This is a genomic window from Akkermansia muciniphila (genome assembly GCF_002884975.1).
GTDB lineage: Bacteria > Verrucomicrobiota > Verrucomicrobiia > Verrucomicrobiales > Akkermansiaceae > Akkermansia > Akkermansia muciniphila_C.
Window position 1 is genome coordinate 402829 of sequence record NZ_PJKB01000003.1, and the last position, 57671, is coordinate 460499.

At 55.9% G+C, this 57671-nt stretch carries 50 protein-coding genes and 1 tRNA gene (2 of these 51 only partly in view); 17 read left to right on the forward strand and 34 right to left on the reverse strand.

Annotated elements, in window-relative coordinates; all coding sequences use genetic code 11:
- The 4 genes in view from feoB to CXU21_RS12255 are tightly spaced (at most 27 nt apart) and all read right to left on the reverse strand, a layout consistent with a single transcriptional unit that may run on beyond the window.
- A protein-coding gene (gene feoB / locus CXU21_RS11580) for a ferrous iron transport protein B (RefSeq protein WP_219723189.1) crosses the window boundary here: on the reverse strand, positions 1 to 213 show its start. It extends 1911 nt beyond the left edge of the window; 213 of the gene's 2124 nt are visible here — the first part of the coding sequence; it begins with the start codon at positions 211 to 213; its stop codon lies off the left edge, out of view.
- 23 nt (positions 214 to 236) lie between these two features.
- Positions 237 to 461 carry a FeoA family protein gene (locus tag CXU21_RS11585; protein ID WP_102712911.1) on the reverse strand — a complete coding sequence of 75 codons (225 nt, stop codon included), beginning with the start codon at positions 459 to 461 and terminating at the stop codon, positions 237 to 239.
- Between the two features lie 27 nt (positions 462 to 488).
- Entirely contained in the window at positions 489 to 1145 is a 657-nt protein-coding gene (locus CXU21_RS11590) for a metal-dependent transcriptional regulator (protein ID WP_102726126.1), read from the reverse strand.
- On the reverse strand, positions 1129 to 1386 hold the full coding sequence (locus CXU21_RS12255; RefSeq protein ID WP_180972797.1) for a hypothetical protein: 258 nt from the start codon (positions 1384 to 1386) through the stop codon (positions 1129 to 1131). Before CXU21_RS12255 ends, CXU21_RS11590 begins: the two co-directional genes overlap by 17 nt.
- Between CXU21_RS12255 and CXU21_RS11595 the strand changes: the two genes are divergently transcribed.
- Entirely contained in the window at positions 1385 to 2362 is a 978-nt protein-coding gene (locus CXU21_RS11595) for an alginate lyase family protein (RefSeq protein WP_180972798.1), read from the forward strand. The genes CXU21_RS12255 and CXU21_RS11595 overlap by 2 nt on opposite strands.
- Before the next feature lie 76 nt (positions 2363 to 2438).
- On the opposite strand, the gene CXU21_RS11600 is transcribed toward CXU21_RS11595, so the two are convergent.
- Genes CXU21_RS11600 through CXU21_RS11610 form a run of 3 tightly spaced genes read right to left on the reverse strand, consistent with a single transcriptional unit; the run spans position 2439 to position 4458 of the window.
- Positions 2439 to 2633, reverse strand: coding sequence for a hypothetical protein (locus CXU21_RS11600; protein ID WP_102712917.1), 195 nt, complete (start codon positions 2631 to 2633; stop codon positions 2439 to 2441).
- A gap of 17 nt (positions 2634 to 2650) precedes the next feature.
- Positions 2651 to 3166: an IbrB-like domain-containing protein gene (locus CXU21_RS11605; RefSeq protein WP_102726128.1), complete on the reverse strand. Its 516-nt coding sequence runs from the start codon at positions 3164 to 3166 to the stop codon at positions 2651 to 2653.
- Positions 3163 to 4458 carry a phosphoadenosine phosphosulfate reductase gene (locus CXU21_RS11610; protein WP_102726129.1) on the reverse strand — a complete coding sequence of 432 codons (1296 nt, stop codon included), beginning with the start codon at positions 4456 to 4458 and terminating at the stop codon, positions 3163 to 3165. The genes CXU21_RS11605 and CXU21_RS11610 overlap by 4 nt, the downstream gene beginning before the upstream one ends.
- A gap of 567 nt (positions 4459 to 5025) precedes the next feature.
- Here CXU21_RS11610 and CXU21_RS12455 point away from each other — a divergent pair.
- On the forward strand, positions 5026 to 5250 hold the full coding sequence (locus CXU21_RS12455) for a hypothetical protein (protein WP_146016631.1): 225 nt from the start codon (positions 5026 to 5028) through the stop codon (positions 5248 to 5250).
- Between the two features lie 76 nt (positions 5251 to 5326).
- Here CXU21_RS12455 and CXU21_RS11615 read toward each other — a convergent pair.
- Positions 5327 to 5401: transfer RNA gene (locus tag CXU21_RS11615), tRNA-Asn, on the reverse strand.
- A 165-nt stretch (positions 5402 to 5566) separates the two neighbouring features.
- On the opposite strand from CXU21_RS11615, the gene leuB reads away from it, so the two are divergent.
- The 4 genes from leuB to CXU21_RS11635 all read left to right on the forward strand — a co-directional run bounded on the left by leuB (position 5567) and on the right by CXU21_RS11635 (position 10417).
- Positions 5567 to 6676: a 3-isopropylmalate dehydrogenase gene (leuB, locus tag CXU21_RS11620; protein WP_102726130.1), complete on the forward strand. Its 1110-nt coding sequence runs from the start codon at positions 5567 to 5569 to the stop codon at positions 6674 to 6676.
- 128 nt (positions 6677 to 6804) lie between these two features.
- On the forward strand, positions 6805 to 7845 hold the full coding sequence (locus CXU21_RS11625) for an NAD(P)/FAD-dependent oxidoreductase (RefSeq protein WP_102726131.1): 1041 nt from the start codon (positions 6805 to 6807) through the stop codon (positions 7843 to 7845).
- 84 nt (positions 7846 to 7929) lie between these two features.
- Complete coding sequence (locus tag CXU21_RS11630; protein ID WP_180972799.1) at positions 7930 to 8808, forward strand: rhomboid family intramembrane serine protease; 879 nt, start codon at positions 7930 to 7932, stop codon at positions 8806 to 8808.
- 73 nt (positions 8809 to 8881) lie between these two features.
- Positions 8882 to 10417: a YifB family Mg chelatase-like AAA ATPase gene (locus CXU21_RS11635; protein WP_102726133.1), complete on the forward strand. Its 1536-nt coding sequence runs from the start codon at positions 8882 to 8884 to the stop codon at positions 10415 to 10417.
- Positions 10418 to 10546: 129 nt separating this feature from the next.
- Here the strand turns inward: CXU21_RS11635 and CXU21_RS11640 are convergent, their stop codons facing one another.
- The 9 genes from CXU21_RS11640 to CXU21_RS11685 form a co-directional block, all read right to left on the reverse strand.
- Positions 10547 to 11245, reverse strand: a complete 699-nt coding sequence (locus CXU21_RS11640) for a PEP-CTERM sorting domain-containing protein (RefSeq protein WP_102726134.1) — start codon at positions 11243 to 11245, stop codon at positions 10547 to 10549.
- A 455-nt stretch (positions 11246 to 11700) separates the two neighbouring features.
- The gene (locus CXU21_RS11650; protein ID WP_102726136.1) at positions 11701 to 12990 is read right to left on the reverse strand and encodes an O-acetylhomoserine aminocarboxypropyltransferase/cysteine synthase family protein; all 1290 of its coding nucleotides are present in this window, start codon (positions 12988 to 12990) and stop codon (positions 11701 to 11703) included.
- 85 nt (positions 12991 to 13075) lie between these two features.
- Positions 13076 to 14110 (reverse strand): nucleoid-associated protein, encoded by a 1035-nt coding sequence (locus tag CXU21_RS11655; protein WP_102726137.1) that lies wholly within the window; start codon positions 14108 to 14110, stop codon positions 13076 to 13078.
- A gap of 3 nt (positions 14111 to 14113) precedes the next feature.
- Positions 14114 to 15067 carry a GTP pyrophosphokinase gene (locus tag CXU21_RS11660; RefSeq protein ID WP_102726138.1) on the reverse strand — a complete coding sequence of 318 codons (954 nt, stop codon included), beginning with the start codon at positions 15065 to 15067 and terminating at the stop codon, positions 14114 to 14116.
- Entirely contained in the window at positions 15067 to 16116 is a 1050-nt protein-coding gene (locus CXU21_RS11665; protein WP_180972800.1) for a nucleoid-associated protein, read from the reverse strand. The genes CXU21_RS11660 and CXU21_RS11665 overlap by 1 nt, the downstream gene beginning before the upstream one ends.
- 114 nt (positions 16117 to 16230) lie before the next feature.
- Positions 16231 to 16449, reverse strand: a complete 219-nt coding sequence (locus CXU21_RS12685) for a transposase (protein WP_102726140.1) — start codon at positions 16447 to 16449, stop codon at positions 16231 to 16233.
- A 165-nt stretch (positions 16450 to 16614) separates the two neighbouring features.
- Complete coding sequence (locus CXU21_RS11675) at positions 16615 to 17862, reverse strand: radical SAM protein (protein ID WP_102726141.1); 1248 nt, start codon at positions 17860 to 17862, stop codon at positions 16615 to 16617.
- Complete coding sequence (locus CXU21_RS11680) at positions 17855 to 18916, reverse strand: radical SAM protein (protein WP_102726142.1); 1062 nt, start codon at positions 18914 to 18916, stop codon at positions 17855 to 17857. The genes CXU21_RS11675 and CXU21_RS11680 overlap by 8 nt, the downstream gene beginning before the upstream one ends.
- A 72-nt stretch (positions 18917 to 18988) precedes the next feature.
- Positions 18989 to 19807: a hypothetical protein gene (locus tag CXU21_RS11685; RefSeq protein ID WP_102726143.1), complete on the reverse strand. Its 819-nt coding sequence runs from the start codon at positions 19805 to 19807 to the stop codon at positions 18989 to 18991.
- Between the two features lie 167 nt (positions 19808 to 19974).
- Here CXU21_RS11685 and CXU21_RS11690 point away from each other — a divergent pair, with 167 nt between their 5' ends.
- Positions 19975 to 20508: a hypothetical protein gene (locus tag CXU21_RS11690; protein WP_102726144.1), complete on the forward strand. Its 534-nt coding sequence runs from the start codon at positions 19975 to 19977 to the stop codon at positions 20506 to 20508.
- 84 nt (positions 20509 to 20592) lie between these two features.
- On the opposite strand, the gene CXU21_RS11695 is transcribed toward CXU21_RS11690, so the two are convergent.
- From CXU21_RS11695 to lysS, 5 genes are all read right to left on the reverse strand, one after another.
- Positions 20593 to 21027, reverse strand: coding sequence for an exosortase system-associated protein, TIGR04073 family (locus CXU21_RS11695; protein ID WP_102712942.1), 435 nt, complete (start codon positions 21025 to 21027; stop codon positions 20593 to 20595).
- Between the two features lie 57 nt (positions 21028 to 21084).
- Positions 21085 to 22095, reverse strand: coding sequence for an NAD(P)H-dependent glycerol-3-phosphate dehydrogenase (locus CXU21_RS11700; RefSeq protein ID WP_102712944.1), 1011 nt, complete (start codon positions 22093 to 22095; stop codon positions 21085 to 21087).
- A gap of 1 nt (position 22096) precedes the next feature.
- Entirely contained in the window at positions 22097 to 22753 is a 657-nt protein-coding gene (gene plsY / locus CXU21_RS11705; RefSeq protein WP_102726197.1) for a glycerol-3-phosphate 1-O-acyltransferase PlsY, read from the reverse strand.
- Positions 22754 to 22856: 103 nt separating this feature from the next.
- Positions 22857 to 23642 carry a PP2C family protein-serine/threonine phosphatase gene (locus CXU21_RS11710; protein WP_102726145.1) on the reverse strand — a complete coding sequence of 262 codons (786 nt, stop codon included), beginning with the start codon at positions 23640 to 23642 and terminating at the stop codon, positions 22857 to 22859.
- An 18-nt stretch (positions 23643 to 23660) separates the two neighbouring features.
- Positions 23661 to 25142, reverse strand: a complete 1482-nt coding sequence (gene lysS / locus CXU21_RS11715) for a lysine--tRNA ligase (RefSeq protein WP_102712948.1) — start codon at positions 25140 to 25142, stop codon at positions 23661 to 23663.
- Positions 25143 to 25477: 335 nt separating this feature from the next.
- Here lysS and nifJ point away from each other — a divergent pair, with 335 nt between their 5' ends.
- Complete coding sequence (gene nifJ, locus CXU21_RS11720; protein ID WP_102726146.1) at positions 25478 to 29056, forward strand: pyruvate:ferredoxin (flavodoxin) oxidoreductase; 3579 nt, start codon at positions 25478 to 25480, stop codon at positions 29054 to 29056.
- Between the two features lie 60 nt (positions 29057 to 29116).
- Here the strand turns inward: nifJ and CXU21_RS11725 are convergent, their stop codons facing one another.
- The 6 genes from CXU21_RS11725 to hisF all read right to left on the reverse strand — a co-directional run bounded on the left by CXU21_RS11725 (position 29117) and on the right by hisF (position 36529).
- Complete coding sequence (locus tag CXU21_RS11725) at positions 29117 to 29503, reverse strand: hypothetical protein (protein ID WP_146017077.1); 387 nt, start codon at positions 29501 to 29503, stop codon at positions 29117 to 29119.
- A 360-nt stretch (positions 29504 to 29863) separates the two neighbouring features.
- Positions 29864 to 30079 (reverse strand): hypothetical protein, encoded by a 216-nt coding sequence (locus CXU21_RS11730; RefSeq protein ID WP_146017078.1) that lies wholly within the window; start codon positions 30077 to 30079, stop codon positions 29864 to 29866.
- A 179-nt stretch (positions 30080 to 30258) separates the two neighbouring features.
- Positions 30259 to 31326, reverse strand: coding sequence for a hypothetical protein (locus CXU21_RS12260; RefSeq protein ID WP_146017079.1), 1068 nt, complete (start codon positions 31324 to 31326; stop codon positions 30259 to 30261).
- Between the two features lies 1 nt (position 31327).
- Complete coding sequence (locus tag CXU21_RS11740; protein ID WP_102726150.1) at positions 31328 to 33283, reverse strand: hypothetical protein; 1956 nt, start codon at positions 33281 to 33283, stop codon at positions 31328 to 31330.
- Between the two features lie 291 nt (positions 33284 to 33574).
- A complete protein-coding gene (locus CXU21_RS11745) occupies positions 33575 to 35707 on the reverse strand; it encodes a glycoside hydrolase domain-containing protein (protein WP_102726151.1) in 2133 nt (710 codons plus the stop codon).
- Positions 35708 to 35761: 54 nt separating this feature from the next.
- Positions 35762 to 36529 (reverse strand): imidazole glycerol phosphate synthase subunit HisF, encoded by a 768-nt coding sequence (hisF, locus tag CXU21_RS11750; RefSeq protein WP_102712960.1) that lies wholly within the window; start codon positions 36527 to 36529, stop codon positions 35762 to 35764.
- On the opposite strand from hisF, the gene CXU21_RS12460 reads away from it, so the two are divergent.
- From CXU21_RS12460 to CXU21_RS11770, 5 genes are all read left to right on the forward strand, one after another.
- Positions 36510 to 36707 (forward strand): hypothetical protein, encoded by a 198-nt coding sequence (locus CXU21_RS12460; protein ID WP_180972811.1) that lies wholly within the window; start codon positions 36510 to 36512, stop codon positions 36705 to 36707. The two genes, hisF and CXU21_RS12460, sit on opposite strands and share 20 nt — an antisense overlap.
- A 277-nt stretch (positions 36708 to 36984) precedes the next feature.
- Positions 36985 to 37758, forward strand: coding sequence for a PEP-CTERM sorting domain-containing protein (locus CXU21_RS11755; RefSeq protein ID WP_102726152.1), 774 nt, complete (start codon positions 36985 to 36987; stop codon positions 37756 to 37758).
- Positions 37759 to 37835: 77 nt separating this feature from the next.
- On the forward strand, positions 37836 to 40286 hold the full coding sequence (locus CXU21_RS11760) for a sialate O-acetylesterase (RefSeq protein WP_102726153.1): 2451 nt from the start codon (positions 37836 to 37838) through the stop codon (positions 40284 to 40286).
- Positions 40287 to 40518: 232 nt separating this feature from the next.
- Positions 40519 to 42267: a TrkH family potassium uptake protein gene (locus CXU21_RS11765; RefSeq protein WP_102712965.1), complete on the forward strand. Its 1749-nt coding sequence runs from the start codon at positions 40519 to 40521 to the stop codon at positions 42265 to 42267.
- Between the two features lie 10 nt (positions 42268 to 42277).
- A complete protein-coding gene (locus tag CXU21_RS11770; protein WP_022396118.1) occupies positions 42278 to 42982 on the forward strand; it encodes a potassium channel family protein in 705 nt (234 codons plus the stop codon).
- Between the two features lie 33 nt (positions 42983 to 43015).
- On the opposite strand, the gene hrpA is transcribed toward CXU21_RS11770, so the two are convergent.
- From hrpA to CXU21_RS11785, 3 genes are all read right to left on the reverse strand, one after another.
- Positions 43016 to 46705, reverse strand: coding sequence for an ATP-dependent RNA helicase HrpA (hrpA, locus tag CXU21_RS11775; RefSeq protein WP_146017080.1), 3690 nt, complete (start codon positions 46703 to 46705; stop codon positions 43016 to 43018).
- Positions 46706 to 46775: 70 nt separating this feature from the next.
- Positions 46776 to 47258: an acetolactate synthase small subunit gene (ilvN, locus tag CXU21_RS11780; RefSeq protein WP_102712969.1), complete on the reverse strand. Its 483-nt coding sequence runs from the start codon at positions 47256 to 47258 to the stop codon at positions 46776 to 46778.
- Positions 47259 to 47381: 123 nt separating this feature from the next.
- The gene (locus CXU21_RS11785; protein WP_180972801.1) at positions 47382 to 48845 is read right to left on the reverse strand and encodes a trypsin-like peptidase domain-containing protein; all 1464 of its coding nucleotides are present in this window, start codon (positions 48843 to 48845) and stop codon (positions 47382 to 47384) included.
- 248 nt (positions 48846 to 49093) lie between these two features.
- Here CXU21_RS11785 and holA point away from each other — a divergent pair, with 248 nt between their 5' ends.
- Positions 49094 to 50200: a DNA polymerase III subunit delta gene (gene holA / locus CXU21_RS11790; RefSeq protein WP_180972802.1), complete on the forward strand. Its 1107-nt coding sequence runs from the start codon at positions 49094 to 49096 to the stop codon at positions 50198 to 50200.
- Positions 50200 to 52077: a tRNA uridine-5-carboxymethylaminomethyl(34) synthesis enzyme MnmG gene (gene mnmG, locus CXU21_RS11795; protein ID WP_102726157.1), complete on the forward strand. Its 1878-nt coding sequence runs from the start codon at positions 50200 to 50202 to the stop codon at positions 52075 to 52077. The genes holA and mnmG overlap by 1 nt, the downstream gene beginning before the upstream one ends.
- A gap of 543 nt (positions 52078 to 52620) precedes the next feature.
- Here the strand turns inward: mnmG and ribD are convergent.
- Entirely contained in the window at positions 52621 to 53676 is a 1056-nt protein-coding gene (gene ribD / locus CXU21_RS11800; RefSeq protein ID WP_146017081.1) for a bifunctional diaminohydroxyphosphoribosylaminopyrimidine deaminase/5-amino-6-(5-phosphoribosylamino)uracil reductase RibD, read from the reverse strand.
- 418 nt (positions 53677 to 54094) lie between these two features.
- On the opposite strand from ribD, the gene CXU21_RS11805 reads away from it, so the two are divergent.
- On the forward strand, positions 54095 to 54904 hold the full coding sequence (locus CXU21_RS11805; protein ID WP_180972803.1) for a hypothetical protein: 810 nt from the start codon (positions 54095 to 54097) through the stop codon (positions 54902 to 54904).
- 106 nt (positions 54905 to 55010) lie between these two features.
- Here CXU21_RS11805 and CXU21_RS11810 read toward each other — a convergent pair whose 3' ends face one another.
- On the reverse strand, positions 55011 to 55742 hold the full coding sequence (locus tag CXU21_RS11810; RefSeq protein ID WP_146017082.1) for a LamG domain-containing protein: 732 nt from the start codon (positions 55740 to 55742) through the stop codon (positions 55011 to 55013).
- Between the two features lie 471 nt (positions 55743 to 56213).
- Here CXU21_RS11810 and dnaN point away from each other — a divergent pair, with 471 nt between their 5' ends.
- Positions 56214 to 57314, forward strand: coding sequence for a DNA polymerase III subunit beta (gene dnaN / locus CXU21_RS11815; protein ID WP_022396127.1), 1101 nt, complete (start codon positions 56214 to 56216; stop codon positions 57312 to 57314).
- 218 nt (positions 57315 to 57532) lie between these two features.
- On the opposite strand, the gene CXU21_RS11820 is transcribed toward dnaN, so the two are convergent.
- Positions 57533 to 57671, reverse strand: partial view of a hypothetical protein gene (locus CXU21_RS11820; RefSeq protein ID WP_102726161.1) — the final stretch only. 302 nt of this gene lie beyond the right edge of the window; only the last 139 of its 441 coding nucleotides appear in the window; its start codon lies off the right edge, out of view; its stop codon occupies positions 57533 to 57535.

Consider the following 57671-nt stretch of genomic DNA (forward strand, 5'->3'; position numbering starts at 1 on the left):
CAGCAGGTACTCTTGCGAACCGCGCCCCACGATACCCTCCGCACGGACCACCGTCTTGCCGGGCCAGTTCCCGGTATGCTGGCGCAGTCCCGTCAGCGCATTAAACACCGTGCTCTTTCCCACGTTGGGAGCGCCCGCCAGGGCCACAACGGGCATGCGCTTTTCCTCCGGGCCGTAAGAACCGTCCCGTTCCTCTTCACTATTCGGATTCACCGGATTTCCTTCCGTTGCTGGTTTCAGGCGGACTTGACGGTAATCAGTTCCAGATCGGAAGACCTGAACGCCATCACTGTTCCACGCACAAGAAAGGCAACGGGATCCCCGAACGGCCCGCGTTCCAGGCATTCTACCCGGGTTCCGGGAATCATGCCTATATCCATCAACCGCCTTTTCAGGCGGCTTTCCACTCCCAGGGATTCAATCCTGGCGGCTTTCCCCTCAGGCAACTGGTTTAATGTCATGGTCAGTTTATCCTTTCTATTAATTGTTCATGCAGAAATTTCCACAAGGATGGCATCAGCGGCGGCGGCCGGCAATTCAAACCGTCGCCCTTCACGGGCTTCCACCAGAAACGCGCCGCAGTGCGCGCCTTCCTCCAGGAGGGCCACCTTTTCATGAAGGCGAATGCCGCAGGAGGCGAGAAGCTCCAGCAGTTCCTTTGACTCCGGCACACGCCTGACCACCGCCGGAATCCCCGCCGGGAGGTCGGACAGCCGGGAAAGCGGCCCTTCCCGCGGTTCCTGGCTCCTCCTGCCCGGTATCTTTCTCCCGTGGGGGCACATCTCCGGGTAACCCAGAAAACGGTCCAGCTTTTCCATCAACTGCGGAGAGGCCGCATGTTCCAGCTTTTCCGCTTCCTCATGCACGTCTTCCCACGCATATCCGAGGTGGTCTACCAGGAAAACCTCCCACAGCCGGTGAATGCGCACCAGCCGCACGGCGGCTTCCTCCCCTTTCCGCGTCAGGCGGATGGAACGTTTTTCCACGCTCTCCACCAGGCCTTCCTTTTCCATCTTCCGGATAATTTCACTGACGGAAGCGGCGGAAACGCCCAGATCATCCGCAATATGCCTGTTGCTGACACGCTCCGCGTTCTGCTGGAGCCTGGCAATCGCTTTCAAATAATCTTCACGGCTGCTGGTCATGGCGCTGATGCTCTCCTTTGTTATAAGGTATACCTAACAAAATGCCATTTCGCTCAAATAAAAAAGCTTCTCCCGTGTCAGCAAGGCCAATTTCCATGCGGAAAATGACTGTGGACAGCCGGCGAACAGGAATAAGGCGGCACGCGCCATTTCCAGATTGTTCCTGAAGGGTATTCCTGCTTGAATATGGCATGGTATCCGGCAGAACCATTCTGGCTTCATTTCTTTTTTTAACGGTCATGGTTCTTTCCACGGCTCATGGAGGTCCGCTGAAAACGCCCGTCATCACCCTGGGCGAGAAAAAAAGCCTGTTTGGAGAACAGGCGCAGGCCAATGAATATGTCAGCTACGCCCTCTATTACTGGCCGGACCCCGCCAACCCGAATGGCCCTTACAAGCCCATTGACGGCAAAAAGAACGAGAAGCTCCGCAGCATGGACGACAGCGGCAAAATGGCCGCTTTCATCAACACCGTCTGCCAACTGGGACGCCAGTATGAATTAAACGGGGACGAGAAGGCCGCCTCCCGCGCCGGAGAATGGCTGAGAGCCTGGTTCATTGCGCCGGCCACCCGCATGCAGCCTCATTTGAAATACGCCCAGATCCGCCCCGGACGCCAGACGGAAAGCGACGGCGGCGGCATCATCGACCTCTACCGCATGCCCGACTTTCTGGACGCGCTGGCCGTACTGAAACGCTCCAGGGCGCTGGCGAAAGAGGAATGGAAGCAGGTTGACGCGTGGCTCAGGCAATACTATGCATGGCTGGCCACCAGCAGGCAGGGCAGGCATGCACATACGAGCACCAACAACCATTACCTGTTCTATGTGGCGCAGTGCGCCAGCCTGGCCCACTTCCTGGGGTGTGACAGGGAAGCGCGGCAATGGCTGGCTGAGGCCTTTGCCAACATGGACCGCCACATTGCCCCGGACGGCTCCCAGCCGGAAGAACTCAACCGGGCGGAATCCTGGCAATACAGCGTTTACACCCTTCAGGCCTGGGCCTACCTCGTACGCGCCGCGGAACGCACAGGGGACAAAAACTACCGTTACAGAAAAACTCCTGCCGGAGCCTCCATCCAGAAAGCGGCGGATTACCTCACTCCGTTCCTCACCAACCCCGGGGCGTGGCCCTGGAAAGGCTCCAGGCCAGGCACCTCATTACCCGGCATCTTTGAACCGTCCCGGCCGGAGAAAGAAAAACAGGACCGTTCCTAAACAGCGGCACCGTTAAAAAGCCATCCCCGGTTTATAGAAAATCCCGCCGCCAGCAGCATAAAAACAAGGGCTCCTGTTACCTTTTCAATTTCTCAGCAATTCTGCCGAGGTTTTTTTCCGTTGCCGTCCTTAATTTCTCCTGCTGTTTCCAGTACCACGCCGTTCTTTCGGATACTCCGGCCTGCTCCGCCAGCCAGCGCACGGCGTCGCTCGTGTCACAGCCCGTTTTCTTCCGGACGGCTTCCAGCAGTTGAGTGACATATTTGTTCATGAGTTCCTGGGGTGACGTTATTTTGACTCCCATGCCCGGCTGAATTCGCTGTCATGAAACAGGGCGGCAATGCCACTGAGCTGCTTGAGGCGCAGCAGTTCCGTCGCGTCCATGCCCAGGTTTTTAAGTATCCACGCATCCGACATGCCTGCTTCCGTCAGTTCCCGGATAATGTTGGTCATGAGTTCGATACTATGAGACCCACGGGCACGGTTGTGCCTGATGGTGGAGGCCATGCGGTTTCCAAGAGGCTTGTCAATGACGGCCACCGGCACCATGCCTTCCTCCCGTTCGTAAATATCGCGGTGGGTTTTCATGATCTGGCAGCGGTGGAACCCGTCAACGATTTCATAGGTGCCGTCCTCCAGTTTATAACAGACAATCGGCATCGTATAGCCGTCTTCCTTGATGCTCTGGTAAAGCAGCTTCATTTCGGGGGGAGCCACACTATTCGGGTTGTAGGCATTGGAGCGGATTTTGTCCAGCGGAACACGCCGGATCTTGTAGACGGGGGATGGAGAGGAGGTTTTCATGAAATGCTGCGGTATTTATTGACGGCGGCACGGCGCCGGGCAATCGCTCCCTTGGTTGGACTGAATCCGGCATATCTGCAAAAATAGTCATTTTTCATGATACAGATGCACATGCGCTTGTAGGAAGGGACCTGCCGGAAATTGCTGACGGGCATGTCGTCAGGGTAGCCCATGAATTGAACGACGTCGCGCCCGCCGTAGCGTCTCGATTTACCCGTTACGGTAGCCAGCGGGTAGGCGGCCAGCACTTCATCAGCGGTTCCGGGATCGACAGTCCCCCCTTTTGTCCAGTATTTCTTGGATTTTTCAAGGATGCTGTTGTAGTGGGCCGCCGTCTTCGCATCCATCGTGGAAAGCAGGAATTCATAGTAGGATTTCCAGGTATGGCCGGACGGCAGCTTGATGGTTTTCCAGCCCATGGCCGTCGTGCCTCCGTACAGGCCCGTAAAGTTGACGCCGTTAACCCTTCCGATCATGCGCGCCCAGTTGGCGGGATCAATGACTTTGTAGAGTTTCAGGCTTTCCTGGGCACAGTCGTTGAATGGGCTTGCCACCCGCATTTGCCCGGCAGTGAGGCCCGCCTGGTACAAGAGGTCATAGAGACGGTTGTAGTCAAAACCCAAGCGGGCGTTGGCCGTCCAAATATCGCTGACACGCCAGTCGTAGAGAGGGTAGGCATTGACGGTTACGGCATCAGTCTGCGTAATCCATTTTCTGCCTTTATAGGATCTCCTTTTATTGCCGCGCGCCACGGCGGCGTACCTGTTGAGGCTTTCATCCGCACGCAGCCCCACCATGACGGCGGTGGTTCCATGCCTCTTGGCAAAGTAGCGTGAGAGCTTGTCCTGGAATTCGTAATCCACCATGCCGTGCCGGAACGGAACGTCCAGATTTCCTTCATGAACCACATAGGGGTTTTCCGGCATGGGCCGCACCCACAGTTTTTCCTGGGCGGCGTCCCACGGCGTCCAGTAGGGTTCCCCCAGGGCACATGCGGACTGGGCCTTGACCGGCACGCAGTACCACATTTTACGTATGCCGGGGAATTGTTCCAGAAACGTCCGGGTCACATACTCGGTCGTCATCTGGTACTGGGCCTCATAGTCCAGATGGTACATGGTCAGCTTGTCCAGCAGGCCTTGTTCATCCGCATAATTGTAGCAGAGATTGAGCATGACGCCGCTGTCCTTACCGCCTGAGAAGGAAACCAGAACATGGTCAAACTCCTGGAAACAGTAGGCGATGCGTTCCAGGGCCGCTTCATAGACGTTTTTGTCCAGGTAGGTTTTCACAATTTTTCCAGAATCTTTCTTGCATCACGCCTGAAGCAGTCCGCCATCAGGCAACCTGCCGGAGCCTCCTTTGCCAAACAGGACTGCCGCGTCTTTAATGCCTGCGTAATGGTAAATAACATCGTGTTTTGCCATGTTTTGAAATGCGTAACAGGTTACGAACCGTTGTTTTCCTGCAACAATACCAACCTACTGAATTATTGGAGCAGGTCAATGTTTTTACTGCAATTATTTCAGTAATTTTACTATGATTCCCCTCCTTCTCAAAATACCAATGCTTTTCCACGAGTAACGCCATTCATGGAACGCCGCTTCCATTGCGGCATGGTTTCCCTCTCCTTGCCGGGGATGCCATATCATTTTCAGGATCAGTGCAGCGGCACAGGAATCAAAACAGAAAGGAACCGGGTGAGGCTTCCGCTGTTTTAATTCTTTCAGCGGAAAATACACGGCATACTTTTTACTAATGCCCGGTTAAGGATAGTGGATTGTGCAGGATGGCGCCGCCTTCCGGTCTCCCGCCACTAATGTTTCTCCCAAGCGCGCTCCTGCGGCTTCATTTTTCAAATGGCGATACAGCCATTGCTTCCTTCCTTGAAGAAAAAATACCCGGCTTTTTCTTTTGAGAAGCCGGACAGCTTGACAAAATACAGCCCCGTCAGCACCCGCCCGGAGCCTATTTTGCCGGATTTACTTTCAAGCGCTTCATGGTTTTCTCCGGTAAGCCCGGTTTACGCCGGAATGGAACCAAAACATGATATTCGTTCATCCTTCAGGAACGCTTTTCCATGATTTTCACATTTCCAGCTCCAAAACGGCAAAAAACAACCCTCACAAGTGATTAAACTTGTGAGGGCTAGAAAATGAATGGCTCCCCCGGTTGGGCTCGAACCAACGACCTAGTGATTAACAGTCACCCGCTCTACCGCTGAGCTACAGGGGAGTTTGCGTTCCATGGAGCGCGGGTGGATTTTTACTGGAGGCACAGGCGTTTGGCAAGTACTTTTTTGTTCCTGCATGTTTTTTGACGCAAAAAAGCCTCCGGGGAATGGACATGCCAACGGTGTTTCTTGACCTTTGAGGGGAGAATGCCCAGACTTTCAGCGACATGAGTGAACATCACCATCATATTGCTGTTCTGGCTGGCGACGGCATCGGGCCCGAGGTCATGAAGGAGGCCCTGAAGGTTCTGGACGCCGTAAGCGCCAGGTTCGGTTTTACCGTAAGCCGCAAGGAGGCTTTTGTGGGAGGCGCGGGCATCGACCATTGCGGCAAGGCCCTTCCGGAAGAAACCATCCGCGCCTGTGAAGAGGCGGACGCCGTCCTGTTCGGCTCCGTGGGCGGGCCCAAGTGGGAACACCTTCCCGCCAATGAACAGCCGGAGCGCGGCGCCCTGCTCCCGCTGAGAAAGCACTTCGGCCTGTATGCCAACCTGCGGCCCGGCGTATGCCTGCCCGCGCTCACGCATGCCTCCCCCATCAAGAATGAGCTGATTGAAGGCGGCTTTGATATTCTGTGCGTCCGGGAACTGACGGGCGGCCTGTACTTCGGCCAGCCGCGTTTCCGCGAACAGGAGGGGGACGACGTGGTGGTGGTGGATACCATGCGCTATCACAAGAGTGAGATGGAGCGCATTGCCAGGGTGGCCTTTGAAGCCGCACGCGGACGCCGTAAGCGCGTCACCAGCGTGGACAAGGCGAACGTGCTGACCAATTCCCTGCTGTGGCGCGAGACGATGATTGAGGTTTCCAAGGATTATCCGGACGTGGAGCTGCTCCACATGTACGTGGACAATGCCGCCATGCAGCTGGTGCGCAATCCCCGCCAGTTTGACGTGCTGGTGACGGAGAACCTGTTCGGGGACATTCTTTCCGACGAAATGGCCATGATCTGCGGTTCCCTGGGCATGCTGCCCAGCGCCAGCCTGTGCCAGGGCAGTGAGGGCAACGGCCTGTTTTTCGGCCTTTACGAGCCTTCCGGCGGCTCCGCCCCGGACATCGCCGGCAAGGGCATTGCCAACCCGATCGCCCAGATTCTTTCCCTCTCCATGCTGCTGCGCTATTCCCTCGGGGAAAAGGACGCGGCAGACGCCATTGACGCCGCCGTGCGCCGCGTGATTGAACAGGGCTACCGCACGGGAGACCTGGCTACGGGCGCCCCCGGAGAAATCCGCGTGAATACCGCGGAGATGGGGAATGCCATTATTGCGGCCCTTTAAAAGGCGTTTTTCCAGCTCCGCAGGCGCATTCCACCGTCTGCGGGGCTTTCACCTCCGGAAACGGGGGGAGGCATTTTCTCCGTTCTTCCATTTATTCCCGGGTTTTTCCGGTTCTTCATTCAACGATCATGAACGTTCTTATCATCGGCCAGGGAATCGCCGGAAGTTGCCTGGCATGGGAATTGAAACGCCGCGGCACGGATTTCACCATTACAGACCGCCCCATTGCGGAAACGGCTTCCCGTGTGGCAGCCGGGCTGGTGAATCCGCTGACAGGCCGCGCCTTCCGCCCCGGCTGGCGGCAGGAGGAGTGCCTGTCCGCCGCAGCAGATTTTTATCCGGAGACGGAACGGGAACTGGGCGGCTCCTGGTGGCAGAAGACCCCGATTTTCCGGGAACTAGAAACGGAGGACCAGCTTGAAATCTGGCAGGAGCGCCAGATGGCCCCGGAATCCAGTGCCTATGCCGGCCCCCTTTTTCCGTGGCCCGAACGGTGGGGAGGACAGGGAAAAGCCGCCTATACGCGCGGTTCCGCCGTCCTTCACGTGGAGGGCATGGTCAATGCCATGCGGCAGTTTTTCACGGAACAGGGCCGTTTTATGGAAGCGGACGTGTCCCCCGCAGACATCCAGCCGGATGAAGACGGCCTGTTCCACTGGAACGGCCGGGTTTTCTCCCATGTGGTCTGGTGCACCGGCTGGGAGGCCGGCTGCCATCCGGACATGGCCCCGCTGAAGGGGCGCCCTTCCAAGGGCACTATTCTGGATCTGGACCTGAAGGAGCTGGACTGGCACGCGGGCATCCTGCACTTTGGCCGCTGGCTGGTCTACAACGGCTCTTTCTGGCGCTTCGGCGCCACGTACGCGTGGGCGTGGGAAGCTCCCGGCATTCCGGAGGCGCCAGCCGTCCAGGAATTGATGCTGGACCTGGTGAGACGCTATTCCGGAGAGATGAATGTCATCCGCGCACGCGCCGCCGTACGCCCCATCATCCGGCGCAGCCAGCCCGTCGCCGGGCCCATTCCGGGCCTGAACGGCCAGTTCGTCTTTTCCGGGCTGGGGAGCAAGGGCGTGACCACTTCCCCGTGGTCGGCGGCCCAACTGGCGGAACATCTTGTGCACGGCGCGGAACTGCCGCCGGACCTGCTGCCTGCCGCGCTATGGAAATAATGCGGCGCGGTCCCTCCCCTTCCTTGAACGGGACGGGTATTTTCCTTGTCAAAACGCCCTGAACACGATTACATGCGGCCTTATATGCGAGCGGAGAACGAGAACTGGGGAAATACGGTACGGGAGCGTTTATTTGACCAGCGCAGCGCCGTCATGGTGCACTGGCTGATCCTGATTAATGTGGTCGTCTTCATGCTCGGGTTCTTCTTCCAGGTGGAGATTCCGCGGAATATTTACCCGCCCGGACGTCTGGACCTGATTCAGCTTTACGGGGCCTACAGCGAATATACATGCTTTCATGAAGGGGAGCTGTGGCGCCTGTTTACCTATCAGTTCCTGCATGCCAACCTGGGGCACATCCTGTTCAACATGATTGCCCTGTGGTTTTTCGGCCCGGTGGTGGAGGAACGCTTCGGCCACCTGCGCTTCCTGCTGTATTACCTGTTCTGCGGGGTGGCTGCCGCCCTGTTCTCCTCCCTACTGGGGTACATGGGATTTTTTGATCCGGAGTGGCGCTTCATTCCCATGGTAGGGGCTTCCGGTTCCATTTACGGCATTATGGCTGCGTGCGCGGTGCTTTTCCCGCATGCGCGGGTCCAGCTTCTGTTCCCTCCGGTCAATCTGAGCGTACGCCAGTTCGCGCTGGCCGTGCTGGGCGTTGCCTGCGCCGTCATTATTTTCCAGTGGAACAATGCAGGCGGTGAAGCGGGCCACCTGGGCGGCATGTTTGCCGGATTTATCCTGACCCTGCTGATCCTGTGGAAGGAAAAACTGTCCGCCTCCAGGCCGCGGGTTGTTTCCACCTCCCACCGGTCTCCGGCACACTCCGCGCGCCATTCCGCCAACAACCGCTTCCCTTCCGAGGAAGAGGTGAATGACATTATGGAAAAAATATCCCGGTCCGGCGTGTCCAGCCTGACGGAAGAGGAACGGGAAATCCTCCGGCGGGCCTCCCGGCGCTGAATGATCTGTCAGACAATTTCCTTATTTCTGTTATTTTTCTTTATTTTTTGTCATTCCCTTTTAACATGGGGAAATGATGACGCGGCTGTATTCTTCCACCGTCCTGGGCGTGGACGGCACAGAGGTGGAGGTGGAAGTGGATTTCCGCCCCATGGCGGAAAAACGCATTTTTATCGTGGGCCTGCCGGATACGGCCGTGAAGGAGAGCGGCCAGCGCGTGGATACGGCCATCCAGAACAGCGGGCTGCCTTTCCAGCAGGGCATTTTCGTCGTCAACCTGGCCCCGGCGGATTTAAGGAAGCAGGGGCCGGGCTTTGATCTTCCCATTGCTCTGGGGATGATTGCCGGAGCGGCGGATACGGAGATTGACGCTTCTTCCTGGTGCATCATGGGAGAACTGGCCCTGGACGGCGCCGTACGCCCCGTACAAGGCACCCTGCCACAGATTATGGAGGCGAGGCGCATGGGGCGGAAGCGCATCATGCTGCCCTGCGCCAATGCCCATGAGGGGGCTCCGGTGCAGGACGTGGATATTTATCCCGTCTCCTCCCTGCGGGAAGCCTGGCAGCTTCTAACCGCCGCCGCCCTGCCCGCTCCTTTCACGAGTTCCGGAGAAAAAGAACAAAGCGACGGAGAAAAGGAAATTGCCGTGGATTTTGACGAAATCAAGGGGCAATCCTACGCACGCCGCGCCATGGAGATTGCCGCGGCGGGAGGCCATAACATCCTGCTCAGCGGTTCTCCGGGATCCGGCAAATCCATGCTGGCTCAGCGGCTTCCGACCATTCTGCCCCCGCTGAGCAGGGAAGAAGCCATGGAGACCAGCAAAGTTCATTCCGTATGCGGGCTTTTGAAACGGGGGAACGGGCTGGTGGCCCGGCGCCCGTTCCGGGCTCCGCACCACACCATATCGGATGCGGGACTGATGGGTGGAGGGACAAATATCACCCCGGGGGAAGTGTCCCTGGCGCATAACGGTGTCCTGTTTCTGGATGAATTGCCGGAGTTCCGCCGCGCCGCGCTGGAAACCCTGCGGCAGCCGCTGGAATCCGGCCAGGTGGTGATTTCCCGCGCCTCCGGCACCATGACGTTTCCCTGCCGCTTTATGCTGGCGGCAGCCATGAATCCATGCCCCTGCGGGTATCTGGGTGACAGAAGGAGAACCTGCACGTGTCCCCCGGCGCAGATTGCCCGCTACCGCCGCAAGATTTCAGGGCCTCTTCTGGACCGGTTTGACCTCCTGATGGAAGTTCCCGCTGTGGATCCCTCCATCCTGGCTTCCGCGCCAGCCGGAGAATGCTCCGCCAGCATCCGGGAACGCGTGATGGCGGCACGGCGGCTCCAGGGCAGCAGATATGCCGGCACTCCATTCCGCAGCAATGCGACGCTTTCCGGAAAAGCCCTGCAAAGATACTGCCGCCTGCGGCCGGAAGGCCGGGCCATTCTGCTCCGCGCCGTGGAGGAACTGTCCCTTTCCGCCAGGGCGTATGACCGCATCCTGAAAGTGGCACGCACCATAGCGGACCTGGAGGGTAACCCGGAAATCCAGGATTCCCATTTGTATGAGGCCGTGCAATACCGGGCTTTTGAACACTCCCTCCGGGAATGAACCATTCCGGGAACGGGCAATTTCCGGAATGCCGCGTTTATGCCATGCCAAAGTGTGCCTTTTCCGAACGGGAAAAAAGAAAAGGAGACGGCTTTCAGACCGCCTCCTTCCCGATTGAAAGTTTGCCGATCACCGGTTCCGGGAACGCCGGAAGACCAGGGCTCCCAGGCCAAGCATTCCCAGAGAGGCGGTAGCCGGTTCCGGGACGATTTCATAGGATACCTGGATGTTGGAAAGCGTATAGGGAGAGGTGGCGCCGCCCGCACCGCCGCGCACCCCGGCAACCAGCTTGTATCCCTCCCCCCACGCCAGGGGGGAATCTGCCATGTCCAGGGAAACAGTCGTTGTTCTTGAAGTGGAATTAAAGGTGAAGCTCTCCACGGTGGAAAGGTCCTGGACAAGCGTTCCGGCGGAGTCGTAAACCGCCAGAACCATGACGTAGCTGGTGATAACGGAGGTGGGCGTGTCACAGGAAAAAACGATGGAGGAGACAAGATCCCCCTGCTCCGGGCCTCTCAGCACCATGGCAAAGGAGTCCCCGGCCACGCCGCTTCTGCCGCACAGGATGATGGAGCCGACGTTATCGGTGTTGCTCCAGGTTCCTTCCCCGTTCTGGGGCCAGTTGGCCAGGCTATTGTTATTGCCTCCCGCATAGACGCCAAATCCACGGCCTTTTACTTTATCCAGTAGCTGGTTTCCCGTTTGCGGCGCCATAGTCGCGGTTTGCGGCAGATTGGCTGATTCCGGCAGTTCGGCAATGACGGTAGCGGCATTGGCAGCCAGCACGCTGGCGCAACTTATTAATACAGCACAATATCTACTTTTCATAAGTTACACACCATAATAAATTTATTATGCTATGTCAATTTACAATTAAGAAGAAAAGTCTTTGAATTTTCCGCTTTTTCTGAAATCCGGCGCATCTTCTTGAGCGTGAAAGGCCGAAGCGTTTCCCGGAATGCGCCGTTGCTGGATTTTTCTTTATAACCCTATTAAAATACCTATTTTGCGTGGAATTAAGCTTTGGAATAAGGGGAAAATGAAATGAAGTTATTTTTCTGGGGAGTTTACAAAGGTTTTTACAGGAGACCGGGAGGCCCCTGCTCCAGAAAACGGTTTTTCCGCACCGGGAACATAGGCCTTCTCTTCCCGCCTGCCGGCGCTCTTTTCCGGAGGCGTTCAATACTCCATGCCATCCCGGCTTTTTCACCCGTCACCTACGCAGAACAGCCGTTCCGCGGATATTCCCGGAACGGCTGTTCGTACGAGAAGGAAAAACCGGTTTAACGGATGGCTGCCAGAGCCTGCTTGAGGTCCGCAATAATGTCTTCCGCGGCTTCCGTTCCTACGGAAAAGCGGATGAGGTCAGGCCGGACACCCGCTTCCATGAGCTGTTCATCCGTCAACTGGCGGTGCGTATGGCTGGCGGGATGGAGAACGCAGGTGCGTGAATCCGCCACATGGGTAACGATGGCGGCCAGTTTCAGGCTGTCCATGAATTTGATGGCGCGGTCACGGCCGCCTTTGATGCCGAAGGTGACTACCCCGCAGGATTGACCGTCACGGAATTGCTTCTGTGCCAGGTCATGGTACTTGTTGGACGACAGGCCCGGATAGTTGATCCAGGCCACGTCCTCCTGCCCTTGCAGGAATTCCGCCACCTTTTGCGCGTTTTCACAGTGCCGGGGAACGCGCAGGTGCAGGGTTTCCAGGCCCAGATTGAGCAGGAAGGCGTTCTGCGGGGACTGGATGGAACCCAGGTCGCGCATGAGCTGGACGGTCGCCTTGGTGATGTAGGCGCCCTTACCGAAGCTCTTGCTGTAGGAAAGCCCGTGATAGGAGGGGTCCGGCTCCGTCAGGCCCGGGAATTTGTCCCTGTGGGCTTCCCAGTCAAAGTTGCCGCTGTCCACAATGGCGCCGCCCACCGCCGTGGCATGGCCGTCCATGTACTTGGTGGTGGAGTGGGTGATGATGTCCGCGCCCCATTCAAAGGGACGGCAGTTGATGGGCGTGGCGAAGGTGTTGTCTACAATCAGGGGAACACCGTGCGCATGGGCGATGTCCGCCATTTTGCGGATGTCCAGCACGCAGAGCGTGGGGTTGGAGATGGTTTCCGCAAAGAGCACCTTTGTATTGGGACGGAAGGCTTTGGCGATTTCCTCCGCCGGGGCGTCCTGGTCCACAAAGGTGACTTCAATGCCCATCTTGCGGAAGGTAACGGCAAAAAGGTTGTACGTTCCCCCGTAAATGGAAGCGGTGCTGACGATATGGTCTCCGGCCTCGCAGATGTTGAAGACGGCAAAGAAGGAAGCAGCCTGTCCGGAAGAGGTCAGAATGGCGGCTACGCCGCCTTCCAGCTCTGCGATTTTTCTGGCAACCGCTTCATTGGTGGGGTTCTGGAGGCGCGTGTAGAAGAATCCGGCTTCTTCCAGGTCGAACAGTTTGGCCATTTGTTCGCTGGTTTCATACTTGAACGTGGTGCTCTGGTAAATGGGCAATACGCGGGGTTCTCCCTTTTTGGGGGTCCAGCCCGCCTGCACGCACAGGGTTTCCGGTCTCAGTTCCTGACTCATGATGCAGGGATGCTATGCCATGCCGCGCGCCTTGTAAAGCAGGGAAAAACGATGTATCAACCCAAAATAAATATTTGCAGTATCATTATTTTTCTTCTCTAAAAAACAATTGGTAATAATACATTCCGCGTTTTTCGTCGTATCCACGCTCAACGAACTCTTTTCCACCATGAATATTAATATCAAAATTTTTATCAAGCTTAATAACGGATAATTGTCTAACAGATTTATTTTTAATAGCTTTAATAGATGATTCGAAAAAATTATCAACTTCTATTTCCATCCTCTGCTGATAAATTTTCTTAAATTCGATGAATTGGGATACCAATTCAGGATGTTCAAAAACTTGCTTTGCAAATTTATCTATATATACAGAGTTACTTTTTAAGGCTTCAACACTTTTATTAATTAGAACAGCTTTATTTACTTTACCTTTGTCTTTTGGGAGTTGTGAAATAAAACTCTTACAGAGGAGTAACATATTCTGAGTTTGATTGTAACTATCCTTTCGCGGTCTTACATGCAAGAAATTTTCTGTCCAATATTTTGCTTCTAAATTTTTATTAGTGTTATCGACTACTGCAACTAAATATCCATTTTCTTTTTCCGTATTAAATATTATACACCCTTTATCCAGTTTATTAACATTTATTCCATTGTCACTTTCTATTTCAAATCTTTCATCTCTAGAATACACTTTTAAAAAAGTATCCTTATTCTCAGACTTAAATAATCCAATCGCATCCACTGACTCATCATTGATGATAAAATTTTTAAAATAAACTACATAAAATTCACCAGCTTTTATTTTAGGATGGATACTTTGTTGATACAGATGTTTAGCAAGATTGATCGATTGTTCATACAGAGAAGCTGGATCATCAAAGATAGCTGTAGCATAGGAATATACCTCATTTAATTCAAGCTGAGTTATATGATGGAGATTATAATACTCCTCTATCTTAAAAGAAGAAGTAAAATATTTTAACAAAAGCATTCTTACAATAGAATTTCCCAATATCAGTTCTGATTTAGATATCTTCAGTTTCTCATTATTCATTTTATTTCCAACTTCATGAACAATGATGCCGTGTATATTACATTGTATTGTGTCTATCATAACTTAACACCATAAGGTTTTTATTATATCCAATTCTTCTTCATCAGAAAGATTATACCAATTATCTCGAATGGAAAAAGGGAATTTTTCTATTCCATACCATATAACAAATATTTCAGGTTGTGTCAATAGTGGTATTTCAGAATATCTTTCCCTATTATCATCATATATATGCTGTATTTTTAATTCATGTGAATCAATAAAAATATCTATATTGCAATCAATGTCTGTTTTTTCATTTTCTGTTAAGAAAGATAAAATAATATTAATATTTTTTATAGCCCACTCTCTATCATAATCAGATTGAGCGAACTTATAAAGTTTTCCTTCCAAGCGACGAAGAAGGGCATAATTTAAATTATAATTTTGAGATTTTAGATATTCATTGACTTTATCAAATTCTTCATCAGCAAGTTCATAAAGAGAAAGCAATCGATAAATTCGATGCTTCATTTCATCTGAGAGTGTAATATCTTGTTTATAGTATAAAATATGTGCTGAATTGGCCCACGCATGTTGATTCATTGTGCGAACTTGAATTTCAAATACGAAATTCTCATCATAACTAAATAGCCGTTTTTTGATTGATACATCATAATGGTTTGATTGATAATCTAAACGATTAAAATCTATGGAATCTTTTTTCTTTTCTTCTTTTCTAATAATAAAGAAATCTTTTAAAAAAGAATCTATGATTTCCAAGTCGCATAAAAATGGACATATAATTCTAATGCCCAATCTATCTTTCACATCATCATATTCATAACATTTTTCTCTCTGTTTTTTCTGAATTTTCTTTATCAGGCTATGAATTTCCTTAGTCCGATACGTTATCTCAGGATGTAATTCTTTTTTAAATATTTCCTGTTTCAAATATACAACGACATCCTGCCCTAATTTTTCCAATTGAGGTTTCTCCTCTCTCCATCGTTGCACTATTTGACTGGTATCCACCATTATTTAACTTTCCTTATTTTAGATTTAATTTCAGCCTTACATTCTCCGGTTTTTTCATCATTTGTAAATAATACTTTATCCTCAAATGTTCCATTTCCCCCCAATAGAGATACGCCATTTTCAAATTCTATTAAAATTTTATTAATATAAGTTTTTATTAAAGCATCGTCTTTAGCATACGCAGTAAGCTCGAACTTCTTTGTTTGCAAAAATTCCCGATAGCCGTTTTTATGCTCTGTATCTATCATGTAATCATTAGCAAACTCTATCGGATTAATAATCGACTGATTCTTTTGTAAATAAGAATTTAAATCTTGAGTATATTTTGAACGTAGCAAGGAATCTGGAATTGTATTTATATATTCTTTTGTTAAATCATAAAAATTTTTTGTTGCTATTTTTGGATCCATATACGGAACACATCCCATGAAGTTCAAGAAAAAAGTATCTGTTCCATTTTTATTTTTAATATTGATTTGATAATCCATTAAATGACCGTCATAATCGATTTCAAAATTAGAACGAACCGTAAATAGCGCTACCTTAAAAACTTTTGTTTTTCTTGTCAGCATCAAATCTTTTACTTCCTCTACGTTAAATGTTTTGCTATTTGAATCCAATATTAACTGAGCACCGTTGTCTCTTTCGAGTTTTAATATTACACATACAGGAAAATCAGAAATATTTCCTTTCAATATAAGAAGTATTCCAGCAGCATTATTTCCCTGTTGTATATCATAAAGATTCCTTGCAATTTCTTTAGACTTTTCTATAAAGTCTACATCGGAATTCAGGATGGAAATTACACAAGCTGGCACAGATGGAATGAGCGTATTTTTAAAACAAACTTTAAATGCCTGATCACTTATCAAAGCTGCTTTTATTTTATCTTGAAAAAAAGTTCTCAATCCATCTGTTATAGTACTTTCATTTTCACTATAATAAGGACTTCCTATTTCATTCTTCCGGTGCTTTGGAATATCATGGATAATCAATTTATCAATGACCAACAACGAATAATCAATTCTTCTCATATTATTATCTGTCACAATTAAAATAATTTAGATTAATCCAAGATGATAGATTAATATTTTCGTATACTGGTATAAATAGTTGAAAATGTCAATAAGAAAGCGGATTTTATCAGATCTTGGAGCTCTGCATCAAATTTGCTGGTAAAAGGCTTGTCGAAGTTTTAGGAAGAGATAAGGGATATTGAATAACCCGCAGGTTTTACTCTGAATCCTTGAAATGGAAGCATTCGCTGCCTCAATTCTCCCACTGGTAATCCTGTATTTGAGAAAATTGACCACTTCATTGAAGTTTTTGGAAAGACTCTTCGCAAAACGTTTGAGAGGATTGCTCGCGCTTTCTGCCGTCATCTAAGCCAATCAATCAGACGCCATGTTCCCCTCATTAACATCCCTGGCCTTGCAGACCTCGCGAAATTGCTCCCTGAGCACATAGGCATCCCCAATCTTCCCGTTGGCAGACAAGAATTTTCAAGACATTGCCGGGATGCATTCTCTCTTTCTCGCAACAACAGTTTATCTGACTTCCGTGAGGGGAGTGGAAATTTCCTCTTCCGTCAGGTAGCAGCCGGGATCAGACCCGTACCAGTGCCCGTTGGCAAACGCGGCACGCGTGCGGAAGCCGCCGCCGCACAGGGAAAAGTGCACGCAGCGGCCGCAGCGGCCTTCAATTTTTTTCTGCCGTTCCAGGGGATCGTCGGACCCGCGCAGTTCAGGCAGCATCTCCGCCGCGGCGCCCGCCTTGGCGTCCCACAGATCGGAAAACAGGTTGGCCTTCACATTGCCCAGCGTGACGGACTGCCAGAACTGGTCCGGATGCACCACTCCCTGTGTATCAATGTTGGCAATGCCGCGGCCGGAGCTGTTCGCCCCGCCGCCGTTCCACTGGAGCAGGTTCAGCGTATCCTTGGCCAGCGGAGAACCTTCCCGGAGCTGGCGCAGCAGCAGGTAAATGCCGTCCGCGGGCTGGGTGACGGTCAGCACTTCACGGTTCTTCCCTTCCGCCTTCCATTGCTCCACGCGGGCAATCAGGGTATCCATGGCATGGCGCGCCTCTTCCTGCGTCAGGGTCTGCACCTCCACGCCGCGGCCCGTGGGGACCAGATGATAGAAACAGACGCGCTGGATGTCATTGGCGTCAATGAAGTCCAGAATCTGTTCCATGCACTGCACGTTGTTGCGGGTCAGCGTCAGGCGCAGGCCCGTCTTCTGCCCCACTTCACTGCAGAGCTTGAAACCGCGTACCGCCTGTTCAAAGGAGCCTTCCACTCCGCGGAACTTGTCATGAACGGCGCCGATGCCGTCCAGGGAAATGCCCACGTACGCCACGCCCAGTTCCTTGAACCGCGCGGCGGCTTCCGGCGTAATGCGGGTGCCGTTCGTGGAGATGGTCACTTTCAGCCCCTTCCCGGTGGCGCGTTCCAGCAGCTCCATGAAGCGCGGATGCACCAGCGGCTCCCCGCCGGAGAACAGCAGGGCGTTCACCTTGTAGTCCGCCAGATCGTCAATGACCGCGCAGCACTGGTCCCAATCCAGCTCCCCTTCAAATTTCCGGGCGGAGGCGTCCGCATAGCAATGCACGCACTTGAGGTTGCAGGTGCGCGTGATGTTCCAGACCACAATGGGCTTGCGGACGCGGGACGAAGCCGGGGCGCAGGATTCCACGGCGCCTCCCGCAGAGCGGCCGTGCCCGTGGCCCTGCCCGTATCTTAAATGGTCCGCGGGCTGTTCCGCCCCTGTCCAAAGTCTGGTAATATTAATCATGGTGTTGTGAAAGCCTGGGCTGGTAGAGGCAGAGGTTGTCTTCCGCCATCATATCTCCGTAAACGGCATAGGCGCGGGAACGGGAGCCGCCGCAAACGGTGCGGTACTCGCACCGGCCGCATTTGCCTTCCAGTGCATTGTCATCCCGGAGTTTGAGGAAAAGGGGGTGCCTGCGGTAAATTTCCCCCGGATCATCCGTCCGCACGTTTCCCGCCGTGATTGGCAGGAATCCGGAAGGCTGGATTTCCCCGGTATGGGAGATGAACATGATGCCCTTGCCGTCCCGGGTGGGAATGGCGCGGCGCGCGGGCTTGCTCCCCTGCGCGCGGGCTTCCTGAAGCGCCACGCGGCGGTAATGGTGCCCTTCCGTGGTCTTGACGCCGAAGGGGACTTCACGGCTTACCTTGCTGAGTTTTTCCCAGACGGCCTCCACTTCTTCCGCCGTGGGCATTTCATCCATGGCGGCCCGGCCCGTAGGCACCAGCAGGAACACGCTCCACATGCCCGGCTCCATCTTCTTCATCAGCTCCACAAAGTCATCAAACTCGCCCAGGGTGCTCTTGGTGATGGTGGTGTTGATTTGCAGGTGCATGCCCGCTTCCTTCGCCATTTCCGCCGCGCGCAGGGTCCGCTCATACGTGTGGGGGACGCCGCGGAAGGCGTCATGGGTGGCCTCATGCGCACCGTCCAGGCTCAGGGACATGCTTTGAACCCCGGCCTCTTTCAAGGCATGGAAGTCCGTATGCAGCAGCCGGGCTGTAGCGGCGGGGCTCAACGCTACGTGCAGCCCCTTGCCGGCGGCCGCGCGGATCAATTCCAGAATATCCGGCCTCATGACGGGGTCCCCGCCCGTCAGCACCAGCATGGGAGGGCGCAGCTCCGCCAATTGGTCAATCAGGCGCAGGGCTTCCTCATGGGTCAGTTCATCAGGGTGGGGCCGCGGCTGGGCCACGGCGCGGCAATGCTTGCACGCCAGCGCGCAAGCACGCGTCACTTCCCAGAAAACCAGAAAGGGGCGTTCATTGAGATCTGTTTCACTAAAAATCGGTCGCATTCCTCAGGACAGTCACTTTAGAACAATTATAATTTTTGACCAGTCCAAAAGAGGGGCATTCCCCCAAAAAGTTCACTTGGCCGCCTCTTCACGGATTTTCTGAACTTCCTTGGGCAGGTCGGAAAGGGAATTCAGGGCCTCCTTCAAATTCTTGGAGGCATCCGGAGAAAGCATGATGGCCGTCACATGCTTGACGATGGGCTGCATCATTTCCACAAGCTGCTGCTGCACTCCCGTCAGCTTGGCCTGCTGGTTGCGGGTGAGGGGCGGCAGGGCGGCCTGTTTCTTGGCGATGTCCAGCAGGGCGGTCCGGTAATGCCCTATCTGGTCTACGGCGGCCTTGCTGGTTTCCTCATCCTTCACCCTGGAAAGGGAATCATCCAGCTTTTTGACTTCATCCACGGTTTTTGCCAGCAGGGTTTCATGCGTGTTGCCCTCCGCATCCTTCGGGAACGGCTCCGCCTGCGCGGCCTTGTCCTGGGAAGCCTGCGCCAGTTCCGTCTGCACGGACTGCAAATCCATCAGGGCCTTCTGCAAGTCGGGCGTGAGCAGCCCTTCCTTTTTCAAGCGCGCAAGGGATTTCACCAATTCCCCGGAAATTTTCTGCACTTCCGTCATCTGGGCGGAAATCTGCGCCTGCTCCTGGGGCGTGGCGCCGGGCAGTTCCAACTGCCTTTTTCCGAGGTCCACCAGTTTTTCACGCACCTTTTTAACCGTTTTCACGGCATCCGCCGCTCCGGGGTCGTCCGTCACCTTGTCCAGCGCCGCCGTGATTTCATGCATGCTGGCAACGCTCTCCTTGGTCAGGGAAAGATGGGTGTCCTGGGCAAATGCGGGGGCCGTCATGCAGACGGCAGCGCCCAGGCCGATGAAAGCAACTGTTTTATTCATGATGGGAAAGCCTTTCCGTGCTGAGAAGATACTTCTTCTCCATTTTTCCGTCAATCTTGACGGCCGTCACAACAAGACAAACCTTCCTGACCCCTCTTCCACAAGCCGTCGGCGCCTCCGGAAAAAGCATTTTACCAGATTGCAAAGCCCCGCTTCAAGTTCGGAGCATGAGCGCTATCATCCCATTTCAATCACCGATTAGTATTAATATGGATTATTTAACCATCAGCGATCTCGTGGGTTTTAGCACAAGTACCAGCCATTTGGGACAATTTTGCGACCGCATGGCTACTTTATTACAGAACCCTGTCAGGAAAAATGTTTACCCCTGGAATTTAAACGGGGGCTGGGAAGGGTGGTTCCAAGTGGAATTCGCCTCCTATCTGAGCAGTTTTAACATTGCTTATCACCGGGAAACCGAGGTAGCTCCAAATGCCGAAGCAAGTTCTTATTTCATCCCTGATTTCTTTTTAGAGAACCGGGGTTATCAGAGCTGCATTGAAATCAAATGCTGGAGACCTGCTTCCGATGCAGACTCCTTTTTCCAGGAACTGGAGGAAGATCTTAGTAAGCTCAAGGGAAATAACGTCCATAATTGGCTCATCATAGCCGTTGCCCCGGCGCCAGTGATTGCTCGATGGGATCCGATAGGTTCATTTCCTCTCCCGGGAAATATGAGACTTTGTTATTGGTGGGATTAACAGAAATTGCCTGGGACATGAAAAAGGGCTGTCTGCTTCATTGCGGACAGCCCTTTTGAAATTTATCAGTCAGCAGATTCCGATTTAGTCGCGCTGCTGACGGGAGTACTTGTAATAGCTCTGGAAGCTGAGTTCCGCAGGGAATTCGCTCAGGCCGCCATTGGGATTGTATTCTTTAAGGCCGCTCATGCCGCAACGTCCCTGATAGGGGGGCTTGTACGTGCACTTGTAAGTGGGGGCCCAAAACGTGACCAGCTCATAAATGCCATAGCCCATACGTTCAAGCATGGTGGCGGTGCCATCAACAATGCCCACGGAAAAACCGGCATAGTCGCCTTCGCGGCTCGTCCAGTTGATCACTCCAAGAGGAATTTCCTCAACGGAATAAATGAGGTTGGCGATGGCGCGGCCCAGCTTGCGGGTGGGGGTGTATTCGGAAGCGGGAGGAGCCTGAATGTCCGCACTGGCGACACCGATGGCGCCGGCGGCAAAAAGAGCTGAGATGATGGCACGTTTCATACTGATTGTTTATATAGTACAATTTGTCGAGGAAAAGCAACTCAAAAAAACAAAAAATCAATCTAATTCCGGTCGCGGGTCCCGCGTCATGAGCTCCACAAGCGCTTCCATGGGCGGCTTGGATTCATAAAGAACGGAATACACGGCGTCTATCAGGGGCGTCCTCACCCCCAGCTTCCGCGCAATTTCATAGACGGAAAGCGTATTGGGCACCCCTTCCGCCACCATGCCCAGGGTATCCAGGATTTCCTGGAGGCTTTTCCCTTCCGCCAGCCTCCGCCCCACCGTCTGGTTGCGGGAGTGGCGGGAATAGCAGGTGACAATGAGATCGCCCACGCCGGAGAGGCCCATGAAGGTTTCCCTGCGGCCTCCGCTGGCTACGCCGATGCGCGTCATTTCCGCCAGGCCGCGGGTCAGCAGGGCGGCCTGGGCGTTATCCCCCAGCTTCAGCCCCTCGCACAGTCCGGCGCCGATGGCGAAGACGTTCTTGATGGTTCCCCCCAGCTGCATCCCGATGATGTCCGTGGCGGAGTATACGCGGAAGGTTTTGGAAACGAAAATTTGCTGCACCCAGTCCGCATACTTGGGGTTCTCAAAACCGATCAGGGAGGCGGACGGAAGACCCAGGCAGATGTCTTCCGCATGGTTGGGGCCGGAAAGCACGCCTATGGGATTGGAGGGCAGATATTCCTGAAGGATTTCCGTCATTCTTTTATGGGTGCCCTGTTCAATGCCCTTGGTGCAGGAGACGATGACGGCGTCCGGCCGCACCGGCAGGCCGCGCAGCCGCTGCGCCACGGAACGCATGGCTACGGAAGGCACCACCACTACGATGAGTTCCGCATCCTTCACCTGGTCCAGATCGCATGTGGGGTGGATGTTGGGAGCCAGGGGCGCGGCCGTCTCGGACAGGACCGGGCTGCGCCTCGTTTCCGCAAGCTGCCGGGCCTGCGCTTCTTCCGGCGTCCACAGGACGACTTCACATTCCCGGGTGGCCAGAACCATGGACAGGGCCGTACCCCAGGAACCGGCGCCAATGACTGCTATTTTATGTAACCGATTCATCATGTTACTTGGACTTTTTGGAATAGAAGGAGTGCTCCGTTCCGTTGAGAAGCCTCACGATATTGGAACGGTGCTTGAGAATGACCAGCGCCCCCACCACCGTGAAAAAGGCAACGTAAAGTATCTGGGGAGAAACGGCCCCATCCCGGCAAAGCGGATAGAACCACCATCCGGCGGCGATCATCGCCACGGCGGCCACCAGGCTGGCCAGCGACACGATGCCGGAGATTACCATGAATACCAGCCACGCGCCCAGGGCCACGCAGGCCACCACCGGATTAAGGGCAAATAAGACGCCCGCCGTTGTCGCCACGCCCTTTCCTCCCTTGAACCCAAGAAAACAGGTATAGGTATGGCCGAGCACCACGGCGAAACAGACGAGGACGACCACGGCGTTGAAGTCCCACCCGCCCGCATCCCCCGTCAGGAACGGCAGCCAGTTCAGGGCGCCGAACACGGGCACGAATCCCTTCAAAAAGTCCAGGATGAAAACGGAGAGGCCCCACTTCCAGCCCAGCACGCGCCATGCATTGGTAGCGCCTATGTTGCAGGACCCCTGCTGCCTCAGGTCAAGACCCCTGACCCTGCCGGCAAGGTAGCCGAACGGAACCGCTCCAACCAGGTAGGAGGCTGCAATATAGAGAACTATCCAGGCAATCATGTCGTGCGGAGGGTATTCTACCCCCCAGCCAGTCAAATGACAATGGGGAAATCATCTCCCGCACAGTTCTTCCCGGCTCCGGCATGCTCCGGAAGTGCCGTCTTTATTTACCTTCAGTCCCCGGCTTCCGCATTACGGCGGCCCAGACGGAGGCATTGTCCTGCTGGGGCTCCAGCATGTCCTTCACCTGCTCCATGATGGTTGCCGCCAGCTCCCGGCTGGAACAGTCACGGGCTTTCTGAAGGGCCAGGAAGGAAGGCTCCCTCAGCAGCTCGCACCAGACCTGCAGGCCGTCCGAACAGGCCAGCACCGCATCCCCGGGGTGCAGGAGCAGGGGAACGGCGCTGATGTCCACCAGTTCCATGGGGCCGCCCATGACGGCGGAACGGAGCACGCAGCGCTGGCGCAGGGCGCCCTGGAGGGACATTTCCCCCTTCCGGTAAAGGCAATCCGCAATCGGCCTCATGGAGTGGTCTTCATTCAGGCGGTCCATGCGGAAGCTGTCCGCTCCGCTCCACAGGTAGAGGGGGGAGTCCCCCACGCTGATCCACCACAGGGAATGGCCGCGGATGAAGACGGCCAGCAGGGTGGTTCCGGATTCCTCCGGTTCCTTCTGGATGGAGGCCAGCGCACGGTTGGCGGCATGCAGGGCGTCCGTCAGCCGTTCCGGAATATCCTCCACCATGCTTTCTGCAAAAGCCCGGGCAAATTCCTCCGCCACCACGCAGGAAGCGCAGTCCCCGCGGAGATGGCCCCCCATGCCGTCGCACACAATCCCCAGCATCCCGCCGGCGGCGGGAAGGCTTTTAACCACGTCTTCCTGCTCACGGCGTTTGCCGATCCATTGGGCGGAAGCGCAGTCCAGGGTATCCGGGGTGCGGGGAGCCATGCGGCCAGGGGAGGGTAATTAACTGTCTTTGCGCTTCAGTTGCGGGAACAGCAGGACGTCTCGGATGGAGGAGGCGCCCGTCAGCATCATGATGACGCGGTCAATGCCGATGCCGATGCCGCCTGCGGAAGGCATGCCGTATTCCAGCGTTTCAATGAAGTCGTAATCCACGCGCTGGGTTTCTCCGGCGGCCTGGTGTTCCAGGCGTTCCTTCTGCACGTCCGGATCGTTCAGTTCCGAGTAACCGGGGGAAATTTCCTGCCCGTTGATCACCAGTTCATAAACGTCCACCACGTCCGGGTTTTCCCGGTTCAGCTTGGCGAGGGGAACCAAGTCCTTGGCCACGTGAGTGACAAAGCAGGGGTTCATGGTCTTTTCCTCCACCAGCTTTTCATAAACCTGCTGGGAGACGTCCACATCCTTCATATCCGGGCTGATTTCCACGTCCAGCTCTTCACAGCGGGCGCGGCGTTCTTCCGGAGAAATGTCAAACCAGTCCTGCCCGGCCACGCCGCGGATCAGGTCCTGATAGTCGGCGCGCTTCCAGGGGCGGGTGAGGTCGATCGTGTAGAGCACGTTGCCTTCCGCGTCCTTGTGGTCAATCTGGAGGCCACCGCAGAATTTTTCCGCCAGATGGCAGATGAGTTCTTCCACCATGTTCGCCATGGTTTCAAAATCCCCGCAGGCGCAGTAGGCCTCCAGCATCGTGAATTCCGGGTTGTGGCGGCGGTCGATGCCTTCATTGCGGAAGCTGCGGTTGAGTTCAAAAATCTTGGTGAAGCCGCCCACCATCAGGCGCTTGAGGAAGAGTTCCGGAGCAATGCGGAGCGTCAGCGGCATGTCCAGCGCGTTATGGTAGGTTTCAAACGGCTTGGCGGCCGCGCCCCCGGCCACGTCCTGAAGCATGGGGGTTTCCACTTCCAGATAGCCGCGGTCCTGGAGAAAGCGGCGCATCTCCGCAATCATGAGGGAGCGCGTGACGAACAGGGCCGCGCTTTCCTCATTGGCAATGAGGTCCAGATGACGCTTGCGGTACGTAACTTCCTTGTCCGCCAGGCCATGCCACTTGTCCGGCAGCGGGCGCAGGCTCTTGGAAAGAATGGTCAGGCCGGAAACCTTCACGGTGGGTTCCCCGGTGCGGGTCAGGAACGTAGTTCCCTTAATGCCGATCCAGTCCCCGCGGTCCAGAAGCTTCCACAGCTTCCAGGTGGTTTCATCCACTTCATTCTTGTGCAGGAACCCCTGGATTTTGCCGCGCACGTCCCCGATGACGAAAAACTGGGATTTGCCCATGTCTCGAATGGCCAGCAGGCGGCCGGCCACAGCCTCCTGTTTGTCTTCCTTGAAATCGGCTTTCAATCCGGCGGGGGTGTTGGTCACGTCAAATCTTGCGCCGTAGGGGTCGATTCCCAGCTCACGGATCTTGGCGAGCTTGTCGCGGCGCACGGCAATGAGTTCGGATTCCGTCGTATTCGGATGTGCCTGCTGTTGTTCGGACATAGTGCGGGGATTTTAAAGGCTTGCCTCCGTTTTGGCTAGTGCATTGTCAGGCAGGGGAACATTTTTGGCCGGAAGCTTTGAAGCGGGATGCATTCGCCTCCCCTTTCCGGGGCATCGGGGCGGATGCCCGCCAACACCCCCTCCGGACGGCGCCGGGAGAACCACGCAAGGGACGATATTCAAGGGATTTGGAGGGAAACTGGTCTTATTATTAAAAAACAGTCAACAAAACCCCGCATACGCATAATTGCTTTTACCTTTGGCGCCAGACATGTTATAACTACCTCCGTTAAGGCGCACCTTATTTATCAATTATATACTATCCGTGCAGACTTATGAGTGATCAGACAACCGTAACTTACAGCACGATTGACGCTAACGAAGCCGTAGCCTCCGTAGCCTATCGTTTTTCTGAAGTCATTGCCATTTACCCCATTACACCGTCCTCTCCCATGGGTGAATCAGCTGAAAGCTGGTCCGCTGTGAACCGGAAGAACCTGTGGGGCACCGTTCCTTCCGTGGTGGAAATGCAGAGTGAAGGCGGCGCCGCAGGCGCAGTCCACGGCGCTCTCCAGACCGGAGCCATGGCAACCACCTTCACCGCATCCCAGGGCCTCCTGCTGATGATCCCGAACATGTTCAAGATCGCAGGGGAACTGACTCCGGCCGTGTTCCATGTGGCCGCCCGCTCCCTGGCCTACCAGGGCCTCTCCATTTTCGGCGACCACAGCGACGTGATGAGCGCCCGCTCCTGCGGCTGGGCCATGCTGTGCGGCTCCTCCACGCAGGAGGCCGCGGACTTTGCCGCCATTTCCCATGCCGCTACGCTGGAATCCCGCGTTCCGTTCATGAACTTCTTTGACGGCTTCCGCACGTCCCATGAAATCGGCAAGATTGCAGACATCACGGACGATACGCTGAACGGCATGATCAAGCAGGAATGGGTGGACTCCTTCCGCGAACGCGCCCTGACGCCTGACGCTCCCGTGCTGCGCGGCACCGCCCAGAACCCGGACGTTTACTTCCAGGGCCGTGAAACGGTCAACCAGTTCTATGAAGCCACCCCCGCCATCGTGCAGAAGGCCATGGACAGGTTTGCGGACCTCACGGGCCGTTCCTACCATCTGGTGGACTACTCCGGCGCCCCGGACGCTGAACGCGTGATCATCCTGATGGGTTCCGGCGCTGAAGCCGTGGAAGAAACGGTGGAAGCCATGATTGCCCGTGAAAACGCCAAGGTGGGCGTGCTCAAGGTGCGCCTGTTCCGCCCCTTCCCCGCCGCGGAACTGATCAAGGCCCTTCCCTCCACGGTCAGGAAGATCGCCGTGCTGGACCGCACCAAGGAACCCGGCTCCCAGGGTGAACCGCTCCATCAGGACGTCATCCAGGCCCTCTTTGACGCCCAGGGCTCCGGCACGCTTTCCTTCACCAACGGCATGCCCAAGGTGGTAGGCGGCCGCTACGGCCTCTCCTCCAAGGAATTCACTCCCGCCATGGTCAAGGGCATCTATGACAGCCTGGAACAGGACGCTCCCAAGAATCACTTCACCATCGGCATCAACGACGACGTGCTGGGCACCAGCATCCCGTACGATGAAGATTATTCCACGGAAGCGGACGACGTGACGCGCGCCATGTTCTTCGGCCTCGGTTCCGACGGCACCGTGGGCGCCAACAAGGACGCCATCAAGATCATCGGCCAGCACACGGACCTGTATGTGCAGGGCTACTTCGTGTACGACTCCAAGAAGGCCGGTTCCTCCACCATCTCCCACCTGCGCTTCGGCCCGCGCCCGATCAAGTCCACGTACCTGATCACCAAGGCCAACTTCCTGGCGCTGCACCAGCCCACGCTGCTGAACCTGTTTGACTTCCTGAAGAACGCCGCCAACGGCGCCACCTTCCTGATGAACAGCCCGCACCCCGCGGACAAGCTGTGGGACACGCTGCCCGCACGCATGCAGCAGCAGATTCTGGACAAGAACCTCAAGCTTTATACGATTGACGCCTTCTCCGTGGCCCGCAAGACGGGCATGGGCGGCCGCATCAACATGATCATGCAGACCTGCTTCTTCAAGCTGGCCGGCGTGATTCCCGCTGACGAAGCCATCGGCTACATCAAGAAGGCCATTGCCAAGACCTACGCCAAGAAGGGCCAGGAAGTGGTGGACAAGAACATCGCCGCCGTGGACGCCACGCTGGAAAACCTCCACCAGGTGGACACCACCGGCAAGACCATCACCGGCCATGCCATTCCGCCCGTCATGTCCGCTGACGCTCCGGATTACGTCCAGAACGTCCTCGGCAAGATGATGTGCGGTGAAGGGGACAGCATCCCCGTCAGCCAGATGCCTGTGGACGGCACGTTCCCGAACGGCACTTCCCAGTATGAAAAGCGCAACCTGGCGCTGGACCTGCCGGAATGGGATCCCGCCATCTGCATCCAGTGCGGCAAGTGCACGGCCGTTTGCCCGCACGCCGCCATCCGCAGCAAATTCTTTGCCCCGGACGCCCTCTCCAGCGCGCCCGCAAGCTTTGAGTCCCTGGATGCCAAGCATCCGGACTGGAAGGGTGAAAAATTCGTTATCCAGGTCTCCCCGAACGACTGCACGGGCTGCACGCTCTGCTCCGACGTCTGCCCGGCCAAGAGCAAGACGGACCCGACCCACAAGGCCCTGACCATGGTTCCCGCCGAGAAGATTCATGACAAGGAGGAAGCCAACTGGGACTTCTTTATGAGCCTTCCGGACGTGGACCGCACCAAGGTGAAGACGGACAACATCCGTTCCATGCAGGTGCTGCGCCCGCTGTTCGAATTCTCCGGCGCCTGCGCCGGCTGCGGTGAAACCCCGTACGTGAAGATGCTCTCCCAGCTCTTCGGCAACCGCCTGGTGGTCGCCAACGCCACGGGCTGCTCCTCCATCTACGGCGGCAACCTGCCCACCACCCCGTGGTCCCATGATGCGGAAGGACGCGGACCGGCCTGGTCCAACTCCCTCTTTGAAGACAACGCCGAATTCGGCCTTGGCTTCCGCGTCTCCCTGGACAAGCAGATGGAACACGCCATCGAACTTCTCCGCGATGCCGCCGGAATCGTGGGCCAGGAGCTGGTTGACCAGATCCTGACCAACCCGCAGAAGGATGAAGCGGACATTGAGCAGCAGCGTGAAAACGTTGCCGAACTCAAGAAGAGAATCACCGGCAAGCCGGAGTGCGCACGCCTCCTGACCATGGCGGACAAGCTCGTCCGCAAGAGCGTCTGGATTCTTGGCGGCGACGGCTGGGCCTACGACATCGGCTACGGCGGCCTGGACCACATCCTTGCCAGCGGCAAGAACGTGAAGGTGCTGGTCATGGATACGGAAGTGTACTCCAACACCGGCGGCCAGTGCTCCAAGTCCACCCCGCGCGCTGCCGTGGCCAAGTTCGCCACAACCGGCAAGCCCGGCGTGAAGAAGGACCTGGGCCTCATGGCTATGACCTACGGCAATGTGTACGTGGCCTCCGTCGCCCTCGGCGCGAAGGACGAGCACACGCTGAAGGCCTTCGTGGAAGCGGAAGCTTATGACGGTCCCGCCATTATCATCGCCTACTCCCACTGCATTTCCCACGGCATCAACATGGCCAAGGGTCTGCAGCAGCAGAAGGCATGGGTGGATACCGGCCGCATCCTGCTCTACCGCTACAATCCGGATCTGGCCCTCCAGGGCAAGAGCCCGCTGATCGTGGAAGGCAAGGGACCGAAGGGCGACCTGCGCGACGTGCTGCTCAGCGAAAACCGCTTCAAGCTTCTGGCCAAGACCAACAAGGAAGGCTTTGAAAAACTCCTTGAAGAAGCCCAGAAGGACGTCTGGCACCGCTGGAACCTGTACCAGAGCATTGCCAACATGGGCGCCGACAAGCCCGCGGAATAAGGCGTACAGCCGCTGAATTTCAACGCCCCTGCACGGTTCGTCCGGCAGGGGCGTTTTTATTCATTCAACAGGGATGGAAGGCCGCCCTGCACGCACCGGATACGAGCGCCTTCCACGCAGGTTCACGGAACCCTTTTCTTCCACAGCTTCAATCCCCGCGGCATGCCCGGCTACAAGGCCCGCGCAGGCCGCCAGGCACCCCAGCGCGTCCATCCACAGCCACCCGTCCCTCCACTCCCGGAACAGCAGCAGGTGCACCGCCTGCCCCACGGTAACAGCCGCGAGAACCCATACCCAAAAGTACCCGAAGCTCCATGACCCGCGGAACAGCAGAAACCTTTTCAGGGAAGGTTTTTCGCATCTGCTGCCTTTCCACGGATTCCCGCACTGGAGGAAAATCATCACCAGCTGGAAACAGAAGCACCCCGCAAACAGCAGGGAATCCATGATCAAATACCCCTTCGCGGAAAAGCAATGAGCCGTGTCCGGCTCCATCCCGGGAACGATGGACGACAACAAAAACAACGCAAGCAAAACAATATTTCCGTACATGGGATTTGTCTGAATATATCAAGTATAGGTACGGATTTTCCTCCCGACAAGGAATAAACCAACCCCCTCATGCTATCCGCCGGGAAGAAAAACGGTCTCAGGCATCCCCTTCCGCTGGCACGGCATGCAGGCAGGCCGCAACAGGAAAAAAACCGGGAGCAGCCCCCCGGAACAGGGATGCTGCCCAGGATTCCCGGAAATGGTACACACCGGAGGAAGAACATACCATTCTGGATACCGTATCCGGGAAGTTCATCACATCGGCATGAAGCGGGTACCGACATCCAGATAGACCAGCTTATCCGCAGCGGATAACGTGCGCTCTCTCCGGACTATCGTATCCCCTTCTTTCAGATTCTTTTCACCCTCCGGAGTACGCACGGCGGCATGGCCCCTGATGATGTAAAATACTTCTTCATTTACTTCATGATAACGGTGGCCGCAGGCAAACTGCACCGGTTGCACTGCCACGAACCCGGGCGCGCATTTGCGCTTCATGGAAGAAAATGGCCTGCTTACGTGGAAAGTGCATGCGGAAGTACCTCTTAACTCTGTGCGCGGAATGTACCCATTCTGGCCCCATGTCCCCGCTGGGGAAAGCCTATCAGCAAATAAACACGCCAAGCCCGCAGATCAAGGACATTCCTATTTTACGGTTCTCCCCCGCCCATGGGACTGCCTGGCGGCGTTTTATCATCTTTCAATGCGGTTTCAGCCGGAGATTGGAATAAGGGACAATTTTTTACCCCTTGGGGATTCTTCACGTTAAGAAGCGCATCCATAGCCTGCACGGCTTCTTTCTGATTCCATTTCCGGGATTGCTCAAGGGCAGGACCGGAAATTTTCCTCCATTCTTTTTCCGCCTCTTTTAAAGAAACCGCCTTAAAACATTTCCACTGGGGAGCATCCCGTGTAAGAAGTTCAAAGAGGGACACAACCCAAACCGTTTCAGAGGGCATGTCCTCTGCCAATTTTTCCTGTTCAGGTGATGCAGGCGATTTTGCCTTTTCTTTTACTATTGTTTCAAACGGGTCTTCACCCTCGGTTTCCTGGGAAAGAGGCACCCGGCGGCTGCCTGGGGAAAGGGAGCATGTTTCCTTAATGACGCCCGTATTTACATAAACGCTTTCCGTCTGCTCCATGCCGCTTTTCCAGCGGGTTCCGTCCTTGGGATCGGCCTCTTCACAACCGCTCCATTCCACTACCCTGCCATACTGTTCCGTCAGTTCCCATTGCTTCCATCCATAGGTAAAGCGATACCTGTTAACATACCTGTCAGGACAAAAATAATAAGCTTCTTCACCACGAAAAACACTACCGATTTTCTTCCCGTGCAGGCAAAAGGAAGGAACCGTATAAAGATAAGAGTTATCCGCATTGCAGATAAACCTTACATGTTCATCCTGCGGGGGAGGAGTTCCAGCTATTTCAGGGTTCCGGTACAGGAAAATTCTTTCTTTTCCATGGTCTCCCACAAGATCAATTTCCTGCATAAAAACAAGGCCGCCGTTGGGGCCGTCTGAATTCTTTAATGCAGGATTCCAGCCCGTCCATGATTCAATAAGATCGCCCTGTCCGGAAACCTGTTTGCGAATATTCCACTGGAGAAAAGAAGGAAGCTGGGAAAAATGAAGGGAAAAAACAGGCGGCTGCTCTGCCGCCTTTAACAAGGCGGCAGAGCAGCATAAAAAGCATAATCCTGTGATTAAAGCATTCATTCTAAATTTGATTTACCCTGGACAGAACCCTGTCCACATAATCAAAATTATTGCTATTATATCTGGAAATGCACCATTGTCTAGAAGTATTCATCCAGGCGCAGTAGTGGCCGCTTTTTCCGGGATCATAAAGAAAACCGGGGGAGCGCACCTTGGTGCCGGGTTCGTTAATCTGCCGGGAACATTTGGAAGCTCCGTTATATGCCTTAAGCGTGCAAAGCTGGGCGATGGTACAGTCCGTTCCTTCCGCAAATGAATAATCATACGGAACCCCCTGGCCTGGATTGGTATCGGCCGCACGATAAACCGGGAGAGCACTTTCAGGCGCTTCCGCCTGCTGCTGCCGGAGTTGACGGAGCATCCACCTGTGCGCCTCATTGTATTTGACAAGGATGATTTGAAGGGCTGCCTGAATGTTTTTCTGCCAGTTCCATATTTGCTCCCTTGGGATGGCGGTATATATGCCGTCTCCCCCTGCCGTTCCCGTCACTTGAAAAATGCCGTAACCGCCGGCGCCGGCGGTATCTTGGCTATGAAGCGGAATTCCTTCCGCCCCGGGTTCCCTCCGGTAATTGCCGCCTCCGGCTAAAAATTGATTGTACAAGGATGACGGGGCATTACTCCAGGAGAAGGGGTAATAAACCGCCTCGCCGCCATATCCAAATGATTCGCTTTTGCCTACGGCGGGAAGACACCATTCCATGGAGGCCAAAGTATCCGGATACATTTGCAGCACGTAGGACTGAATATACCGGGTGCACATTTGATCGTCCGGATTCTGCCCTCCGATGCGGAAACGATAGATATCCGCGCCTGTATAGGAGGAGTGGCCGTTTTTGGATTTAATTTCAAATTCCAGACTGGCATTTCCTCCAAAAAAGCCTTCATTCACCTCTTCAAGCCAAACCGCATCCTCCGCAATATTCCATAAGGACACTGGCTGTTCTTTCCAATTTTCCGGAATGGAAGGGATATGTACTGTATCTTTATCCAAAACGGCCCGGTTGCGATCCCGGGTTCCGGCAGGAGCATCTGCATATTGGATCGCCGGGCGGCTGTAGCTTACCGTCAGCCTAGTTTTCCAGGAAAAACGCCCGGCATCCAATCCTTTTATTTCAAAATGCAAACAGGGCATTCTAGGACTGCTTTCCTGGCCGGAACCTGTCTCTGCATAATCAATCCATGCAATCGTGTCAGTATTCCTGCCGTCCACATATCCCAGCGTATCGGAATGATCATCTTCCTGCGGTACGACCAATCTTTCCGATACTCCAAACAGCGGAGCCGGAAAAGCCTTCAAGGTGACGGGATGAATATCCACTTCCGTAATGAGAGTTCCAAAAGTTCCGCCCTCCTCACATTCCATGGAGAGCCATATGTCCTCCCTTCCCGTATTGAATTCCTGGGAACGCTTGAGGCGCATCAGCAAGCATCTGTCTCTCCATTCCCCCGGGATAATTTCACCCTCCTTGACATTCAATGAGGCGATTACTTCTCCGGTATTCTGCGACGGGTCCCCCAGCGTGACTTTAACATGGTAACTATTGTTAACCTTGTTGCCATCATCACCGCGCCTGCCCCGGTCCTTCCACGAAATTACATAAAATCCCGCGGCGTAATCCGGAGTGTCAAACGAATCCCTGTCTTCAAAGAACATGATCCTTTGTTTGATGCCTCCGGAAGTTTTGTCAGAATCCAGCTCTGCACATGTAATATGATCACTTTCTACGGACCAGTATTCTATTTTTGTTCCGCGGAGGGCATACCATTTCCGGATTCTGGAAGCACGGTCGGAAGTTCCTTCCGTGGAAGAAATGAATCCATATTTAAATTCGACGCCTTCCGCATATCCCTGATCGTGTTTCTGATTTAATGCTCCCGTTGAGCCCATCTTCCCGTTTTCAATCTTTATTTCATGCCGGGAATCACCGTTATTTACTGAAATTGCGTTATTCATTGCATTTAGTATTTTTATGGAATGCCATCGTAAATATTGGTTTTTTGAGATTCAACCATTACTTGACGAATTAAACGCGGATGATACGTGCCTCTACTCCATTCTGTTGAAAATAAGCAAATTCCATAAATGCTGCCACTACGGGCGGAAAGTCCAAAGGACTACCCAAACTGCTCGCTCCCAGAGACGGAAGAACAATAAACAAAGCTTGCCCGTTGTCCCCCAGCAACCTGAAAGACAAGGACAAGCTTTTTATAAAAATAAAGAATCGAAAACGCGGAAGCTATAAAATCATCTAGTGGCTTCCGTCGTTTTACGGATGATTTCACGGGCCTTGCGCACGTCGTCCTCATGGGAATCGCCGCGGCTTCTTTCCACGGTGAAGAGTTTGGAAAGTTCTTCATCCATGCGGCCCACGGCGGCTTTCGCCTTCGGATTCTTCGCGGCGCGGGCGCGCAGGATATTGACCTTTTCAAACTCTTCCAGCCCATCGCGGAGTTTTTCAAACCGCAGGGAACTAAGGTTGCCGGGATAAACCAGATAGCAGTCTCCCGCGGGCCAATTGCCGAAGTCCGTCTTTTCAAACGGATTACGGTTCCAGGAGTTGTAGGCCCACCTCAGAAAGCCGTCCAGGTGGTTGGCGGCGGCAAAGAGGGGCAGCCATTCCGCCTCCGCCAGCGGGGAGACGGTGAAGGTGTTAGGCTTTTTGGGATGGACGCAAACGTAAAACGTCGTCTTCTTCCCCTCCTTCTTGCGCTGCGCCAGCAAATCGCCTGTGACCGTATCCGCATGGTCGATCACGGGAGAGACGTCATACACATCCCGGGTCAAGGCGGTAGGCCGGTTGACGGCGGAGACGATCTTGAATTCCGGAGCGTACTTGTCCAGCACGTTCTTGGCCGCCTTTACCATGGCATCCGGCCGTTCATCCAGCCCGATGCAGGTCTTGTCCAGCCATCCCTTGCTCTTGACGTGCTTGCGGAAATCCGCCAGGAAAGGCCCCCAGATGGCTTCGTAGGAAGGGTCGTTCGGCTTGAGGTCCAGGAACTTGTATTTCCCGGTAGCTTCATCCAGATAACGGACTTTCATGTTCCACGGAATCATGGTGTAGCAGGATATCTGGCCCTTGACGCCCACCTCATTAATCATGAAGGAAACCCATTTGTCAAAGTTGGCGTAGTTCCAGCGCATGGTTCCGTTTTTGCCCTTGATCCATTCGATCATGGGGGGGAACCAGTCGTAGGTCTGGGCGTTCCAGGCTTCATCAATCAGGGAGCAGGTAATGGCCTTTTGCCCGGCATCCGCCAGCCTCTTCATCACCGGCTTCATCAGCGCGAAATGTTCCGGGGACCACGGTTCCACATCATGCCAGCGCGCCACAGCCTGCGGATGCTGCCAAAGGTCCAGGTGAACCTGCCAATTGGCGGGCGCAGGCAGAGATTCCGGAGCCACTTCCAGAACTACGGGAACGCTCACGGGAGAGCCGCTTTCAGCGGAAACCACTATTTTCCCCTTGTACACGCCGGGTTTGGCGGACGGGGGAATGTTGACTTCCACCCAGACGGGGCGCACGCCCCCCGCCTGCAGGTCGCAGCTGTTTTCACTGCCGATGATATCTGAAATGAGCCTGTTGCCCCCCTTGGTGTAGCGTATCATGGAGGTCCGGACGGGAATAACCTGTCCGGCAGCGTTTTTTACCCCGGCGCAGGTAGCGGACAACTGGGGCTGCGCCTGGGAAGACCAGACGGCAATCTGTCCGGCGGCGCGTTCACCCCTCCAGCCGGACAGGCGCACGGAATCCTGAAGCATTTCCTGCCGGGGAGCGCCGCTGTAAGGGATGCGGTCATAATCCTTCACCGCTGCGGCTTGCAGGTTCAGGGCGGCATCGGGCCCGTAGCCCTTGATCTCCACCAGGTGCCCTCCCTTGTCATTGCCGGCGTTGTTGCCCAGGAAGGTGATCTTGACGTACCGGACCGTCCGGGGATTGAATTTGAAGGGAACGCCTTCCGAGGTGGCGGCAATGCTGTTGGAAGACTGGTCCGCCAGCATTTTCCAATTTTTGCCGTCTTCCGAGCCTTCTATTTTATACTTGTAAATGCGTCCCCCCTCCCAATACGGCCAGACATGCAGGGCGGAAAGCGCTCGGGGCTTTCCCATGTCTATTTGAAGCCAGACGGGAATGCCCTCACAGCCCCAGTATTTGCCTGCGTTGTTCGCCTGGCCGTCCACGGCCAGTTCCGGACGGTCGTTGCCGTAGTGCCCGGAAGCGGTTACTTTGGCCCCGGCAAACAGGTTGCCCGCATCACCCGGCGCTCCGGCGGAAACCAGGGCGGGTTCGTACAGAGGGTGCCTGTCCGGCGACTGGGCCTGGACAAAAGATGTTAAAGCGATAACAGAGCACAGAGGAAAAAAGAGACGGCGCATGTACACATTACGTACCGGAATTCCATTTTCTCTCAAGAAAAAAGAGTGTTTCCGCTATTCCGCCAACGGACGCACCGGAATGCCCCTGGAGGCAAAGTAGGTTTTGGCTTCCGGCACCGTATATTCGCCAAAGTGGAAGATGGAAGCCGCCAGCACGGCATCCGCCTTTCCCTCCACCAGCACGTCCACCATGTGGTCCAGGTTGCCCGCCCCTCCGCTGGCGATCACGGGAATGCGCACCGCCTCGCTGACGGCGCGGGTCAGTTCAATATCGTACCCGGTTTTGGCCCCGTCCGCATCCATGCTGGTCAACAGGATTTCCCCGGCACCGCGGCGTTCCGCCTCTACGGCCCATTCCACGGCATCCAGCCCCACGAATTTACGGCCGCCATGGGTGGAAACGCCCCATTTGCCGGGAGCCTGCCTTTTGGCGTCAATGGCCACGACAATGCACTGGCTGCCGAAGGCCGCCGCGCCTTCATTGATCAGTTCCGGGCGGTTGATGGCCGCCGTATTCAGGGACACCTTGTCCGCGCCCGCCAGAAGCATTTCACGCATGTCCTTTACGGAGCGGATGCCTCCGCCCACAGTCAGCGGCATGAAGCAGCATGCCGCCGTGCGGCGCACCACGTCCACCATGGTGGCGCGGCCGTCGGAAGAAGCGGTAATGTCCAGAAAAACAAGCTCGTCCGCCTGCTGGGCATCATATGCCCTGGCGCATTCCACCGGGTCACCGGCATCCCTCAGATTGACGAAATTGGTCCCCTTGACGACTCTGCCGTCCGTCACGTCCAGACACGGAATGATTCTTTTTGCCAGCACGGCCTTATCAAGCCATCACCGCCAGCAAAGGGAAAGCCTAAAATACGGCTTGCCTCAGGATGCCTATGATGGGAAAAAACGTCTCTTTCCTATAAATATCCCGTTCCAGGCTTTCTTTGTCATCTCCATCAAATTTGAAGACAATTCCTTGAATTTAAATAAATGGATAAATGCATAGAAAGCATTTTACCCGCTTTCCTCCTCCTGTGTAATAAATGTCTGCGGATTAAGAATCCGCAAGCAATAAAAAATATTAACCATTAACTTATTATACATTCTAATACATTGTAAATAAGAATATTATAATATATCTGGTCTTTTTATAATTCATCCTTTCCATACTTGCTCCGCAAGTTATGTTGAGTGTGCGTTTCTCATGAAAAAGCCGGATTCTTAATCCGGTAAACGGATGCAAATACTGCCTCCCAGTATTCTTGACTCAAAAGTTTAATAAAATGAAGAAAACACTTTCTCTTCTGGCCGTCACGCTTCTCGGCATTTCCGGCGTCCAGGCCGCCGTCACCCTGGTTTCCGGATTCTCCCGGTTTGACCAGACTTCACCAGACAGCGGCACCGCTGTTTCCGATCTGGGAACGAAGTCCCTCAGCTGGACGCTTAACGACGCTCTCTGGAATAATGACGGAACATGGACGTCCAATGCGACCAATTCAAAGAAAAACGGGCTTGACGTTTCCTCCCTCCAGCTTTCCGGAGCTGCCGGCTATACGGTGAACATTAACTTCTCCAGCGCCGCCAGCCTGGACAACACTGATTCCCTCTTCTGCGCTTCCATTGGCGGAACTGGTCTTAATTCCATTGTAGGACGCTATGAAAGCGGCAAGATAGGCATTGCCAACAATGGCAGCAGCTCGGGACGTCCCGCAAGCGGCTTAAGCAGCACCGCCATTGACTTCAACAGCCCGTTTTCACTGACTCTCTCCGTTCAGGCAGGGGGAGCCTACAGCGTGTTCATTACGCAGAACGGCACCACTCAGACCGTGTCCTGGCCCACCATGGCCCAAGCCGGAAATCTGGACCAGCTCTATATCGGCTGCTGGGCAACCTTGAACGGGAACCAGAGTTCCCCGACGGTATCCGGCCTCAGCTTCTGGGAAGGCGCGGCAACGCAGGACGACCTGGCAGCCATCATCAACGTTCCGGAACCGGCCACTGCCTCCCTGAGCCTTCTGGGGCTGGGCGCACTGCTCCTGCGCCGCCGGAGAAAGTAAAATTTCCTCCTGTCGGGCCGCTGGCGGTTTCATGCAGCCAGCGGCTTTTATTTTTTATCCCTCTGAATCCAACGGCCATGAAATTTTCATCACTTTACCGCAGCCTGCTGTTCATCCCCATAACGGCGGCCTTCATCGGCGCGGCAGAAGCCAAGACGCTTCAATTATACATCCTGACAGGACAATCCAATTCCCTGGGAGCCGTCAAGGGGTCCCCGGCGTCCGCGGAGCTGCTGGAACAGTACAGGTCCGACGGAAGCACCAAATTCTGGCACAATAATTTCAACAAGATCACTGGCAGTTCCGTAGACTGCAATCCGCCAGCTTCCTCTTCCTGGGGTTCTGTCGTACCCCAGGTGTGCGGAACGGAGTCAAGCAATTACAACTGCATGGGGCCGGAGTACGGCTTTGCCGCCATGATGGAGCGCAAGGGATGGTCCCTGGGCGGCCCTGGCTCCGGACATGCGGACACGGGAATCGTCAAGGCCGCTCTGGACGGAGGAGGCAATTCCTATTGGAACAAAGGCACGAACGCCTATAATGCCATAGTGGAGACCGTCAGGAAGGCCTGTGAAAACGCCCTGGCCAACGGTTACGACAAGGTGGAGATCATGGGCGTAATGTACCTTCAGGGGGAGTCCAATACAGCTGCCGACAGCAGCAACGCAGCCAATTCATTTTTAACGTTTCTGGACAACTTGCAGGGGGACCTTGCCCGGGATGGAGTGGACACCGGCCCTCTGGCGGCACATCAGGCCATTCTGGGAGAACAGGCCAAGTGGGGCACAACCAACGTCACGAATGCTGAAACGGGAGACGTCACCGGAGGATTCAACGGCAATGAAGGTTCTTCCGGAACAACCCGCGACCAGCAGGAAGCCCTGGCCCGGGCAAACGAGAACATGGGCTGGGTTCCGACACGGGACCTCGCCAAAATCACCTCCGGCGACAGCATGGGCGTCCATTACGACGGAAAGTCCCAGATCACCATCGGAGCGCGGTATGCCTATGAGGCGGCCAGGCTGGCCGGGTACGATACGGGTACGGTCCGCAGCGGAAATTACGACGCCGCTCTCTCTTCCACGGAAGCCTGGATGAACGGCAAGCTCCCCGTGGACAGCACGGCCGTCTGGGACGCAGCCTCCTCCGCCATGGACAACATGGTGAGTTCCGCCGCCGGAACCAACGCCGTGCTTTACGGCATCAGGATTGAAGATACATACCTGAACACCATCACCATCCGGGGCGTGGCCGTTGACGGCAGTTCCGCTCCCTCCATGCAGGACGGCCATTTGATCCTGGGGAGCGGCGGCATCGACATCGCAACCGGAAAAAACCTGAACATCGCTTCCGTGCTGGAGCTTCAGGGCGACCAGCAATGGAACATTGCGGGAGGAAGCACCCTGTCCATCCGGGGGAGCAGTTCTTCCGGCAACCATCAGCTCACGTTCATCACGGGAACGGGAGACGTCGCCATCCGCAATTCCACCCTTGCGGCTGATCCCTCCGGAATCGCCAAAGTGGAGGTCAGCGCCTACGTCAATACGGATGCCGCCGCTTTTACGGGAAACTGGACCGTCGGTCCCGGCGTGGAAGTAACAATGAACGGCACGGATACCAAGACCGCCGGCTCCGGCTGGGGAACGGGCTCCGTCACGCTCCAGGGGGCAACCGTCCTTGCCGGCTGGGAACACGTGACATCCAATACGTGGAGCAACCGTTTCATTCTGGAGGAAGGCACCGTTTCCTCCTTCGGGAGCTCCACCAACGCCACCGGAAAAGTCCTGACCCTGTCCGGCGGGATTTCCGGAAATGGGGCCTTGTCCAAGACCACCGGCAATACGCTGGTTCTGGCCCATGCCAATACCTATGCGGGAGGCACCCAAATCCGGGGAGGCACTTTGCGGCTCGGAGACAGAAACGCCCTGGGCACGGGAACGGCGGCCGTTCACACGGGAGGAGCGCTGGATTTGAACCATTATGACGTTTCCAACACCATCCGCCTGGCCGGAGGGGAAGCACTGAACTGGGGAACGGCGGCACGGGTGGAAATCGGCCATCAGGTGGTCTGGGCGGACCAGCACCTGGAGGGAACGCTCACCTTGTCCGACGGCTCCCGCATCCTGGCCGGCAATTCCATGACGCTGGGAACGGGCGACAACCTGGCGGCGGGGAATTTTACCGTGGAGCTTTCATCCATGAACCTGGTGGAAGGAGGCGAAGGGCTGGCCGCCATCATCATGACGGGAGGCGCCTTGAACTTGCTGGACGGCCTGACTCTGGACGTCAGCGGCATCCTTGCTCGCTCCGGCACCATGTCCTTCAGGATTACGGACATTTCAGGGGGTACCCTGGAAGGGCTTTCCTCCGCGGAAGATTTTTCCCTGGTAGAGGCCGCCCATGGCTGGAATGTGCTGGATTACGACGCTTCCACGGGAATCGTGACGCTTTCCGTGCCCGAACCGTCCTGTGCCCTGCTGGGGCTCCTGGGCATGGCGGCTCTGCTGGCAACGCGCCGCAGGGCCTGACTTTTTCCCCTGTTCCCGAAGCCGGCAGGAGCGCCGCCAGCCTTTGCGGCGCTCCGTGACCGGGCCGGAACAGCCCGGGGATTTAACTGGAAGTTATGCCTTCCTCCCCCAGCCGCATTTCCTCTGCGCGCGTTGGAAATAACCGGAGTAAACAGGGCGAAATGGGGCAAACGGCTTAATAGCTTTTCTTTCCATATCCAGGTGGTAGACTCCGCGCAAGGCATCTCCACCCATGACAACCACACGCTCGGGATTCACCAAACTTGCAGCCATCTGCATTGCCATCCTTCTGGGGGCGGTCATCTGGGAGCTGGGGTGGCCCCTGACGCATGCGGAGCATGAATGGTCGCGCCTGATTGCGGCCGTCGCCACGCTGGGGCACCTGGCGGGCGTGCTGGGCTCCTACTTCCGGAAGGAGATCAACCGCCCTTCCCTGAGGCTTCTGATTTTCCAGATTATCTGCTGCCTGCTGATCTTCCTGCTGATCGCCAGGGAGCAGCAGGAGGACAGCTACATGAGGTTTACGGAGCTTTCCCGCCTGGTGATTACGGCCGGGCTGATCGCCATCCCCACGCTGATGTCCCTGACCAGGATTTTTGAATGGCTGCTGGGCAAGCAGAAAAAAGGGCGTCCGCTGATGGCCCCCGCCATGCAGTTCGTGACCTCCCTGGGAGTGGTCATCCTGGCGGGAACCGGGCTTCTTCTGCTCCCCAATTCCACGTATCCCGGCATCACGCTGAGCTTTACGGACGCCCTGTTCACCAGCACCAGCGCCGTATGCGTCACCGGCCTGAACGCCGTGGACTTCGCCAACACCTTCACCCCGCTGGGGGAAATGTTCACGCTTGCCCTCATCCAGATCGGCGGGTTCGGCATCATGACGTTCGCCTACTTCGTGGCCATGGTGGCGGGCCAGGGCTTTTCCCTGCGGGACCGCGTGCTGCTGACGGACCTGCTGGACGAAGGCAACCTGGGGTCCGTGGTCTCCTTCATCACCACCATCGTAGTCAGCACATTGTTCATTGAACTGTGCGGGGCCGTGCTCCTGTACTTTTCCTGGGAAGGGAAGGATATTAACCTGATGGGGGAACCCCTGTGGTGGCACTCCCTCTTCCACTCCGTTTCCGCCTTCTGCAACGCGGGCTTTTCCACGTTCCCGATGAATCTGATGGAGCCGGGTATCCGCCTGTGCTACAGCGGGCAGGCCGTCATCATGGCGCTGATTGTATGCGGCGGCCTGGGATTCGGCATTTACAAGGAAATCAACTCCCGCCTGGTCAACCGCTTTCTGGCCAAGCACCGCCGCCTGCGCATGCAGTGGACCCCGTATTTCAAGCTGGTGATGATCGCCACGGGCATTCTGCTGGCTGGGGGCGCCCTGTCCATTTTCGCCGTTTCCGCCCCCCACACTTCCGAACCGCTGGGGCAGCATCTCTGGAGCTGCCTTTTTGACAGCGTCACGGCCCGTACGGCGGGATTCAATATCAGTGACTACAGCCGCTACCTGCCCGCTGCCAGCCTCATCATGTGCGGGCTGATGGTAGTGGGCGGCAGCCCCGGCGGCACGGCGGGCGGCATGAGAACCACCACCTGCGCCATTGCGGGCGCGGAAATCCTGCGCATCCTCCGCGGCCGGGACCACGTGGAATTCTTCCACCGCCGCATTGAGCAGCGCACCGTGGCGCGGTGCGTGATCACGGTGGTGGTCTCCTGCGCCTGGATCGGCTGCTTCACCATTCTTATTTGCACCCTGGAGCCCGCCATGAGCTCACTGGATATCTTCTTTGAAAACTGCAGCGCTTTTGCTACGGTAGGCGTGTCACGGGGAATCACGCCCAATCTGAGCGACCCTTCCAAATATCTTCTCATCATCAACATGCTTGCCGGCCGCGTGGGGCTTTTCGCCTTCCTGATCGCCCTGGCCGGTACCCCCACCCCGCGGCATTACCGCTATCCATCCGTCAAAATCCCGTTAACCTGAACATACCGTTATGAGATATACCGTTATCGGCCTGGGCCAGTTTGGACAGGAGCTCTGCACGGAGCTCTCCGCCCGCAATATTGAAGTAGTGGCCGTGGCCTCCACGGATGAAGAACTGGAGCAGATCAAGGACCTGGTAACTTACGCCGTGGTGACGGATTACACCAATCCGGCCGCCCTGCGCGAATTGGAGCTGGATGACCAGTCCGCCGTGATTGTCGCCATCGGGGACAGCTTTGAAGAAAACCTCCTCGTCGTCACGCACCTCCAGAAAATGGGCGTGCGCTATATTTACGCCCGCGTGATGAGCCCGGTGCACGAGCACATTTTAAGCCAGATGAACGTGTACGCGCTCATCAACCTGTCGCGCGTGGCCTCCAAGCAGCTCGCCAGCCAGCTGGAATCCCCGGAATTCCTGCGCGTCTCCCCCATGGATGAGAACCACAGCATCGTGGAAATAGCCGTGCCGCGCATCTGGGTGGGCAAGCGCCTCCGTGACGTGGGCCTGCGTACGGAGCACCATCTCAACCTGCTCACCATCCGCCGCGGAGAAGCCCAGACCCCGCAGGGGCGCCGGGAAATTCTTTCCATCCCGCGCATTCCCGTCATCGGCACCCCTTCCCCGGACCTCGTCTTTGAAGACCACGACATTCTGATCCTGTTCGGCAAGGAGACGAACCTGATTGAATTCGCCCAGTTGTCCAAGGGCCTGTAAACCCGGACCCGCCCCATTCCGGGAATCGGGCTTTCAGACCAGCTCTTCAAAAGCGGTTACCAGGCGCTTTTCAGAAATACGGCCCTTGACGGAGATGGCGGGGGCGAAGACGGCCAGGCGGTATTCTTCCAGCAGGTAGCTGTACTGCGTCCAGCGCGGGTCCCCGTCATGTTCCGGCAGGGCCTGATACCAGGGGAGGTACACGCGTTCAAAGAGGTCCAGGCGTTCCAGCTCCCTGGCCAGGGGCTGCTGGCCGATGCGCCTGATGCGTTCCGCGATGCCCTGCACGTACCGTTTCAGGTCCGGCAGATGTTCCGCTCCATGCGCCCACAGGAAGCGGGGCCGGAGCAGCCAGTCAAGCTGGCGCCGGAGGTCAGCCGTGATGCGCTCCATATGGCGCACGCCCTGCTGGGCTGCGGAAAAATCCCTGACGGCGTGCTCCGTGGCCGCTACCAGCTCCCAGAGGTCCGCCACGCTGTGCGCAGCGTCAAAGAGATTCTGGCGCAGATTCATTTCCGCAGCGGCGAATTGTTCCGACGTGCGCGGCAGGGGACGGCCCATGGCAAGCTCCGCGGAGACGTCCACCAGGTCGTCCGCATTGGTGGACGGGTCCCGGCCCAGCATGTGCAGGGAGAGCTTCCCTTCCAGTTTCAGCGGGAATTTCTTGCGGAGGTGGTTGAGCTGGTCCGTCTGGCGCAGGCGCATGAAGCGCAGGCACCCATCCCGGTGGGATTCCGCCGCACGCAGTTCATCCTCAAAAACGCGGACGCCCACAGACGCGCCTTCATCTACCAGGGCCACGTAACCCGGCCTGCCCGCCACATCCACCGTATGCTCCAAATCTCCGCAGGTCCATTCCTTCATGCCCGTAACGGAGACGATGTCCGCCGCCGTTTCCCGGAACCGGCGGGAAAGCTTTTTGCCCAGCCGCCCGTTCAGCTCCGCAACGTCCGTGCCCATGGCAAGCTCTTCACCTTCGTCGTCGCACACCCATATTTTCGTCACCAGCTCCGCAGGAATGCGGCTCATGTCAAAGAAGGAGGGAGCACAGAAACGCCCGGTTTCCGCTTCCACGAATTCCGCCAGCTTCTGCGCCAGCGGCCCGTCCGGATCCAGGCCATGCCGCAGTTCTGCAAAGTAGGCGGCCTTCTGGCTGACGGGCTGGAGAAAGACGCGCAGGTCCTTGGGAAGGGTACGCAGCAGGCCTTCCGCCCGCTGGGCCAGATGACCCGGCACGCCCCATTCCGGCAACCATTCCGGAACGTCAGGCAGCTGGTCAATGTGAACGCCCAGCGTCACGCCGTCATCTTCCGCGCCGGGGTCATTCTGATAATACACGGCGTATTCCGCGCCGCCGCAGGAAATTTCATCCGGAAAGCCGTCCAGAAGGTCTTTCCCCCAGAATTCATACATGGCTTCCTGCGCCGGAACGTGCAGGGCGTCCGGGTTGTCTTTTTCCATGCTTCCGGCCCAGCGCAGAAAGGCCCTGGCCGTGCAGCAGTCCTGCGGAATGAGCCTGTCAAAGAATTCATAAACGCCTTCCTCGCACCAGACCTGGTCCGGACGGCGCAGCTTCAGCTCTATCTGCCGCACCTCTTCCCGGAGCGTTTCCAGATGGGTGATGCAGCCGGGCCTGGTGCGGAAGCCGCCGCCCAGCAGCCCTTCCCGGATCATGATTTCCCGCGCATGGGCGGGATTGATGCGGCCATAGTGCACGCGCCTGTTGTCAATGATGCGCAGGCCGCCGCACACCACGCGCTCCACGGCGTAAACCGCGCCCTGCTCTTTGTCCCACCGGGCTCCGGAATAATGGGATTCACAGAGATGGGGAGCCACCTGTTCCACCCACTCCGGTTCCAGCCGGGCGGCGCGGCGCATCCACAGGCGCGTGGTATCCACCAGCTCCACGCCCATCACCCATTCGCTCCGCTTCTTGCGGCGGAACAGGCCGGAACCGGGAAAGATGCCGAAGGAACGCCCTCCGGCGCCGCGGTATTCCCGGTTGTCCGCATCCCAAAGGCCGAACTGGCGCGGAACGCCCGCCAGGATGCTCCGGTGAATCATGGCAAAAGACGCCTGACGCTCCGTTTCCTCCTCCAAGGGAGGAATTTTGCATTTCAGGGTTTCCCTGACCAGCCGGGAAAGGTCTTCCCACAGGTTGAACCACTCCATCATGCGGTTGAAATTAAGGAAGTTTTTCCCGCACCATTTCCGGAGCTGGTTTTTGCGCCAGCGGCGGCCTTCCCGGAATTGCCATGCGGCCTTCCACAGCTTGAGCAGGGAAAGGAAGTCGCTGTCTTCGTCCTTCCACTGCGCGTGGGCCTGGTCCGCCTTCTGCGCGGCATCCGCCGGACGTTCCCGGGGGTCCATGATCCCCAGCCCGGCCACGATTACCAGCATTTCAGGGAGGGCCTGTTCATGTTGCGCTTCCAGCAGCATGCGGCCCAGGCGCGGGTCTATGGGCAGGCGCGCCAGCTTCCTGCCTACGGGCGTGAGCTGCCGGGCCTTGTCCAGGGCGCCGATTTCCCGCAGGGTGCGGTAGCCCTCCGTCACCAGTTTGGAGGAAGGAGGGTCCGGAAGGGGGAATTCCGGCATTTCAGGCAGCCCCAGGTCCTTCATCCGGAGAAGCGCCCCGGCCAGGGCGCTGCGCCGGATTTCCGGGTCCGTGAATTCCGGCCTGTCCTCCCAGTCTTCTTCACTGTACAGCCGGATGCAGACGCCCTCGCACACGCGCCCGCAGCGGCCCGCGCGCTGGCGGGCGCTGGCCTTGGAGACGGGTTCTATCTGGAGCCGCTGCACCTGGCGCGCCGGGCTGTACCGGCTGACGCGCGCCACACCGGAATCAATGACGTAAATGATGCCGGGAATGGTCAGGGATGTTTCCGCCACGTTGGTCGCCAGCACGATGCGGCGGCAACCCTGTTCCGGATGAAAAATCCTCTGCTGGTCTGCCAGTCCCAGCCTGGCAAAGAGGGGCAGGATGCGCGTGTTCCTCAAATTCCGGCCTTCCAGCTTTTCCGCCACCTCACGTATTTCACGCTCTCCGGGGAGAAAGACCAGCACGTCCCCGCGGTCGTCCAGGGTATCCAGCCAATCCACGGCGCGCGCCACATGGGCGGGGAGCTCTTCATCGTCACGCAGAGGCGGCAGGTAATGAAGGTCCACCGGGTAGGTACGTCCTTCCACCTGGACGATGGGCGCGCCTCCGAAGAATTCGGAAAATCCCCCGGCATCCAGCGTAGCGGAGCTGATGACCAGCCGCAGATCCTTCCGCCTGTCCAGCAGAAGCCTCAGGTAGCCCAGCAGAAAGTCAATGTTGAGGCTGCGTTCGTGGGCTTCATCCAGAATCAGGGTATGGTACTGGCGCAGGTCGGGATCATGCTGCGTTTCCGCCAGCAGAATGCCGTCCGTCATGAACTTCAGGCGCGTGTCCGGCCCGGCTTTTTCCTCAAAGCGCACCTGGTAGCCCACCAAGCCGCCCAACTCGCAGTTCAATTCTTCCGCCACGCGGCGGGAAACGGAAGCCGCGGCCAGCCTCCTGGGCTGGGTGCACCCCACCCTTCCCCGCGCATCCCCGGCAAGCTCCATGGCCATCTTGGGAAGCTGGGTGGTCTTGCCGGACCCGGTTTCACCCACCACCACAATGACCTGATGCTCCCGCATGGCCGCCAGAATGTCATCCCGGCGGCGGGAAATGGGGAGGTCCGGATAAGTGATGTTCATGATGGAGGGGAGAAAAAAACCCTGCAAGAACGTCCTGCAGGGTTTGATGGAAAAGCCGGAAAGGGTTTCTTTACTGCCGGGGTTTGGGAAGGGCGATGCGTCCGCTGCGGGTCAGCATCTGCACATCATAATCCTCAATAAGGGACAGGAAACGGTCAATCTTGTGTTCGCCGCCCGTCACTTCAATGGTCAGGGCGTCCCGCGTGACATCCACGATGTTCGCGCCCAGGATCTGGCAGAATTCAATGACTTCATGCCGCGTGGCGGAATCCACGCCAATGCGGGTCAGCACCGTCTCCCGGTACACGTTGTCCGTGTTGCGGAAATCTACAACTTCCACCGTGTTGACGAGTTTTTCCAGATGCTTGATGATCTGGTCAAGCACGTCTTCCTTTTCGCGTACGACGATGGTCATCCGTGAAAAGCGCGGGTCCTGGCTAGGGGCAACGTTCAACGAATGAATATTGTAGCCCCGTCCACTGAACAAACCGGCAATGCGGGCAAGCACGCCAAATTTGTTTTCAACAAGTACGGAGATAGTATGACGAGTCATAATTTTAATTTCTTAAAGGTGATGCATTATAGACGCTTCCGGCTGCCAGTCAAGCCCGCGGAAGGGTGATGCCGGAAAACGCTTTCCCGCAGGGGGCGCCGGAAGACGCGTGACCGGCGGAATTCAGAGTTCCCGCGGAACGATGGCGCTGCTCTTTGTCGCCGTGGGAATACGGGGCAGCAGCGTCTTTTCGGAAACCGGGCGGGCATCCACCTTTACGTTGAACTGCTGCCCGTCACGGGAAACGGTCAGCAGGGCCGGCCCTTCCCTCAGGGCCCTGACCAGCGCATCCATGGTGCTGACGCTCTGGTGATTCACGGCAAAGACCATATCCCCCGCCTGCAATATCTGCCCCACGGATTTCTTGGGATTCACCTGGATAACCAGCAGGCCGCGCGCGCCGATGGATTGCTCCTCCGCCGTGAGTTCACGCAGGTGCATGCCCACTCCTTCCATAAAATCCTCCCAGGGAGAGGGGACGTTCTTCAAGATGCTGTCCCCCACCTTCAGGGTGACATTCATTTTTTGCCCCTTGCGCCAGATTTTCAGCCGGAATTTATCGCCGATGGAAAGATTTTCTATGCGGTCCTTCACATCCTTGTCCGTCTGGATGGGCACTTCATTAAAGCTCAGCATCACGTCTCCCGTTTGAAGACCTGCCTGCTCCGCCGGAGAACCGGGCTTCACGATGTTGACCACAGCCCCTCCGGCTTCATGATAGTCCAGGAAACTGCGGAGGGGAGGCGTATTGCGCACAATGTCCAGTCCCAGATATCCCCTCATGGGACGTCCATGCCTGCAAATCTGCTCAAAGGTGTGCAGCACAAGATTGGAGGGAATGGCAAAACCGATGCCCGCGTAATTCTTTTCCACGTTGGGAAGCACCGATTTGTTGATGCCTATGATTTCACCGCGGATATTGATGAGGGGACCGCCGGAATTGCCGGGGAAGATGCTGGCATCCGTCTGGATCAGGTCCAGGCCGGAATCCACCAGCTTGCGCTCACGGGCGCTGATGATGCCGCGGGAAACCGTCGTTCCAAGTCCATAGGGGTTACCGCAGGCCAGAACAATCATGCCGGGAGCAATCTCATCGCTGTTGCCGAACGGGAGGGGGACAAAGGTCATCGGGTTTTCCACCTGCAGCACGGCGATGTCCAGCTCCGGATCCACCCCCACCAGGCGCACGGAAACGCTTTTCCCGTTGCTCAGCGTGACGCGCAGCGCATGCTTGTTCTGAATGACATGGTAGGCCGTAATGATGTGCCCTTCTTCAGTGACAATGACGCCGGACCCCAGGCCGTGGACCGCCAGCCTTTTTTCCACCATGGAATCCCCGTCCTCGGAAGGCTGCGGAACAGTGGCCACCCCGGTAGTGTCTATGCTGACCAGCACGCGTTCCACCAGCCGGGCAACACGGGAATATTCTTCATTGAGCTGGTGCAGGATGGGAATGTCCTCCTCCTTGAGCTCGGACTCCCGCGCCATGGTAAACACCTCCGACCGGAAGGAAACGTTCTTTTCCGTGACGCGGCTGTTCCATCTCCAATAGGCAATGGCGACCACGGTCATCATAACCGTCATCATGATGACAAGTAACGCCCGTGTCCATATGGTTGATCTCATGGAAATGCCTTGCCGTAGCAACGGTCAAACTGTTTGTGCCTTAATACCGGGGAGATGCCTGAAAACGGGCGTGGAGGACTCCATCCATCTTTTGACATTCCGCTCCTATTGATACTATTTAAGCTTGTTTTCTTCAAACGAAAAAAGTTTCAAATGACAAATACGTCTTTTAACAAGGCGTGTTTTATGATACCTACGGGTACGGTTTTATGGGCACCAGCACTTTACAACAACCAGCCATTTACCTCGTTTTTGGAACGGATGAAGGAATGGTGCGTGAAAAGGCTTCCGGCATCTTTACCGCCCTGACGGAAGGCACGAATGAATTTTCCCATGAGATACTGGAAGCGGCCTGCGGCGATTCCGATGAAGCGGACCAGGTGACGCGCCAGGTCATGGAAGCCCTGCGCACCCTCCCCTTCTTTCCGGGCCGCAAGGTGGTCTGGATGAAGAACTGCAATTTTCTGGGGGATTCCGTCACGGGACGCTCCTCCACCACGGAAGCTGCCCTGGATTCCCTCAGGCATTTGCTGGAAGGCGGCCTGGGGCCGGACGTCCTGCTGCTCATCTCCGCCTCCGAATTTGACAAGCGCCGTTCCTTTAATAAATTCCTGCTTCAATCCGCCGCCGCGGAAGAACTGAACAAGCCGGACATCACCAAGGCCGGCTGGGAAGGCAGCCTGATGCCCCTCATCAACAAGGAGGCAGGCGCGCGCGGCATGAGCTTTGACTCCGCCGCTCTGGAATTGTTTATCCACCGCGTCAGTGAATCCTCCCGCCAGATTATTTCCGAAATTGAAAAACTGGACCTCTACTTGGGCGCGGACAGGCGCACCGTGACGCCGGAGGACGTGGAGCGCATGGTTCCGCTGACGCGCACGGGCGTTATTTTTGAAATTTCACGCGCCCTGGAAAACAAGAAGAGCGATGCGGCCATCTCCCTGATTGACTTCCAGCTGGAACGCGGTGAAAACGCTATCACGATCATGCGCGCAGCATTCATCCCAACGCTGAGAAATCTGCTGGCCGCCAGGCTTTTATGTGACGCGTTCAACCTGAAGCCTACCAACTTCAAGGAATTTACGGCCCGCATCTCTTCCCTGCCCTCCTATGCAGCCGCCCTGATTCCCCTGAAAAAAGACGGCACTCCCAATGCGTACCCGCTTTTCCTGGCGGCGCAGAACGCCTCCAAATTCAAGACCGAACGGTTGAAGCAAACCTTGAAGGAATGCATGAAGGCGGACAAGGCCCTGGTGTCTTCCTCTCTTGATCCGCGCCTGATTCTGCACCGTCTTGCCATCTGCTCCGCATCCTGATGAATTCCTCTTCCTCCCCAGCCTCTCCCCTGTTTGATGTTCTTGTCGTCGGCGCCGGGCACGCAGGCATTGAGGCGGCGCTGGCGGCCTCCCGCCTGGGATGTTCCGTCGCTGTCCTGACCCACAATCTGGATACGATCGGACAAATGTCCTGCAACCCGGCTATCGGGGGGCTTGCCAAGGGGCACATCGTCCGGGAAATAGACGCCATGGGAGGTGCCATGGGACTGAATACGGATGCCACCGCCATCCAGTTCCGCATGCTGAATGCTTCCAAGGGCCCCAGCGTGCGCGCGCCCCGCGCCCAGTGCGATAAAACGGCCTACCGCGCACGAATGAAAATGGTTCTGGAAACCGCTCCAGGCGTTCGGTTGTTCCAGGGGGATGTGGTCCGGCTGCTCGTGAACGGAGAACAACAGGTAACGGGAGCCGTCACCTCCCTTGATTACACGATCTGCGCGCGCAGCGTGGTCATCTGCTCCGGAACGTTCATGCAGGGCCTGCTGCACGTGGGGCTCCAGCATGTGACAGGCGGCCGCATGGGCTGCGCTCCTTCCAGCCTTTCCACGGACCTGGCCGCTCTCGGCTTTCAGGTAGAGCGGCTTAAAACGGGAACTTCTCCGCGCGTCAATGGGAGGTCCATTGACTTTTCCGTCTGTGAAGTGCAGCCGGGAGACACCCCGGAAGCCTTGTTCAGCTACCGTTCCCGCGACGTATTGAAACGCTCTTCCGAGCCCTTCTGCACCCTGAACACCTGGGGGGACGGAGATTTCCGGATGGAGCAAATGCCCTGCTGGATTACCTACACCAACCAGGCTACACACGACATTATCCGGGAGAATTTAAAATTCAGCCCTCTTTACAGCGGCATCATAGAAGGCATAGGTCCCCGTTACTGCCCCTCCATTGAAGATAAAATCGTGCGCTTCGCGGAAAAAACGAGCCACCAGGTATTCCTGGAACCGGAAGGACGCAGCACGGAGGAATTCTATCTCAACGGCGTTTCCACCTCCCTGCCCTACTCCGCCCAATGCGATTTCATCCATACCATTCCCGGCCTGGAAAACGCCCAGCTCATCCGTCCCGGATATGCGGTGGAATATGATTTCTGCCCACCCACCCAGCTGCATCCTACGCTGGAAACCAAGCTGGTGGAAAACCTGTATTTTGCGGGACAAATCAACGGCACCTCCGGTTATGAAGAAGCCGCCGCGCAAGGCTTGATGGCGGGAGCAAACGCGGCGCTGAAGGTACTGGACAAGCCCTCCCTGGTGCTGCGCCGGGATCAATCCTACATTGGCGTCATGATAGACGACCTGGTCACCAAAGGCACGGATGAACCCTACCGCATGTTCACCAGCCGCGCGGAATTCAGGCTTCTGCTGCGCCAGGACAATGCGGACCTGCGCCTGGCCCCCCTCGCTTTTGAAACCGGCCTTATCACCCGTGAAGAATTCCTGAAAACGGAAGCGCGGCAAAACGCCATTGAAGAGGGAACGGCAAAAGCCGCCCTTGTTAAATATGAAGGCGTCCCCCTGTCCACCTGGCTCAAGAGGCCCGGCAATGACTGGACCATGCTGCCTGAAGAACTGAAAAAAATGTTCCACGTGGAACATTTGGATGCCATTGCTACGGATATCCAGTATGAAGGGCACATTGAAAGGCAGAAAAAACAGGCGGAAAAAATCACAAGGATGGAAAGCAGAGCCATCCCTGCCGACATTGATTACGAACATGTCCACGCCTTGAAAAAGGAAGCCGTCATCAAGCTGGGAAAAATACGCCCCGGCACCATCGGGCAGGCCTCCCGCATTCCGGGCATTACTCCGGCAGATATCGCCCTGCTGCTTGTGCATCTGCAAAAGCGTGGAAGGTAGCGCACCGGAAATCCGGCGCTGTTTCCCCAAAGCTTTTAAATTTGACCGCAAAACGGTTCCACGGATGATAAAAATACCATGCACAGTATTCTAGCCGTTGTACTGCATCCTGGAATTCGCCGCACATGCCCTTGTTCCCGCAGGGTATTTTTCTATCATCGGTTTGATTAACATTTTTCCGGCTGCCAAGACTTACGGCTGCAACATGTAATCCCCCGTCAAAAGAGGCAGGGATAAAAGAAGCGGATACCGGAAGAAAGATGGCCACTCTTGGCAGGAACGCCAGAAATTAAGTTGTATTGCCGGCCTCAAACCCGGAAGGAGGGGAACAAAAATTTCCGGCAAGATGAATCAGTCTTTTCCTCAAACAAGTCTTGTCAGCGGCGGAAAGGACTTTACGCATTTCCGCATTGATAGATCGCAATGAAAAACAAGCCACGGCAGGGAGGGGAGGAGGGAAACCGTCCATGCCAGCCGCTTCAGGAATTAACCTGCGCCACGGCAAGGAACATTCCGGACGGCAGATAAAAATAGCCGTTGCCGCTACCGGTAGCGCACGTCACCACGGATACACACGTCATTTCCGAAAGTTCTCACAACCGGCTGATCAAGATAGGCTTCACGTTCCAGAAACGTTCCGCCCTCCACTCCATCCGCGCCGCCTCCCGTGATGATGGGGGCATAAAATCCCACCCATTCGTCAACCAGGGCGGCTTTCAAAAATTCCTTGACCAGGCACCCTCCGGCTTCCAGCAGGATGGTACCTATTTTCTTGTCACTATAAAGATTTTGTAACAATTCCAAATAACTTGAAACATTCTCCACGATCAGGGTACGGTCACGGAATTCATCCGTCAGGCAAACGGAATCCGCAGGTATAGACGCCGCGTCATGAGTCAGGACAATGCGCCAGGGTTGTTCTTTCAGGGGAGAAACGGAACGGTCCGGAGTCCTGATCGTCAGGGAAGGATTATCCAGGCGCATGGTATTTCCTCCCGTAAGAATGGCGTCGCACTCCGCGCGGAGAGTATGCACAAAAGCCCTGGATTTTTCATTCGTCAGCCACTGGGAACGTTCCGGACTGCGTGAAATGCGGCCATCCAGGGACATGGCGCTTTTTGCAACCACCCACGGACGCCCTTCCAGCATGTTCAGCCGGAACCCCCGGATCAAGCGGTCGCACTCCTTTTCCAGAATTCCCTGCGTAACCTGGATTCCCGCACGTTGGAGAATTTCAGCGGCGGCGCCGCGGTGCCTGGGATTGGGATCCTCCGAACCGTAAACCACCCGTTTGAAATGATGTTCCAGAATGGCTTCCGTACAGGGCGGGGTTTTTCCGGCGGTACTGCATGGTTCCAGAGTAACGTACAGGGTGGAATCCGCAAACAGCCCGGCGTTTCCCCTGGCTGTTCCGTCAGCTATGGCATTCCTTTCCGCATGGGGAAGTCCGGCTTTTTCATGGAATCCGGAACCGATTACCCGGTTCCCATGAACAATGACCGCTCCCACACAGGGGTTCGGCGCTGTCAGCCCGACTCCGTTTGCGGCCAGTTCAACGGCCATGTTCATCCAGCGGCCGTCCTGGTCCTCTGTGTTCATGCGGACCTTGTAACACGAATCCCGGAGGGAGGACAACCACGTTGTGTGATTGAAGAATATTAGATTTAACAATATTAAATTCCTTCTTCTTCTACCGTGTGCCTCGTGTGAACAACGTTTTTATCCATTTGGCGTGAAGGAATTGGAAGGCTCAGCAAATGTGAATAAATTCGGCTCATAGAAATGTGGATAACATCTGAATAACTTATTCACACCATACTCACACTTAATTGACGCATCCGTTCACACGGTTATTGGCATGCGGAACGGGGCAGTGCATTCCGTCTTGCAGAGGCGGCGTAAGAAATCATACCATTCATGCATGAGGGTTGCCAGACTGATTTATATTCCGGAGGAGGACCTTACTTTTCCCGCAACGGGCCCTGAAAGGCCTTTCTGCGCCTTTTCCGTGGCTGGGATGAGTATAGCCGCATATTGTGCCTTCCGGCTCCGGGAAGCGGGCTTTGAGACGGTTTTGGAACCGGGAGAAGCCGTTCCGGAGGAAACCGGGGAAATAGTGGAAGTGTCCATGCATGATTTTTCACCGCAGGCCGCCGCGTGGCTTGCCGCCTGCGGGGCAGGGGAGGCGCGGAGCGGGGAAGGACACCTGCTGGCGCGGAAAGGGCGGGGAAACGGCCTGAAACGTGTTTTCACGCGGCAGGAAGCTCCGGTGGAGCGCCTGGTTTACCCCTGGGACCTGCTGGCGTGGCAGGAAAAAGTAATGGAGGGAATGGCAGGAGGGAATTTTTCTACGCGGGAGGGCATTTACGTCACGGGAGCGCTCCGGGTGGGGAAGGGCACCGTGGTGATGCCCGGCGTGGTGGTGGAGGGGAACGTCTGGGTGGGGGACGGATGCAGGATAGGGCCCAATTGTTATTTGCGCGGCTGCGTATCTATCGGAAACGGCTGCGTGGCGGGGCAGGGGGTGGAACTGAAAAACTGCATCATCGGGGATAGCGCCTTTATTCCCCATCTGAGCTACGCAGGAGATTCCATCATCGGTACAGATGTCAACTTCGGGGCCGGGGCAGTGTGCTCCAATTTCCGGCATGACGGAAGGGAGCACAGGATGATGGCGGGTGGCAGGCTGACGGATACGGGGAGGGACAAGCTGGGCGCCGTCATCGGGGATCATGTGCGCCTGGGAGCCAACACCGTCATTCTGCCCGGAAGGGTAGTCCCTCCCGGGACCTGGACCATGCCGGGGGAAGTGTTCACGGGGGCATGAAACGGGCAGGGGCCCCGGAACGCAAAAAGGCCGCATGCGGAGGAACCCCTCCGTCATGCAGCCTTTTAATAATACGTTTCCGGCTTGTAGAAAAAGCGGGAATGGTTCAGCGCCTCCGGCGGCGCATCAGCAGGGCGCCCAGGCCCAGCAGGCTCAGGGAAGCCGTAGCCGCTTCCGGCACGGGGAGCACCACGCCGTCATAAAACTTGATGTTGTTGATATCCATGGTTCCGTTCATGGGGCGCACCTCTCCGAAGGAAGAGCCGAACTGGGAGCCTGTCAGAGCCGGGGAGGACGGATTCCAGCCGGTGATGGTGCCCGCCAGGGCGCCGTTGACGTAAACGGAAAGCGTCTGGGAGGAAAGATCGGAGACAATGCTGAAGTTGTTCCATGTATCCTGCTGGAGGTTTGTCCAGGTCAGGCCCGTGTTAATGTTTCCACCGGTTTGGCCTCCGAATCCCTTGTTATAAAAATAAAGCTCTCCGGCTTCATTGAATTCAAGGACCATGCTGTTGGATTCTCCGGAAACCGTTCCATTGGAATACAGGCTGAAAACGTCTTTCCATGCATTGCCGGTGGAACTCAGGTTTTTCAGGTCAAAACTGACGGTGAAACTGCCTGTAATGTCTGCTATGCCTGATTTGTAGGGGGTGCCGCCGCCGGACCCGCTGCCGAAGGTGGCGTAGTCATTGCCGGCCGTGTAATTGAAGGAGCCGTTCCAGCCGGGAGCGGTTATCTGCGCTCCCTCCGTGGTCCATTCCCAGGAGTAAATGGGAGTAGCTGCGTTTGCCAGTCCCGCCGCGGCCAGTAGGGCCAAAATAATTAATGAACGTTTCACAAAGGTTCTAAAGGTTGTTTATTGCCGCAAATCGCCGGACCCGCAGCTTGAATGAAAAGTACCGGATTCCGAATCCGGGTCCTGCCATTATTCCTGTCTGAACTGCCGAATCCATTAAAAATAGGCGGGATCCGGAAGAAACGCTTTATTCATGCCTTTTTATTTCTCTTATTTTCCCGTAAACTTTACTCCCGTTAATACCTTTATTGTTAAAAAAATGATTTGATTCCGGATTCGGAATCCGCATGACCGGGTCAACAGAAATAGTATTCTCTGAAGAATGGAATTTTAAGAATACTTAAATAATTTGAAAAAATCGTTTCATGCAAGATATGCCCGGAGAAACCACCTATTACTACATATTGTATGCTTTTTAAAAAATACTGCCAAATATTAGGGTTTGACGGAAAAATGGCTTGAACCTCAGAAGGCGTTTGTGAGAGGATGCGAGGCAGATAAAAGCACAGACACATGAAGTTTACCATTTCCAAGCAAGTATTTCTCGACGGTCTGAGACAGGTTGCCAGCGTGGTGTCTTCCAAGACGACGCTGCCGATTCTTTCCAATGTCAAAATTGAAGCTGAAAACGGCCAGGTGCGTTTTACGGCTACGGATCTTGACGTATGCATTACAGGCGTAGTTCCCGCGAACGTGTTGCGCGAAGGCACCGTGACCCTTCCCGCCAAAAAGCTGGTGAGCATCATCAGCGAGCTTCCTGAAGCTGAAGTCCAGGTAGACGTGAACCAGCGCAATCAGGCGACCGTGGAGTGCGGCCGCTCCCAATTCAAGCTGAACGGCCTTCCGGCGGACGAATTCCCCGAATTGCCTTCCTTTGAACAGGCGACCGTCTACCAGGTGGACCAGAACTTGCTGCGCGACTGCATCCGTCGTACGGAATACGCCATTTCCACGGACACCACCCGCTATGTGCTGAACGGCATCTCCCTTTCCTTCCGCAACGGCAAGATGACCCTGGTGGCTACGGACGGCCGCCGTCTGGCCCTGGCGGAAACCGCCCTGGAATTCCCGGAAGAACAGCAGCTGGACGCCATCCTGCCCACCAAGGCCGTCGGTGAACTCCGCCGCCTTCTGGATGAAGTGGGAACCGTCACCGTCCGGTTCACCCGCAATCAGGCCGCTTTTGAAATCAATGATACGCTTTTGATCAGCAAGCTGATTGACGGCAATTATCCGAACTACCGCCAGGTCATCCCGACGGACTGCAAGGAAAGCATTGAACTTCCCTGCGGTGAACTGCTGGAAACGGTGCGTCGCGTGTCCCTCCTCTCCGTGGACAAAAGCACCAACATCAAGCTGAACTTCCGTGAAAACGAGCTGGAAGTGGCTTCCAGCGCGGAGGGCGTGGGTGAAGCCCATGAATCCATGACGATTACTTATGCGGGAAGGCCGCTTTCCATCTCCTTCAATCCGGATTTCTTCATGGCTCCCCTGAAGACGATGGCCGGGGATACGATCATTACGCTGAACCTCATTGATGAAATGAGCCCGGGCGTATTGAAGATTGGTGATGAGTTCCTGTACGTGCTCATGCCGATGAGATCTCCCAACTGATTTTGACTGGTACAAAATCGTTCATACAAGGAACAGGCGCCGTGGAAGCATGGCGCCTGTTTTTTATGGTCTGAAAATGAAAGGGATGGCAGGGTTATTCACATTAATGTTCTACGTGGAACATTTTTCATTTTCCACCAGCCGGGCATAGGAGGGCCGGCTGGTCCCCCCCTCCGGTACCGGAATGGAATCCGGAAGGGCAGGCCCTCCGCATCCCGTTATTCGCTCAACAGCCCCGGAGCGGAAAACAAATCCGGAGCTACGTGGAAGGGATAGGAACCGGAGGCGTGGAGAATGGCTTCCCGGACGGGAGGCAGAGAACTGAAGCAGGCGGATTCCACATCCAGGATGCGGCCG

Excerpts from the sequence above, each read along its gene's own strand:
- CXU21_RS11625 (WP_102726131.1), top strand. The coding sequence starts at position 6,805 with ATGAACGTTCTTATCATCGGCCAGGGAATCGCCGGAAGTTGCCTGGCA.
- CXU21_RS12685 (WP_102726140.1), bottom strand. The coding sequence starts at position 16,449 with ATGACGGCAGAAAGCGCGAGCAATCCTCTCAAACGTTTTGCGAAGAGT.
- CXU21_RS11700 (WP_102712944.1), bottom strand. The coding sequence starts at position 22,095 with ATGATGAATCGGTTACATAAAATAGCAGTCATTGGCGCCGGTTCCTGG.
- CXU21_RS12260 (WP_146017079.1), bottom strand. The coding sequence starts at position 31,326 with ATGAATGCTTTAATCACAGGATTATGCTTTTTATGCTGCTCTGCCGCC.
- CXU21_RS11770 (WP_022396118.1), top strand. The coding sequence starts at position 42,278 with ATGAGATATACCGTTATCGGCCTGGGCCAGTTTGGACAGGAGCTCTGC.
- CXU21_RS11725 (WP_146017077.1), bottom strand. The coding sequence starts at position 29,503 with ATGGATTCCCTGCTGTTTGCGGGGTGCTTCTGTTTCCAGCTGGTGATG.
- dnaN (WP_022396127.1), top strand. The coding sequence starts at position 56,214 with ATGAAGTTTACCATTTCCAAGCAAGTATTTCTCGACGGTCTGAGACAG.
- ribD (WP_146017081.1), bottom strand. The coding sequence starts at position 53,676 with ATGAACACAGAGGACCAGGACGGCCGCTGGATGAACATGGCCGTTGAA.
- CXU21_RS11710 (WP_102726145.1), bottom strand. The coding sequence starts at position 23,642 with ATGGCTCCCCGCACCCCGGATACCCTGGACTGCGCTTCCGCCCAATGG.
- CXU21_RS11745 (WP_102726151.1), bottom strand. The coding sequence starts at position 35,707 with ATGCGCCGTCTCTTTTTTCCTCTGTGCTCTGTTATCGCTTTAACATCT.
- CXU21_RS11765 (WP_102712965.1), top strand. The coding sequence starts at position 40,519 with ATGACAACCACACGCTCGGGATTCACCAAACTTGCAGCCATCTGCATT.
- plsY (WP_102726197.1), bottom strand. The coding sequence starts at position 22,753 with ATGATTGCCTGGATAGTTCTCTATATTGCAGCCTCCTACCTGGTTGGA.
- CXU21_RS11640 (WP_102726134.1), bottom strand. The coding sequence starts at position 11,245 with ATGAAAAGTAGATATTGTGCTGTATTAATAAGTTGCGCCAGCGTGCTG.
- hrpA (WP_146017080.1), bottom strand. The coding sequence starts at position 46,705 with ATGAACATCACTTATCCGGACCTCCCCATTTCCCGCCGCCGGGATGAC.
- nifJ (WP_102726146.1), top strand. The coding sequence starts at position 25,478 with ATGAGTGATCAGACAACCGTAACTTACAGCACGATTGACGCTAACGAA.
- CXU21_RS11685 (WP_102726143.1), bottom strand. The coding sequence starts at position 19,807 with ATGAATAAAACAGTTGCTTTCATCGGCCTGGGCGCTGCCGTCTGCATG.
- ilvN (WP_102712969.1), bottom strand. The coding sequence starts at position 47,258 with ATGACTCGTCATACTATCTCCGTACTTGTTGAAAACAAATTTGGCGTG.
- CXU21_RS11680 (WP_102726142.1), bottom strand. The coding sequence starts at position 18,916 with ATGCGACCGATTTTTAGTGAAACAGATCTCAATGAACGCCCCTTTCTG.
- CXU21_RS11740 (WP_102726150.1), bottom strand. The coding sequence starts at position 33,283 with ATGAATAACGCAATTTCAGTAAATAACGGTGATTCCCGGCATGAAATA.
- CXU21_RS12460 (WP_180972811.1), top strand. The coding sequence starts at position 36,510 with ATGATTCTTTTTGCCAGCACGGCCTTATCAAGCCATCACCGCCAGCAA.
- CXU21_RS11650 (WP_102726136.1), bottom strand. The coding sequence starts at position 12,990 with ATGAGTCAGGAACTGAGACCGGAAACCCTGTGCGTGCAGGCGGGCTGG.
- mnmG (WP_102726157.1), top strand. The coding sequence starts at position 50,200 with ATGAATTCCTCTTCCTCCCCAGCCTCTCCCCTGTTTGATGTTCTTGTC.
- CXU21_RS11785 (WP_180972801.1), bottom strand. The coding sequence starts at position 48,845 with ATGATGACGGTTATGATGACCGTGGTCGCCATTGCCTATTGGAGATGG.
- CXU21_RS11695 (WP_102712942.1), bottom strand. The coding sequence starts at position 21,027 with ATGAAACGTGCCATCATCTCAGCTCTTTTTGCCGCCGGCGCCATCGGT.
- CXU21_RS11590 (WP_102726126.1), bottom strand. The coding sequence starts at position 1,145 with ATGACCAGCAGCCGTGAAGATTATTTGAAAGCGATTGCCAGGCTCCAG.
- holA (WP_180972802.1), top strand. The coding sequence starts at position 49,094 with ATGGGCACCAGCACTTTACAACAACCAGCCATTTACCTCGTTTTTGGA.
- CXU21_RS11755 (WP_102726152.1), top strand. The coding sequence starts at position 36,985 with ATGAAGAAAACACTTTCTCTTCTGGCCGTCACGCTTCTCGGCATTTCC.
- CXU21_RS11605 (WP_102726128.1), bottom strand. The coding sequence starts at position 3,166 with ATGAAAACCTCCTCTCCATCCCCCGTCTACAAGATCCGGCGTGTTCCG.
- CXU21_RS11675 (WP_102726141.1), bottom strand. The coding sequence starts at position 17,862 with ATGATTAATATTACCAGACTTTGGACAGGGGCGGAACAGCCCGCGGAC.
- CXU21_RS11595 (WP_180972798.1), top strand. The coding sequence starts at position 1,385 with ATGGTTCTTTCCACGGCTCATGGAGGTCCGCTGAAAACGCCCGTCATC.
- CXU21_RS11600 (WP_102712917.1), bottom strand. The coding sequence starts at position 2,633 with ATGAACAAATATGTCACTCAACTGCTGGAAGCCGTCCGGAAGAAAACG.
- CXU21_RS11585 (WP_102712911.1), bottom strand. The coding sequence starts at position 461 with ATGACATTAAACCAGTTGCCTGAGGGGAAAGCCGCCAGGATTGAATCC.
- CXU21_RS11630 (WP_180972799.1), top strand. The coding sequence starts at position 7,930 with ATGCGAGCGGAGAACGAGAACTGGGGAAATACGGTACGGGAGCGTTTA.
- CXU21_RS11635 (WP_102726133.1), top strand. The coding sequence starts at position 8,882 with ATGATGACGCGGCTGTATTCTTCCACCGTCCTGGGCGTGGACGGCACA.
- CXU21_RS11655 (WP_102726137.1), bottom strand. The coding sequence starts at position 14,110 with ATGATAGACACAATACAATGTAATATACACGGCATCATTGTTCATGAA.
- CXU21_RS11690 (WP_102726144.1), top strand. The coding sequence starts at position 19,975 with ATGAGCGCTATCATCCCATTTCAATCACCGATTAGTATTAATATGGAT.
- CXU21_RS11660 (WP_102726138.1), bottom strand. The coding sequence starts at position 15,067 with ATGGTGGATACCAGTCAAATAGTGCAACGATGGAGAGAGGAGAAACCT.
- CXU21_RS11760 (WP_102726153.1), top strand. The coding sequence starts at position 37,836 with ATGAAATTTTCATCACTTTACCGCAGCCTGCTGTTCATCCCCATAACG.
- CXU21_RS11805 (WP_180972803.1), top strand. The coding sequence starts at position 54,095 with ATGAGTATAGCCGCATATTGTGCCTTCCGGCTCCGGGAAGCGGGCTTT.
- lysS (WP_102712948.1), bottom strand. The coding sequence starts at position 25,142 with ATGTCCGAACAACAGCAGGCACATCCGAATACGACGGAATCCGAACTC.
- leuB (WP_102726130.1), top strand. The coding sequence starts at position 5,567 with ATGAGTGAACATCACCATCATATTGCTGTTCTGGCTGGCGACGGCATC.
- CXU21_RS12455 (WP_146016631.1), top strand. The coding sequence starts at position 5,026 with ATGGCGATACAGCCATTGCTTCCTTCCTTGAAGAAAAAATACCCGGCT.
- CXU21_RS12255 (WP_180972797.1), bottom strand. The coding sequence starts at position 1,386 with ATGACCGTTAAAAAAAGAAATGAAGCCAGAATGGTTCTGCCGGATACC.